54 protein-coding genes and 1 tRNA gene (2 of these 55 only partly in view) are annotated in these 56,378 nt (G+C 66.3%); 24 read left to right on the top strand and 31 right to left on the bottom strand.

The genetic code is table 11. From position 1 onward, the window contains the following. The 8 genes from LB518_RS17305 to dnaK all read right to left on the bottom strand — a co-directional run. A protein-coding gene (locus tag LB518_RS17305) for a 2,3-bisphosphoglycerate-dependent phosphoglycerate mutase (RefSeq protein WP_224578847.1) crosses the window boundary here: on the bottom strand, nt 1-197 show its beginning. Its footprint begins 424 nt before the window's first position; 197 of the gene's 621 nt are visible here — the first part of the coding sequence; the start codon lies at nt 195-197; its stop codon lies off the left edge, out of view. Nucleotides 198-219: 22 nt separating this feature from the next. Continuing rightward, the gene (dapB, locus tag LB518_RS17310) at nt 220-1,035 is read right to left on the bottom strand and encodes a 4-hydroxy-tetrahydrodipicolinate reductase (protein WP_224578849.1); all 816 of its coding nucleotides are present in this window, start codon (nt 1,033-1,035) and stop codon (nt 220-222) included. Between the two features lie 61 nt (nt 1,036-1,096). Continuing rightward, complete coding sequence (gene pyrF / locus LB518_RS17315) at nt 1,097-1,804, bottom strand: orotidine-5'-phosphate decarboxylase (RefSeq protein ID WP_224578851.1); 708 nt, start codon at nt 1,802-1,804, stop codon at nt 1,097-1,099. Between the two features lie 34 nt (nt 1,805-1,838). Continuing rightward, nucleotides 1,839-2,414: an NADPH-dependent FMN reductase gene (locus tag LB518_RS17320; protein ID WP_224578853.1), complete on the bottom strand. Its 576-nt coding sequence runs from the start codon at nt 2,412-2,414 to the stop codon at nt 1,839-1,841. Nucleotides 2,415-2,484: 70 nt separating this feature from the next. Then, entirely contained in the window at nt 2,485-3,084 is a 600-nt protein-coding gene (locus LB518_RS17325; RefSeq protein ID WP_224578856.1) for a histidine phosphatase family protein, read from the bottom strand. A 4-nt stretch (nt 3,085-3,088) separates the two neighbouring features. After that, complete coding sequence (locus LB518_RS17330; RefSeq protein WP_224578857.1) at nt 3,089-3,685, bottom strand: class I SAM-dependent methyltransferase; 597 nt, start codon at nt 3,683-3,685, stop codon at nt 3,089-3,091. A 77-nt stretch (nt 3,686-3,762) separates the two neighbouring features. Continuing rightward, nucleotides 3,763-4,899: a molecular chaperone DnaJ gene (gene dnaJ, locus LB518_RS17335; RefSeq protein WP_224578859.1), complete on the bottom strand. Its 1,137-nt coding sequence runs from the start codon at nt 4,897-4,899 to the stop codon at nt 3,763-3,765. Nucleotides 4,900-5,008: 109 nt separating this feature from the next. Next, entirely contained in the window at nt 5,009-6,913 is a 1,905-nt protein-coding gene (gene dnaK / locus LB518_RS17340; RefSeq protein WP_224578861.1) for a molecular chaperone DnaK, read from the bottom strand. Between the two features lie 242 nt (nt 6,914-7,155). Between dnaK and LB518_RS17345 the strand changes: the two genes are divergently transcribed. Together LB518_RS17345 and pncA are read left to right on the top strand one after the other, a co-directional pair. After that, nucleotides 7,156-7,776 (top strand): alpha-ketoglutarate-dependent dioxygenase AlkB family protein, encoded by a 621-nt coding sequence (locus tag LB518_RS17345; protein ID WP_224578863.1) that lies wholly within the window; start codon nt 7,156-7,158, stop codon nt 7,774-7,776. A 55-nt stretch (nt 7,777-7,831) separates the two neighbouring features. Then, the gene (pncA, locus tag LB518_RS17350; protein WP_224578865.1) at nt 7,832-8,452 is read left to right on the top strand and encodes a bifunctional nicotinamidase/pyrazinamidase; all 621 of its coding nucleotides are present in this window, start codon (nt 7,832-7,834) and stop codon (nt 8,450-8,452) included. A 9-nt stretch (nt 8,453-8,461) separates the two neighbouring features. On the opposite strand, the gene LB518_RS17355 is transcribed toward pncA, so the two are convergent. Together LB518_RS17355 and LB518_RS17360 are read right to left on the bottom strand one after the other, a co-directional pair. Continuing rightward, nucleotides 8,462-8,845 (bottom strand): VOC family protein, encoded by a 384-nt coding sequence (locus LB518_RS17355; protein WP_224578866.1) that lies wholly within the window; start codon nt 8,843-8,845, stop codon nt 8,462-8,464. Between the two features lie 77 nt (nt 8,846-8,922). Further along, nucleotides 8,923-11,205, bottom strand: coding sequence for an NADP-dependent malic enzyme (locus LB518_RS17360; protein ID WP_224578869.1), 2,283 nt, complete (start codon nt 11,203-11,205; stop codon nt 8,923-8,925). Nucleotides 11,206-11,363: 158 nt separating this feature from the next. Here LB518_RS17360 and mutS point away from each other — a divergent pair, with 158 nt between their 5' ends. The 5 genes from mutS (at nt 11,364) to LB518_RS17385 (ending at nt 20,171) form a co-directional block, all read left to right on the top strand. After that, nucleotides 11,364-14,081, top strand: coding sequence for a DNA mismatch repair protein MutS (gene mutS, locus LB518_RS17365; protein ID WP_224578871.1), 2,718 nt, complete (start codon nt 11,364-11,366; stop codon nt 14,079-14,081). A 98-nt stretch (nt 14,082-14,179) separates the two neighbouring features. Continuing rightward, nucleotides 14,180-16,960 carry a [protein-PII] uridylyltransferase gene (locus LB518_RS17370; RefSeq protein WP_224578873.1) on the top strand — a complete coding sequence of 927 codons (2,781 nt, stop codon included), beginning with the start codon at nt 14,180-14,182 and terminating at the stop codon, nt 16,958-16,960. Between the two features lie 7 nt (nt 16,961-16,967). Next, nucleotides 16,968-18,530, top strand: a complete 1,563-nt coding sequence (gene murJ / locus LB518_RS17375) for a murein biosynthesis integral membrane protein MurJ (RefSeq protein WP_224578875.1) — start codon at nt 16,968-16,970, stop codon at nt 18,528-18,530. A gap of 65 nt (nt 18,531-18,595) precedes the next feature. Continuing rightward, nucleotides 18,596-19,636 carry a tryptophan--tRNA ligase gene (trpS, locus tag LB518_RS17380; protein WP_224578877.1) on the top strand — a complete coding sequence of 347 codons (1,041 nt, stop codon included), beginning with the start codon at nt 18,596-18,598 and terminating at the stop codon, nt 19,634-19,636. A gap of 43 nt (nt 19,637-19,679) precedes the next feature. Beyond that, nucleotides 19,680-20,171, top strand: a complete 492-nt coding sequence (locus LB518_RS17385; RefSeq protein WP_224578992.1) for a universal stress protein — start codon at nt 19,680-19,682, stop codon at nt 20,169-20,171. A gap of 53 nt (nt 20,172-20,224) precedes the next feature. Here LB518_RS17385 and LB518_RS17390 read toward each other — a convergent pair whose 3' ends face one another. Then, the gene (locus LB518_RS17390) at nt 20,225-21,844 is read right to left on the bottom strand and encodes an alkaline phosphatase PhoX (RefSeq protein ID WP_224578880.1); all 1,620 of its coding nucleotides are present in this window, start codon (nt 21,842-21,844) and stop codon (nt 20,225-20,227) included. Between the two features lie 221 nt (nt 21,845-22,065). Between LB518_RS17390 and LB518_RS17395 the strand changes: the two genes are divergently transcribed. Continuing rightward, a complete protein-coding gene (locus LB518_RS17395) occupies nt 22,066-22,638 on the top strand; it encodes a NifU family protein (protein ID WP_224578881.1) in 573 nt (190 codons plus the stop codon). Nucleotides 22,639-22,715: 77 nt separating this feature from the next. Here the strand turns inward: LB518_RS17395 and LB518_RS17400 are convergent, their stop codons facing one another. The 5 genes from LB518_RS17400 to LB518_RS17420 form a co-directional block, all read right to left on the bottom strand. Further along, nucleotides 22,716-23,702 carry an aldo/keto reductase gene (locus LB518_RS17400; RefSeq protein WP_224578883.1) on the bottom strand — a complete coding sequence of 329 codons (987 nt, stop codon included), beginning with the start codon at nt 23,700-23,702 and terminating at the stop codon, nt 22,716-22,718. Nucleotides 23,703-23,786: 84 nt separating this feature from the next. After that, nucleotides 23,787-25,586, bottom strand: a complete 1,800-nt coding sequence (locus tag LB518_RS17405) for an adenine deaminase C-terminal domain-containing protein (protein WP_224578885.1) — start codon at nt 25,584-25,586, stop codon at nt 23,787-23,789. A 10-nt stretch (nt 25,587-25,596) separates the two neighbouring features. After that, entirely contained in the window at nt 25,597-26,226 is a 630-nt protein-coding gene (locus LB518_RS17410) for a glutathione S-transferase family protein (RefSeq protein ID WP_224578888.1), read from the bottom strand. Continuing rightward, nucleotides 26,223-26,882 (bottom strand): Rieske 2Fe-2S domain-containing protein, encoded by a 660-nt coding sequence (locus tag LB518_RS17415; RefSeq protein ID WP_224578889.1) that lies wholly within the window; start codon nt 26,880-26,882, stop codon nt 26,223-26,225. Before LB518_RS17415 ends, LB518_RS17410 begins: the two co-directional genes overlap by 4 nt. A 37-nt stretch (nt 26,883-26,919) precedes the next feature. Then, nucleotides 26,920-27,162, bottom strand: a complete 243-nt coding sequence (locus LB518_RS17420) for a hypothetical protein (RefSeq protein WP_224578891.1) — start codon at nt 27,160-27,162, stop codon at nt 26,920-26,922. A gap of 123 nt (nt 27,163-27,285) precedes the next feature. Between LB518_RS17420 and LB518_RS17425 the strand changes: the two genes are divergently transcribed. Next, on the top strand, nt 27,286-28,155 hold the full coding sequence (locus LB518_RS17425) for an aromatic ring-hydroxylating oxygenase subunit alpha (protein WP_224578893.1): 870 nt from the start codon (nt 27,286-27,288) through the stop codon (nt 28,153-28,155). Nucleotides 28,156-28,173: 18 nt separating this feature from the next. Here LB518_RS17425 and LB518_RS17430 read toward each other — a convergent pair whose 3' ends face one another. Next, nucleotides 28,174-28,635 (bottom strand): RidA family protein, encoded by a 462-nt coding sequence (locus tag LB518_RS17430; RefSeq protein WP_224578896.1) that lies wholly within the window; start codon nt 28,633-28,635, stop codon nt 28,174-28,176. A 154-nt stretch (nt 28,636-28,789) separates the two neighbouring features. Between LB518_RS17430 and LB518_RS17435 the strand changes: the two genes are divergently transcribed. Further along, complete coding sequence (locus LB518_RS17435; RefSeq protein ID WP_224578898.1) at nt 28,790-29,521, top strand: GntR family transcriptional regulator; 732 nt, start codon at nt 28,790-28,792, stop codon at nt 29,519-29,521. A gap of 13 nt (nt 29,522-29,534) precedes the next feature. Here LB518_RS17435 and LB518_RS17440 read toward each other — a convergent pair whose 3' ends face one another. The 10 genes from LB518_RS17440 to LB518_RS17485 all read right to left on the bottom strand — a co-directional run bounded on the left by LB518_RS17440 (nt 29,535) and on the right by LB518_RS17485 (nt 41,305). Next, nucleotides 29,535-31,052: an SH3 domain-containing protein gene (locus tag LB518_RS17440; RefSeq protein WP_224578900.1), complete on the bottom strand. Its 1,518-nt coding sequence runs from the start codon at nt 31,050-31,052 to the stop codon at nt 29,535-29,537. A 309-nt stretch (nt 31,053-31,361) separates the two neighbouring features. Beyond that, nucleotides 31,362-32,975 carry an ABC transporter permease gene (locus tag LB518_RS17445; protein ID WP_224578902.1) on the bottom strand — a complete coding sequence of 538 codons (1,614 nt, stop codon included), beginning with the start codon at nt 32,973-32,975 and terminating at the stop codon, nt 31,362-31,364. Further along, on the bottom strand, nt 32,972-34,012 hold the full coding sequence (locus tag LB518_RS17450; protein WP_224578904.1) for an extracellular solute-binding protein: 1,041 nt from the start codon (nt 34,010-34,012) through the stop codon (nt 32,972-32,974). The genes LB518_RS17445 and LB518_RS17450 overlap by 4 nt, the downstream gene beginning before the upstream one ends. An 80-nt stretch (nt 34,013-34,092) precedes the next feature. Beyond that, nucleotides 34,093-36,579, bottom strand: coding sequence for a GcvT family protein (locus LB518_RS17455; protein ID WP_224578906.1), 2,487 nt, complete (start codon nt 36,577-36,579; stop codon nt 34,093-34,095). Then, nucleotides 36,576-37,466, bottom strand: a complete 891-nt coding sequence (locus LB518_RS17460) for a choline/ethanolamine kinase family protein (protein ID WP_224578908.1) — start codon at nt 37,464-37,466, stop codon at nt 36,576-36,578. The genes LB518_RS17455 and LB518_RS17460 overlap by 4 nt, the downstream gene beginning before the upstream one ends. A 360-nt stretch (nt 37,467-37,826) precedes the next feature. Then, entirely contained in the window at nt 37,827-38,531 is a 705-nt protein-coding gene (locus LB518_RS17465; protein ID WP_224578924.1) for a glutamine amidotransferase, read from the bottom strand. A 108-nt stretch (nt 38,532-38,639) separates the two neighbouring features. After that, complete coding sequence (locus tag LB518_RS17470; RefSeq protein WP_224578925.1) at nt 38,640-39,110, bottom strand: tellurite resistance TerB family protein; 471 nt, start codon at nt 39,108-39,110, stop codon at nt 38,640-38,642. Nucleotides 39,111-39,495: 385 nt separating this feature from the next. Beyond that, complete coding sequence (infA, locus tag LB518_RS17475) at nt 39,496-39,777, bottom strand: translation initiation factor IF-1 (RefSeq protein ID WP_073053264.1); 282 nt, start codon at nt 39,775-39,777, stop codon at nt 39,496-39,498. 8 nt (nt 39,778-39,785) lie between these two features. Then, the gene (locus LB518_RS17480) at nt 39,786-39,992 is read right to left on the bottom strand and encodes a cold-shock protein (protein ID WP_073053266.1); all 207 of its coding nucleotides are present in this window, start codon (nt 39,990-39,992) and stop codon (nt 39,786-39,788) included. A 53-nt stretch (nt 39,993-40,045) separates the two neighbouring features. Further along, a complete protein-coding gene (locus LB518_RS17485) occupies nt 40,046-41,305 on the bottom strand; it encodes a DEAD/DEAH box helicase (protein ID WP_224578926.1) in 1,260 nt (419 codons plus the stop codon). A gap of 314 nt (nt 41,306-41,619) precedes the next feature. Between LB518_RS17485 and LB518_RS17490 the strand changes: the two genes are divergently transcribed. Next, complete coding sequence (locus LB518_RS17490; RefSeq protein WP_286198741.1) at nt 41,620-42,582, top strand: DMT family transporter; 963 nt, start codon at nt 41,620-41,622, stop codon at nt 42,580-42,582. A 6-nt stretch (nt 42,583-42,588) separates the two neighbouring features. Here the strand turns inward: LB518_RS17490 and LB518_RS17495 are convergent, their stop codons facing one another. The 4 genes from LB518_RS17495 to LB518_RS17510 form a co-directional block, all read right to left on the bottom strand. Further along, entirely contained in the window at nt 42,589-42,750 is a 162-nt protein-coding gene (locus tag LB518_RS17495; RefSeq protein ID WP_224578927.1) for a hypothetical protein, read from the bottom strand. A 46-nt stretch (nt 42,751-42,796) separates the two neighbouring features. Then, a complete protein-coding gene (locus tag LB518_RS17500; RefSeq protein ID WP_224578929.1) occupies nt 42,797-43,141 on the bottom strand; it encodes a hypothetical protein in 345 nt (114 codons plus the stop codon). Between the two features lie 166 nt (nt 43,142-43,307). Beyond that, nucleotides 43,308-43,383, bottom strand: a tRNA-Ala gene (locus LB518_RS17505). Nucleotides 43,384-43,505: 122 nt separating this feature from the next. Further along, entirely contained in the window at nt 43,506-43,895 is a 390-nt protein-coding gene (locus tag LB518_RS17510) for a TIGR02300 family protein (RefSeq protein ID WP_224578931.1), read from the bottom strand. 191 nt (nt 43,896-44,086) lie between these two features. Here LB518_RS17510 and aroA point away from each other — a divergent pair, with 191 nt between their 5' ends. The 13 genes from aroA to LB518_RS17575 form a co-directional block, all read left to right on the top strand. Beyond that, entirely contained in the window at nt 44,087-45,448 is a 1,362-nt protein-coding gene (gene aroA / locus LB518_RS17515; RefSeq protein ID WP_224578933.1) for a 3-phosphoshikimate 1-carboxyvinyltransferase, read from the top strand. Next, nucleotides 45,445-46,068 carry a (d)CMP kinase gene (gene cmk / locus LB518_RS17520; RefSeq protein ID WP_224578936.1) on the top strand — a complete coding sequence of 208 codons (624 nt, stop codon included), beginning with the start codon at nt 45,445-45,447 and terminating at the stop codon, nt 46,066-46,068. The genes aroA and cmk overlap by 4 nt, the downstream gene beginning before the upstream one ends. A gap of 266 nt (nt 46,069-46,334) precedes the next feature. Beyond that, the gene (rpsA, locus tag LB518_RS17525; protein WP_224578937.1) at nt 46,335-48,032 is read left to right on the top strand and encodes a 30S ribosomal protein S1; all 1,698 of its coding nucleotides are present in this window, start codon (nt 46,335-46,337) and stop codon (nt 48,030-48,032) included. A gap of 178 nt (nt 48,033-48,210) precedes the next feature. Further along, complete coding sequence (sppA, locus tag LB518_RS17530) at nt 48,211-49,209, top strand: signal peptide peptidase SppA (protein WP_224578939.1); 999 nt, start codon at nt 48,211-48,213, stop codon at nt 49,207-49,209. Beyond that, nucleotides 49,206-49,490 (top strand): integration host factor subunit beta, encoded by a 285-nt coding sequence (gene ihfB / locus LB518_RS17535; protein ID WP_224578942.1) that lies wholly within the window; start codon nt 49,206-49,208, stop codon nt 49,488-49,490. The genes sppA and ihfB overlap by 4 nt, the downstream gene beginning before the upstream one ends. A gap of 18 nt (nt 49,491-49,508) precedes the next feature. After that, on the top strand, nt 49,509-49,856 hold the full coding sequence (locus LB518_RS17540; RefSeq protein ID WP_224578943.1) for a LapA family protein: 348 nt from the start codon (nt 49,509-49,511) through the stop codon (nt 49,854-49,856). 1 nt (nt 49,857) lies between these two features. Next, a complete protein-coding gene (gene lhpI, locus LB518_RS17545; protein WP_224578945.1) occupies nt 49,858-50,808 on the top strand; it encodes a bifunctional Delta(1)-pyrroline-2-carboxylate/Delta(1)-piperideine-2-carboxylate reductase in 951 nt (316 codons plus the stop codon). Nucleotides 50,809-50,858: 50 nt separating this feature from the next. Beyond that, entirely contained in the window at nt 50,859-51,584 is a 726-nt protein-coding gene (locus LB518_RS17550) for a phosphoribosylanthranilate isomerase (protein WP_224578947.1), read from the top strand. Beyond that, nucleotides 51,581-52,801: a tryptophan synthase subunit beta gene (gene trpB, locus LB518_RS17555; protein ID WP_224578949.1), complete on the top strand. Its 1,221-nt coding sequence runs from the start codon at nt 51,581-51,583 to the stop codon at nt 52,799-52,801. The genes LB518_RS17550 and trpB overlap by 4 nt, the downstream gene beginning before the upstream one ends. A 68-nt stretch (nt 52,802-52,869) precedes the next feature. Then, the gene (gene trpA, locus LB518_RS17560; protein WP_224578951.1) at nt 52,870-53,712 is read left to right on the top strand and encodes a tryptophan synthase subunit alpha; all 843 of its coding nucleotides are present in this window, start codon (nt 52,870-52,872) and stop codon (nt 53,710-53,712) included. Nucleotides 53,713-53,722: 10 nt separating this feature from the next. Continuing rightward, entirely contained in the window at nt 53,723-54,616 is an 894-nt protein-coding gene (gene accD / locus LB518_RS17565; RefSeq protein ID WP_224578953.1) for an acetyl-CoA carboxylase, carboxyltransferase subunit beta, read from the top strand. A 107-nt stretch (nt 54,617-54,723) separates the two neighbouring features. After that, nucleotides 54,724-56,043, top strand: a complete 1,320-nt coding sequence (locus LB518_RS17570) for a bifunctional folylpolyglutamate synthase/dihydrofolate synthase (protein WP_224578955.1) — start codon at nt 54,724-54,726, stop codon at nt 56,041-56,043. Between the two features lie 20 nt (nt 56,044-56,063). After that, a protein-coding gene (locus tag LB518_RS17575) for an acyltransferase family protein (protein ID WP_224578956.1) crosses the window boundary here: on the top strand, nt 56,064-56,378 show its start. Its footprint extends 678 nt past the window's final position; 315 of the gene's 993 nt are visible here — the first part of the coding sequence; its start codon is at nt 56,064-56,066; the stop codon falls past the right edge of the window.

The raw sequence follows: 56,378 nt of genomic DNA on the forward strand, positions 1-56,378 counted from the left end.
AGCGTGTGCTGGGCACGCGTCAGTTCGGAGGTGAAGGCGAGGCCAAAGGACAGGTCGAGCGCCTTCAGCCGCTTGCCGGCCGCGCTTGCCTCTTCGATGCCCTTAGGCGTCAGGTCGGGGTCGCGCCAGCCGGTGAAAAGGTTCTTCAGGTTCCAGTCGCTCTGGCCGTGGCGCACGAGCACGAGGAGGCGGTCCATGCGGGGTCCTTTGGATCGGGGGTCAGGATGTGGTGAAGCCGAGTACGTCGGCCATGGAATAACGTCCGGGCTTGCGGCCACGCGCCCACAGCGCGGCTTTCACGGCGCCTCGGGCGAATATGGTGCGGTCGGCGGCGTGATGCGAGAGCGTGATCGTCTCGCCCTCGCCTGCGAACAGCACGGAATGGTCGCCGGCGACCGAGCCACCGCGCAAGGTCGCGAAGCCGATGGCGCCTTCCGGGCGCGGTCCGGTATGGCCATCGCGCGTGCGGACCGAGGCCTCGGCCAGCGCGATGCCGCGACCCTCCGCCGCCGCCTGCCCGAGCAGGAGCGCCGTGCCGGAGGGGGCATCGACCTTGTGGCGATGGTGCATTTCAGCGATCTCGATGTCGAAATCGACATCGAGTGCCTTGGCGGCCTGACGCACCAGGAGGGCGAGCAGATTGACGCCGAGGCTCATATTGCCGGACTTGACGATCACGGCATGGCGCGCGGCCGCGTCGATCGCGGCCTCGTCGGCGACCGAGAGCCCGGTCGTTCCCACGACATGGACGATGCGGGCCTGCGCCGCGATCTCCGCGAAAGCGAGCGTCGCGGCCGGTGAGGTGAAGTCGAGGACGCCCTCGGCGCGAGCGAACAGCGGCAGCGGATCATCGGAGACGGTGACGCCAAGCGGCGGGAGTCCGGCCAGCGTGCCGGCATCCTGACCGAGGACCTCGGCACCTTCGCGTTCGGCTGCCCCCACGAGACGGACGCCCTCGGTGGCGGCAATGGTGCGGATCAGCGTGCGGCCCATGCGGCCGCCTGCTCCGACGACGACGAGGCCCATATCGGTCATGGCGTGCGTTCCAGCTTGTCGGCGCCATATAGCAGGCGCCCGGCCGTGGCGGAAAGGGCTGCTAGCGCGAAAGCGCCAGCTCAATCTCGGCGAGGATCGATTTGGCGACGCTGCGCGGGTTTGGCGCCGCGATGACGGGCCGGCCGACGACGAGATGATCGGCACCGGCGCGAATGGCGTCGGTCGGCGTCGCGACGCGCTTCTGGTCGCCGCTCGCTGCGCCGCGCGGCCGGATGCCCGGCGTCACGATGGTCATGCCCGCCCCGACGATCGCCCGCATCGCACTCGCCTCTTCCGGCGAGCAGACGATGCCGTCCATGCCCGCGGCCCGCGCATCGGCGGCGCGGCGGGCAACCAGCTCGGCGATGCTGCCGCCATAGCCGGCATTGGCGAGATCAGCCTCGTCCATCGACGTCAGCACCGTGACGGCGAGCAGGCGGAGATCGCTCATCCCCTTGCCCGAAACAGCGGCGCGCATCGCCTTCGGATAGCCGTGGATGGTGCAGAAGGTCATGCCGAGCTTGGCAATGTTCTCGGTCGCATGCGCGACCGTGTTGTCGATGTCGAGCAGCTTGACGTCGAGGAACACCTTCTTGCCGCGATCCCGGAGGCGGCGGGCGAAATCGAGGCCGCCAGCGAAATGGAGCTGCAGGCCGACCTTGTAGAAGGTCACGTCGTCGCCGAGCGCCGTCACCATCGCTTCGGCCTCGGCAACGGTCGGAAGATCGAGGCCGACGATCAGTCGGTCGCGCATGTCGAGGAAAGGCATCGCTTCGAACTACCCCCTTGGAACGGACGATGGATCAGATTTCGGGCGCGAGCCGGCGGCTCGCATGGACGAGTTCGCGCGCCAGCGCCTGCAGCGCGGCGGCAAGATGCGGGTCATCGAGGCGGCCGCGCGCGTCGAAGGCGAGCGAAGCCCGGCCGACCGCCAGCCCGCCGCCGACGATCGTCGCGCCGAAGCCGCGCGCGATGATGCGCTCGAGATCGGCAAGGGCAGCGGCGGCGGTGACATCGTCATCAGCAACACCGGCCAGCGCAAAGAGCGGCGCCTGTCCGCCCCGCGGCCGGCCGCCGGCCGGGCGCAGCCATTCGAGCGCATTGCGGAACAGGGCTGGCAGGCCGCCGGCAAGGCTCGGTGTGGCGAGAAAGGCCGCGCCGTGACCCCCAAGTAGCCCGCGCAGCTTTTGTACGGCGCCCGGCACTGACGTCTCGGCGCGATCGGCATCGAACAGCGGCAGCGGATAATCGGCCAGCGCAATCAGCGTCGCTTCGCCATCGAGAAAGGCGATCTCGCGCGCAAACGCGGCCGTCAGCCGGCTCGCGGGCGAGTCGGGCGCGGTCGATCCGGCGAGAAGGAGAATGCGGGGCGGCGCCATGGGGATCCTGTCCTGGCGAAGCTCTATCAGGCGATACGGGCCATTGGCCAGCCGCCAAGTTGGAGGATGGCTAGAAAGGCTTGAAGGAACCGGCAGCTTCCATCCGCTGCCAGGGGGCGAGCAGGCGAAAAGGCGGGTGCTCGAAGCGGAAGAGATTGCCGCCGCCTGCTGGCTGGTCATGCTGGCGGCCGATGGCCTGGCCGGCGCAATGGCACAGTAGTAGCGTTCCGACCCCGCCATGGCCGACAAAGAGCGTCATCCCGGCAGCTTCGAGCTGCTCATCGAGAATGGCTTCGACCCCGGCAACGATGCGGCGCTGCGCGTCTGCCGCCCGTTCCCAGCCGCGGATGCTCGTCTCCGGCGCGGCGAAGAAGCGATCGGCCATCGCCTCGAATTCGGCCGGCGGCAGGAAACCGGTCGCCGAGCGGTCATTTTCATGAAGGCCGTCGCGAATCTCGACGGCAAGACCTTGAGCCGCGGCGATGATCTCGGCGGTCTCGATCGCCTTGCGCTCGCGGCTCGCCACAACGCGGCCGATGCGCGCGAGCATCGGAAGGGCGGCGAAGGCTTCGGTGCGGGCTCTGCCAAGCGGCGACAGGCCCCAGTCCGGCACTGGCACGGCCGGGTCTATGGCGACCTGCGGATGGGAGAGATAGAGGACCTCGACCATCGCCTCAGGCGGTGCGGCGATAGAGCCAGACCCGCGCCGGCGGCAGGTTCATCACCACCCAATGGGTATGCTCGACCGTAAAGCGGCCGGGCTCGGCCGGTACGGGCGGCACCAGGGCATAGGAGAACTGGATCAGCGACCGGCCGACCGGCATGCGCTCAAGCGCCTCGACGATCAGCTGGCGCCGCGCCTCGGGCGGGCGCGTGAACAGCGGCAGACTGGAGACGACGGCGGAGACCTGACCCTCGACGATGCCCTGCAGGGTGGTGTTGAAGGCATAGGCGTCGCCCTGGATGATCCGGACGCCGGGAAAGCGGCCACGCAGCAGGCCGCAGAAATCGGGATTGTATTCGATCGAGGCGATACGGCCGGGCGCGACGCCGCGTTCGAGCAGGGCCTGCGTAACAACGCCGGTGCCTGGTCCGAGTTCGACGACGGGCAGATCATCGAGCGGATCGACGAAGCTGGCCATCAGCTTGGTGAGCGCCTTGCCGGAGGGGCTAACGGCGCCGGTGGTCAGCGGACGCCCGATCCAGTTGCGCAGGAATCGGACCTCATCCGCAACCATGGCCTTCAGCTTCCGCTTCTCGATCGACGACATGGCGCCCCCTTGATGTCGTGTCACGCACGGCGGGCCATCATGCCGCCGGTTTCAAGGCAATCCTGTGACGGCGGCGCTCAGGCGCCGCCGAAGAAGTCGCGGATTCGTGCGAAAAACCCGGCAGATTCGGGATTGTTCTCTTCCGAGGAGGCCTGCTCGAATTCCTCCAGCAACTCGCGCTGGCGGCGGGAGAGATTGCTCGGCGTCTCCACCACGACCTGGATATACATGTCGCCCATCTGCGCCGAGCGCAGCACGGGCATACCCTTGCCCTTGAGACGGAACTGCTTGCCGGTCTGGGTGCCGTCGGGAACCTTGACCCGCGTCTTGCCGCCCTCGACCGTCGGCACGTCAAACTGGCCGCCAAGGGCCGCGGTGGTGATCGAGATCGGCACGCGGCAGAAGATGTCCGCGCCCTCACGCTGGAACAGCTGATGCGGCTTCACCGAAAGGAAGAGATAGAGATCGCCCGCCGGGCCGCCGCGAAGGCCGGCCTCGCCTTCGCCCGAGAGGCGGATGCGCGTGCCGTCCTCGATGCCGGCCGGAATATTGACCTGCAGGGTGCGTTCCTGGGTCTGGCGGCCGGAGCCGCCGCAGGCCTCGCAGGGATCGGAAATGATCTCGCCGCGCCCGCCGCAGGTCGGGCAGGTGCGCTCGATCGAGAAGAAGCCCTGCGCCGCACGGACGCGCCCATGGCCTTCGCAGGTGGTGCAGATTTTCGGATGCGAGCCGGGCTTGGCGCCGGTGCCCGCGCAGGCCTCGCAGGCAATCTTGGTCGGGACGCGGATTTCGGCCGTCTTGCCGGAATAGGCTTCCTCGAGCGTGATTTCCATATTGTAACGCAGGTCCGCCCCGCGCTCGCGACCATTGCCGCCACCCTGGCGCTGACCGCGCCGGCCGCCCATGAACTCGCCGAAGATGTCGTCGAAGATATCCGACATCGACGAGCCGAAATCGCCCGAAAAACCTTGCGGTCCGCCGCCGCCGCCATCGAAGGCTGCGTGTCCGAAGCGGTCATAGGCGGCGCGCTTCTGCGGATCGCGCAGCTTCTCGTAGGCTTCGTTGATTTCCTTGAACTTCGCTTCAGCGCCGTGGTCGCCCGGATTGCGATCAGGGTGGAACTGCATGGCGAGCTTGCGGAAAGCTGCCTTCAGCACCTTGTCGTCGGCGTCGCGTGCGACGCCCAGCACTTCGTAATAGTCGACCTTGGCCATGGGCGAACTCGTGGTGGTGCCGGACAGGCTAATGTGAAGACAAGTGAAACGGCATCATCGAACACCCGGCGCGTTGCCGCGCCGGGTTCGAATCGCAGTTACGCAAAGATTATGCCGACTTCTTCTTGTCGTCGTCGACTTCCTCGAAGTCGGCATCGACCACATCATCTTTCTCGGCGGTGGCGTCAGTGCCTTCGCCACCCTCGGACTGCGAGGCTGCATACATCGCCTCGCCCAGCTTCATCGAGACTTGCGCAAGCGCGCCGACCTTCTCCTGGATCGCCTCGGCATCGTCGCCCTCGAGCGCGGTCTTGACGTCCGCAATCGCGGTCTCGATCGCCGACTTGTCGGCAGCCGAGATCTTCGAGCCGTAGTCAGCCAGCGACTTCTCGGTCGAATGAACGAGAGCCTCGCCCTGGTTCTTCGCCTCGACGACCGCGCGGCGCTTCTTGTCCTCGGCGGCATGCGCCTCGGCGTCCTTGACCATCTTCTCGATATCCGCATCGGAAAGGCCGCCCGAGGCCTGGATGCGGATCTGCTGCTCCTTGCCGGTGCCCTTGTCCTTGGCCGAGACATTGACGATGCCGTTGGCGTCGATATCGAAGGTCACTTCGATCTGCGGCACGCCGCGCGGCGCCGGCGGCAGGCCGACAAGGTCGAACTGGCCGAGCATCTTGTTGTCGGCCGCCATTTCGCGCTCGCCCTGGAACACGCGGATCGTCACGGCAGACTGCGAGTCCTCGGCGGTCGAGAAGACCTGGCTCTTCTTTGTCGGGATCGTGGTGTTGCGCTCGATGAGGCGCGTGAACACGCCGCCGAGCGTCTCGATGCCGAGCGAAAGCGGCGTCACGTCGAGCAGCAGCACGTCCTTGACGTCGCCCTGCAGCACGCCCGCCTGAATGGCGGCGCCGGCAGCCACGACCTCATCCGGATTGACGCCCTTATGGGGCTCCTTGCCGAAGAACTGCTTCACGATCTCCTGGATCTTGGGCATGCGGGTCATGCCGCCGACCAGCACCACTTCGTCGATCTCGCCCTTGGCAAGGCCCGCATCCTTCAGAGCCGCGATGCAGGGCTGAACCGTCTTCTGGACGAGATCGTCGACCAGCGCTTCGAACTTCGAGCGCGTCAGCTTGATGGCCAGATGCTTCGGGCCCTTGGCGTCGGCGGTGATGAAGGGGAGGTTGATCTCGGTCTGCTGCGAGGAGGACAGCTCGATCTTGGCCTTCTCGGCGGCTTCCTTGAGGCGCTGCAGCGCCAGCTTGTCGCTGCGAAGGTCGATGCCCTGCTCGCGCTTGAACTCGTCGGCGAGGTAATTGACGAGGCGCATGTCGAAGTCCTCGCCACCGAGGAACGTGTCGCCATTCGTCGACTTCACTTCGAAGACGCCGTCGCCGATCTCGAGGATCGAGATGTCGAACGTGCCGCCGCCAAGATCATAGACCGCGATCGTCTTGCCGTCATTCTTGTCGAGGCCATAGGCAAGCGCCGCGGCCGTCGGCTCGTTGATGATGCGCAGGACCTCGAGACCGGCGATCTTGCCGGCATCCTTGGTCGCCTGACGCTGGGCGTCGTTGAAATAGGCCGGGACCGTGATGACGGCCTGGTCGACCGTGGTGCCGAGGAACGCCTCGGCGGTCTCCTTCATCTTCTGCAGGATGAAGGCGGAGATCTGCGCCGGCGAATACTTCTCGCCGTCGACCTCGACCCACGCGTCGCCGTTCGGCCCCTTCACGATCTTGTAGGGAACGAGGTGCTTGTCCTTCTCGACCATCGGGTCGTCATAGCGACGGCCGATCAGGCGCTTCACCGCGAAGAAGGTGTGTTCGGGATTCGTCACCGCCTGGCGCTTGGCCGGCTGGCCGACGAGCTTTTCGCCGCCATCTGTGAACGCCACCATCGACGGCGTCGTGCGCGCGCCTTCGGCGTTCTCGATGATCTTCGGCGCTTTGCCGTCCATGACGGCGATGCAAGAATTGGTCGTTCCGAGGTCGATACCGATGACCTTAGCCATTATGTTCTCTCCTTTTCGGCGGGCCGTGCGGACCCTCGAAGAGGCGTCCGCGAAACCGGGCCGGAATTCCGAACGGCCCCCATCGACATATTTGGTTCGGGGCTGTCGCCTTTGCGAGCGGCAGGCCCCGGGTTCTGCGCGTATATAAGAAGATGCAGAAAAGGCCGCAAGGCAGCAGAGAGCTTGAACTTGCGACGCTTTGGCTGATACCGGCCGAAGAAAGCCCCAACCTCGGTCCCTGAATGAAGAACGCACCGCTTCCCGAAGGCTCGCGACTGATCGATGGCTGTTTCGACAAGGAGGGCCAGGCGTCGCTCGTTGCCGCCATCCGCGCTGTTGTCGCGAAAGCCCCGCTCTACCGGCCGGAAATGCCGCGCACGGGCAAGCCGTTTTCCGTGCGGATGACCAATTGCGGGCCGCTCGGCTGGGTCTCGGACCGGGCGGGTTACCGCTATCAGCCACTTCATCCGGTCACGGGAGAGCCCTGGCCACCGATCCCGCCGATGTTGCTCGCGCTCTGGAATGAGGTTTCGGATTATCCGCATCCGCCCGAGGCCTGTCTGGTCAATTTTTATGACGAGGCGGCGCGGATGGGCCTTCATCGCGACGAGGACGAGGCGGCGCTGGACGCGCCCGTCGTTTCGGTATCGCTCGGCGACAGCTGTCTCTTTCGCCTCGGTGGTCGCGAACGCGGCGACCCCACCCGCTCCTTCCGCCTTGCTTCGGGCGATGTCTTCGTGCTCGGTGGCCCATCGCGGCTCATGTTTCATGGCGTCGACAGGATTTATCCCGGCAGTTCGACGCTGCTCGAGCGCGGCGGGCGGATCAACCTGACGCTGCGGCGCGTGACGCCGCCGGGTTGACGCCCGGACGCGGCAGGGCTTTGATCCATCTCTTCACCGAAACATGAGGCGCGCCTTGACGGATTCCACCAGCGTTCTGATCGTCACCGACATTCAGAACGACTTCCTGCCCGGCGGCGCGCTGGCAGTGGCCAACGGGCATGAGATCATCCCGGCCGTCAACGAGATCGCCCGCCGCTTCAAGAATGTCATCATCACGCAGGACTGGCATCCGGCCGGGCACATCTCCTTTGCGTCGACCCATCCCGGACGGGCGCCCTTCGAGGTGATCGATCTTCGATATGGCCCGCAGGTATTGTGGCCGGATCACTGCATCCAGGGGACATTCGGCGCGGCGCTCGCCGACGGGATCGATATCCCGCATGCGCAGATGATCATCCGCAAGGGCTACCACGCGCATACGGACAGCTATTCCGCCTTCTTCGAGGCCGATCGCAAGACACCGACGGGCCTGACCGGCTATCTGTTCGAGCGCGGTATCGAGACGGTCTATGCCGTCGGCCTCGCCACGGATTTCTGCGTCAACTGGACGGCGCTCGATGCGCGCACGCATGGGTTCGATACGGTGGTGATCGAGGATCTCTGCCGGGCCATCGACACCAATAATTCACTCGCCGCCGCCATCGCCCAGATGGATTCGGCCGGTGTCCGCCGGATCCATGCGGCTCAGCTCTAGCGGCCTAGGTCAGGCCTGGCGCGCGGGAACCATCCAGCCCTGCATGGCACCGCCGGGAATGGAGACGATGGCTATGTTTCCGACGCCTGGCACCTCGAACGGCTCGCGCACGAGCGTCCCGCCTTCGGCGGTCAAGAGCGCAAGCCGCTTGTCGAGATCGTCGACCTCGATATAGCTGAACCAGTTGTCGGGCACGCCCTCGAACTCCGGCCCGCCGATCTGCATCAGCCCGCCGACCATGGTCTCGCCGAGCATGGCGATGTGATAATCGCCAAACTCGTTCATCGGCATGGAGTCGAAGCGCCAGCCGAGTGTCTTGGTATAGAAATCCATCGCCCGCGCCGCGTCGCGGGTCATCAGCTCGTTCCAGTAGAACGTTCCGTGTCCGGCCATGACCGTTCCTCCTCCGCTCGATGGTGAGCGGAGGCTATCATGAACGGGCGCATCGGGACATCAGCCGTTCGGCTGGCTCAGCCGCCGACATTGAAGGCTGCGAGCGCCGCCATGTTGACGATGTCATTGTCGCGCGCGCCGAGCGAGAGAATCTGCACCGGCTTGTCGAGGCCGACGAGGAGCGGCCCGATCACCGTCGCGCCGCCAAGCTCCTGCATCATCTTGGTCGAGATCGAAGCGGAGTGGAACGCCGGCATCACCAGCACGGTCGCCGGCCCGGACAAGCGGCAGAACGGATAGGCCGCCATGACCTTCGGATTGAGCGCGACATCGGCCGCCATCTCGCCGTCGAATTCGAAGTCGACGCGGCGCCGCTCGAGGATCTGCACCGCTTCGCGGACATGGCGCGACCGCTCTCCCTCGGGCTGGCCGAAGGTCGAATAAGCGAGCATGGCAACGCGCGGGTCGTAGCCGAGCCGCTTGGCAAAGCTCGCGGCCTCCTCGGCGATGTCGGCGAGTTCCTCGCCCGAGGGCATGTCGTGCACCGCCGTATCGGCGACGACCACGGTGCGGCCGCGCACCAGCACGATCGAGACGCCGATCACCCGGTGTCCCGGCCGCGTGTCGATGACGCGGCGGACATCGGTGAGCACGGTCGAATAGTTGCGCGTGACGCCGGTCACCATCGCGTCGGCATCGCCGAGCGCAACCATCGTGGCGCCGAAATAATTGCGGTCGGTGTTGATGAGGCGCTGGCAGTCGCGGAAGAGATAGCCCTTCCGCTGCAGCCGCGCATAGAGGAAGTCGATATAGTCGGCGTTGCGGCGCGAGAGGCGGGCATTGTGGATTTCGATGCCGTCGCGGATCTCGATGCCGGCCTGTGCGGCCGTCTCCCGCACGATATCCTCGCGGCCGATGAGGATCGCCGTGCCGAGCTTCTGCGCCGCGAAGCTCGCCGCGGCGCGGATCACCTGCTCTTCCTCGCCCTCGGCGAAGGCGACGCGCTTCGGATTGCGGCGCACGCGCTCATAGATGCGGGCGAGCGTGCCGACGATCGGATCGCGGCGGGCGGAGAGCTGGATCTTGTAAGCCGCCATGTCGGCAATCGGCTTGCCGGCGACGCCCGAATCCATCGCCGCCTGCGCGACCGCCGCCGGGATTTCCGACAGGAGGCGCGGGTCGAACGGCACCGGAATGATGTAATGCGCGCCAAAGCGCGGCCTGACGCCCTGATACGCGGCCGCGACCTCGTCCGGCACGTCCTCGCGGGCGAGCGCCGCGAGCGCCTTGGCTGCGGCGATCTTCATCGGCTCGTTGATCGTCCGCGCGCGCACATCGAGCGCGCCGCGGAAGATATAGGGGAAGCCGAGCACGTTGTTGACCTGGTTCGGATAATCCGAACGCCCGGTCGCCATGATGGCGTCGTCGCGCACCTCCGCGACTTCCTCCGGCGTGATCTCGGGATCGGGATTGGCCATCGCGAAGATGATCGGCCGCGGCGCCATCGAGCGCACCATGTCGGGCGTCAGCGCGCCCTTGGCCGAAACGCCGAAGAAGATGTCGGCGCCCTTCATGGCGTCTTCCAGCGTGCGCGCGTCGGTCTCCGTCGCATGCGCCGTCTTCCACTGGTTCATGCCCTCGGTGCGGCCCTGGTAGACGACACCCTTGGTGTCGCAGAGCAGCACATTCTCGGACGGCATGCCCATCGCCTTGACGAGCTCGATGCAGGCGATGCCGGCCGCGCCCGCGCCATTGCAGACGAGCTTGGTGGTCTTGATGTCGCGGCCGGTCAGATGCAGCGCGTTGATCATGCCGGCGGTGGCGATGATCGCCGTGCCGTGCTGATCGTCATGGAAGACAGGAATGTCCATCAGCTCGCGCAGGCGGCTTTCGATGATGAAGCAGTCCGGCGCCTTGATGTCCTCGAGATTGATGCCGCCGAAGGACGGCCCGAGATAGCGGACCGAGTTCACGAAGGCGTCGACATCTTCTGTGTCGATCTCGAGATCGATCGAATCGACATCGGCGAAGCGCTTGAAGAGGACGGCCTTGCCCTCCATCACCGGCTTGGAGGCAAGCGGGCCGAGATTGCCGAGGCCGAGAATGGCCGTGCCGTTCGAGATGACGGCGACGAGATTGCCGCGCGTCGTGTAGTCGAAGGCGAGGCTCGGATCGGCGGCGATCGCCTTCACCGGCACGGCGACGCCGGGCGAATAGGCGAGCGACAGGTCGCGCTGCGTCGCCATCGGCTTCGTCGGGATGATCTCGAGCTTGCCGGGCCGCCCGCGGGCGTGGAATTCCAGCGCCTCCTGATCCGTGACGGCGGGACCGCTGCGCGCGGGTTTCTTCACTTCGGTCATGGGTGGCAGCTCTGGGTCAGGCGTTTCCGAAAGGCGAACGGCTCTTGGGGACCGTCTCGAAGGCGGAGGGCGACGATAGCATTGGATGACTGAATGTGAAGCGGCGAGATTGATGCCGAAAGGGTGAAACAGCTTTCGCGCTTTGCTAGGGTTACGCCATGTTGGACAATGCGAAGACCGATCCCGCGAGCGCCCGCCCGACGCCGATGATGGAGCAGTATCTGGAACTGAAGGTCGCCCATCCGGGCACCCTTCTGTTCTATCGCATGGGCGACTTCTACGAGTTGTTCTTCGGTGACGCGGAAATCGCCTCGCGCGCTCTCGGCATCACGCTGACGAAGCGCGGCAAGCATCTCGGCGAGGACATCCCGATGTGCGGCGTGCCGATACACGCCGCAAACGACTATCTGCAGAAGCTGATCGCGCTTGGCCATCATGTTGCCGTCTGCGAACAGACCGAGGATCCGGCCGAGTCGAAAAAGCGCGGCGGCCGTTCCGTCGTGAAGCGCGACGTCGTGCGCATCGTCACGCCCGGCACGATCACCGAAGAGACGCTGCTGCGCGCCGGCGAGAGCAACTATCTCGCGACGCTGGCGCGCGGGCGTGGCGTCGGGCCGGGCGGTGCGGATCGCTGGGCGCTCGCCTTCATCGACATCTCCACCGGAGACTTCCGCGTCGTCGAAACCGATCGCCTGCGGCTCGCCGCCGATATCGCCCGGATCGATCCGCGCGAATTGCTGGCGCCGGATTCGCTGTTCGCCGATGCAGAGACAGGCGCGCTGCTGCGCGGGTTGCCGCTGCCGCCGAGCCCGCTCCCTGCCGCCTTCTTCGATGGCGCGACGGCGGCAAACCGCCTTGCCGGCTATTTCGGCGTCGGAACGCTCGATGGCATCGCGGCCTTCTCGCGCGTCGAACTGGCCGCTGCCGCCGCGGCGCTCGCCTATGTCGAGAAGACACAGATCGGCGCGCGCGTGCCGCTTGGCCGGCCGCTCCGCGAAACCGAGGGCGGGCTTCTCCTCATCGACGCGGCAACACGGGCCAATCTCGAGCTGACACGCACGCTCTCCGGCGAGCGACGCGGCAGCCTGCTCGCGGCGATCGACCGCTGCGTCACCGGCGCCGGCAGCCGCATGCTGGCGACGCGGCTTTCGGGGCCGATTACCGATCCGGCCGAGATCGGCCGCCGGCTCGATGCGATCGACTGGCTCATCGCCGCGCCCGAACTGCGCCGCCGGCTGCGCGAGCAACTCGCGGCCTGCCCTGATCTTGCTCGTGCGCTCTCCCGCCTCGCGCTCGATCGCGGCGGCCCGCGCGACCTCGCCGCGATCGGGGCAGGCCTTGGCGCTGCCGCGACGATCGTCGAGCTGCTCGGGTCCGCGGAGGGGCTGCTGCCTGACGAGATCGCCGAGGCGACGGGAGTTCTCGTCGCTCTGCCGCCCGGTTTCGCCGAGCGCATCGGCGCTGCGCTCGATGATGAATTGCCGCTCCTGAAGCGCGACGGCGGCTTCGTCCGTCCCGGCCATGACGACGAACTCGATGCGACGCGCGCCCTGCGCGACGAGAGCCGGCAGGTGATCGCGGCGCTGCAGGGCCGTTATGCCGCCGAGACGGACGTCAAGGCGTTGAAGATCCGCCACAACAACGTCCTCGGCTATTATATCGAGGTGCCGCAGGTTCATGGCGAGAAGCTACTCGGCGCCGATTTCGCGGGGCAGTTCATCCATCGGCAGACGATGGCCGGGGCGATGCGCTTCGTCACGACGGAACTGGCAGGCCTCGAGGCAAAGATCGCCTCGGCCGCCGACCGGGCGTTGCAGCGCGAGCTCGGCGTGTTCGATGCCCTCGCCGCGGCCGTCAAGGACGAGGATACGGCCATCCGCGCGGCAGCCGGGGCGCTTGCCCGCCTCGACGTCGCGGCCGGCCTTGCGGACCTTGCCGAGGCTGAGGGCTGGTCCCGACCGCTCGTCGACGGATCGCTCGCCTTCGAGATCGAGGGCGGCCGTCATCCGGTTGTCGAGCAGGCCCTGAAGCGGGAAGGCGAGAGCTTCGTGCCGAATGACAGCCGCCTCGGTGACGACAGTGCTGAGGCCGGGCGGATCTGGCTCATCACAGGGCCGAACATGGCGGGCAAGTCGACCTTCCTGCGCCAGAACGCGCTCATCGCCGTGCTCGCGCAGATCGGCAGCTATGTCCCGGCGCGGCGGGCGCATATCGGCGTCGTCGACCGTTTGTTCAGCCGGGTCGGCGCGGCGGACGATCTCGCGCGCGGCCGCTCCACCTTCATGGTCGAGATGGTGGAGACGGCGGCGATCCTCAACCAGGCGACGGCGCGCTCGCTCGTCATCCTCGACGAGATCGGGCGCGGGACCGCGACCTTCGACGGCCTCTCGATCGCCTGGGCAGCGATCGAACACCTGCACGAGGTCAACCGGTCGCGATCCCTCTTCGCCACGCATTATCACGAGCTGACGGCGCTGGCGCAGCGGCTGGACCGCCTGGAGAACGCCACCGTCCGCGTGCGCGAATGGCAGGGTGACGTGGTCTTCCTGCACGAGATCGTCCCCGGTGCCGCCGATCGCTCCTATGGCATCCAGGTGGCGAAGCTCGCCGGCCTGCCGCCCTCCGTCGTGGCGCGGGCGCGCGCCGTGCTGGAGCGGCTGGAGGAAGGCGACCGCAGGTCGCCGGCGACGACGCTGATCGACGACCTGCCGCTCTTCGCCGTTGCCCGTGTCGCCGAGACGCCACGCCTTCCAGCAGCCGAGGATCCGCTTGGGCCGGCCCTCGACGCGCTTCTGCCGGACGAGATGACGCCGCGCGACGCGCTCGAAGCGCTCTACCGGCTGAAGGCGATGCGAGCCGGCCCTGCCCAGCGCTGAGGCATGCGCGGCGCGGCTTGCGGTGCTGAACATGGCGCCGTCATGCGAAGTGGATTAGCCTTGCCCGTCAAACGCCGTTTCCGGATGCCGCTCCCTTGATGAACCGTTCCGAATCCGCCCTCATCGATGGGCGCAAGCTCTCATCCGAATTGCAGGCGCTCGCTGCCGCCGAGCCGGACGAGGGCCGCCGCAGGCCGCTGGTCCTCACACGCCTGAAGGAAGTGCTGCGCGAAGGTCGCGCCCGCGCCGAAGAGCGGCTGCTGGCCGGGCAGCAGGGTTCGGCCTGCGCGCGCAGCCTCTCCGACATGATGGATGAGATCATCCGCGCGACCTATGATGTCGGCGCCCATATCGTCTATCGCGTCGAGAAGCCATCGACGGCCGAGCGCATGGCCGTGGTTGCCGTGGGCGGCTATGGCCGGGGCATGCTGGCGCCTGGCTCCGACATCGATCTCCTGTTCGTGCTGCCCTACAAGCAGACGCCCTGGGGCGAGAGCGTCGTCGAGTTCATGCTCTACATGCTGTGGGATCTCGGCCTCAAGGTCGGCCATGCGACCCGCAATGTCGACGAGTGCATCCGCCTGTCGCATAGCGACATGACCATCCGCACCGCCATCCTCGAATCCCGCTTTCTCTGGGGCGAGGAAAAGCTATTCGCCGATCTCGAGCAGCGCTTCGACATCGAGGTGGTTAAGGGGACCGGCCCGGAATTCATCGCCGCCAAGCTCGCCGAGCGCGATGAACGCCATCGCCGCCAGGGTGCCTCACGTTATCTCGTCGAGCCGAACGTCAAGGAGGGCAAGGGCGGCCTCCGTGATCTGCATACGCTGTTCTGGATCGCAAAATATTTCTACCGCGTCCGCTCGGGCGATGCGCTGGTTGAGGCTGGCGTATTCTCACGCGCGGAACTCGCGCTTTTCCGCAAGGCCGAGAACTTTCTCTGGTCGGTCCGCTGCCACCTGCATTTCCTGACCGGTCGCGCCGAGGAGCGCATCTCCTTCGACGTGCAGCGCGAAATGGCGGTAAGGCTCGGCTACACCTCGCATCCTGGCATGAAGGATGTCGAGCGCTTCATGAAGCACTACTTCCTCTATGCCAAGGATGTCGGCGACCTGACGCTGATCTTCTGTTCGGCGCTGGAGGAGGAGCATGCCAAGCAGACGCCGCTGCTCAATCGTCTTTTCGGCGTCTCGCCGCGCCGCCGCCGCCGCAAGATCGCCGGCACCACGGATTTCGTCGTCGAGCACGACCGCATCAACATGGCCGACCCGCACGTGTTCGTGCGCGATCCGGTCAATCTGATCCGCCTGTTCCACCTCGCCGACAAGCACGACCTCGCCTTTCATCCCGATGCGATGAAGGCCGTGACACGCTCGCTGAAGCTGATCGACGCCGATATCCGCGAGGACAAGACCGCCAATCGGCTGTTCCTCGAGCTGCTCTCCTCGCGCAACCAGCCGGAGATCGTGCTGCGGCGGATGAACGAAGCCGGCGTCCTCGGACGCTTCGTGCCAGATTTCGGCAAGATCGTCGCGATGATGCAGTTCAACATGTATCACCACTACACGGTCGACGAGCACCTCATCCGCTCGATCGGCGTTCTCGCCGGCATCGACCGCGGCGAGCGCAGCCAGGACCATCCGCTGGCGAACTCTCTGATCGCAACGCTGCAGGACCGGACGGTGCTCTATGTCGCGATGCTGCTCCACGACATCGCCAAGGGACGGCCGGAGGATCACTCGATCGCCGGCGCCCGCGTCGCCCGCCGGCTCGGACCGCGCTTCGGCCTGACGCCGGCCGAGACCGAGACGGTCGCCTGGCTGGTCGAACATCACCTCCTGATGAGCATGGTCGCCCAGTCGCGTGATCTCGGTGACCGCAAGACGATCCAGGATTTCGCCGCGGTGGTGCAGAGCCTCGAACGGCTGAAGCTGCTGCTGATCCTCACCATCGCCGATATCACGGCCGTCGGGCCGGGCGTCTGGAACGGCTGGAAGGGCCAGCTGCTGCGGACGCTCTATTACGAGACCGAGCCCTTGCTCACCGGCGGCCACAGCCAGATCTCGCGCGACAAGCGGGTCGCTGCCGCCAAAGAGGAGCTCGATCAGGCGCTCTCGGGCTGGCCCGATGCTGAGCGCGAGGCGTATCTGGAGCGCCATTACCCGGCCTATTGGCTGCGCGTCGATCTCGCGCGCAAGATCGCCCATGCCGAGCTGATCCGCGAGGCCGATGCGACCGGCAAGTCGCTGGCGACCGCCGTGGCGGTGCGTTCGTTCGAGGGCGTCACGGAGATCACCGTGCTCGCGCCCGATCATCCGCGGCTGCTGTCGATGATCGCTGGCGCCTGCACGGCCGGCGGCAGCAACATCGTCGACGCGCAGATCTTCACCACCACCGACGGGCGCGCCATCGACACGATCTTCATCGCGCGCGAATTCGACACCGACGAGGAGGAGACGCGGCGGGCGCTGAAGGTCGGCGCGCTGATCGAGGATGCGCTCTCCGGCAGCGTCGCCCTCCCTGAGGCGATTGCCCGCAAGGCCAAGCCGCGCGCGCGCATCAAGGCCTTCACCGTCGAGACGCGGATCCTGTTCGACAATTCCTGGTCGAACCAGTTCACCGTCATCGAGGCCTCCGGCATCGACCGGCCGGGTCTCCTCTACGACCTGACGCGCTCGATCTCCGATCTCAACTTGAACATTGCCTCGGCCCATATCGCGACCTTCGGCGAGCGGGCAGTCGACGTGTTCTATGTCACCGACCTCATGGGGCGGAAGGTGACCAATGCCGGGCGCGAGGCCGGCATCCGCCGCCGCCTTGCCGAGGTGTTCAACGGGGCGATGGCCGGTGAGAAGGCGCCCTTGAAGAGGGTCGGATGACGCCCGCATGTCGCTGATGCGGAACTTCATGACCGTGGGCGGCTCGACGACCTCGAGCCGCCTCCTCGGTTTCGTCCGCGACATGTTCATGGCTGCCGCGCTCGGGACCGGGCCGGTTGCCGATGCCTTCCTCGTCGCTTTCCGCTTTCCGAACCTTTTTCGGCGGCTGTTTGCCGAAGGCGCCTTCGCCTCGGCCTTCGTGCCGATTTTCGCCCGGACGCTGGAGGGCGAGGGCGTCGATGCCGCCCGGCGCTTCGGCTCGGAAGCGCTCTCCGCGCTGCTGACGATGCTGATCGCGATCACGCTCGTCGCGGTCATCGGCATGGTGCCGCTGATGTATGTGATGGCGCCCGGCTTCGTTTCCGATCCGGGCAAGTTCGACCTGACCGTTCTGCTGACGCGGATCGCCTTCCCCTATCTGACGCTGATCTCGCTGCTCGCGCTCTATAGCGGGGTGCTCAATGCCCGCGGCCGCTTCCTCGCTGCCGCGATGGCACCGGGCCTGCTCAACGTCGTCTTTGTGGCGGCGCTTGCCTATATCCTTGTCTCGCATCACGAAAACACGGCTGAAGCCGGCATTCTCCTGGCCTGGGCAACGCTGGCCGGCGGCGTGCTGCAGCTGGGACTGGTCGTCGGCGCAGCCTGGCGCGACGGCATGCTGCTGCCGCTTCGCTGGCCACGTCTGACGCCCGGCGTGCGGCGGCTGACGGCGCTCGCGGTGCCTGGCCTCATCGCTGGCGGCGTCACGCAGATCAATATCGTCATCGGCACGATGATCGCCTCCTTCGCCCCCGGCGCAATCGCGGTGCTCGGCTATGCCGATCGCCTCTACCAGCTCCCGCTCGGCATTGTCGGCGCCACCATCGCTGTGGTGATGCTGCCTGATCTTTCGCGGCATCTGCGCGCCGGACGCGGCGACCTCGCCGATCACACGCAGAACCGCAGCCTCGAATTCGCGATGGCGCTGACATTGCCGGCGGCGATCGCCCTCTTCATCCTGGCGAAGCCGATCGTGCAGATCATCTATCAGCGCGGCGCATTTGGCCCGGACGATACGCTGGCGACCGCCGAGACGCTGATGGGCTTTGCCGTGGGGTTGCCGGCCTTCGTTCTTATAAAGGTGTTCTCGCCCGGCTTCTTCGCCCGCGAGGACACGAAGACGCCGATGTGGTTCGCGGCGGTCGGCGTCGCGGTCAACATCGCGCTGTCGCTGGCGCTCTTCCCGACGCTCACCTATGTCGGCATCGCGATCGCCACCAGCGTTTCGGGCTGGGTCAATGCCGGCCTGCTCGGCTGGACGCTGAATCGACGGGGCCATTTCCTGTTCGACGCCAAGGTGAGGCGCAACCTGCCTTTGGTGCTTTGTGCCGCGCTCGCCATGGGCGCGGGCGTCTATTTCGCCGCATGGTGGGCCGAGCCTTTCTTCGCCGATCGCCGCGTCCTGATGCGGGCCGGCGCCATGGCGGCGATCTGCCTTGCCGGTTTGCTGCTCTTCGCCGCCTTCTGCCAGGCGGTGGGCGTCATTGATGTTCGCACGCTTGTCGCGACGCTCAGAAAACGCAAGCGCTGAGCCGTCCGGCGCTTGCGCGGCCGGCCTCGCCGCGCGATAAGGCGCCCGCGCAAAAAAGGTGCCCCATGACCGAATTCCAGCCGCGTGTCTTCTCCGGTGTCCAGCCGACCGGAAATCTCCATCTCGGCAATTATCTCGGCGCGATCGTCAATTTCGTCGCGCTGCAGAACAGTCATGACTGCATCTATTGCGTGGTCGACATGCACGCCATCACCGTGTGGCAGGATCCGGCCGAGCTTTCGCGCCAGATCCGTGAGGTGACGGCGGCCTTTGTCGCCGCGGGCATCGATCCGGTGAAGCACATCGTCTTCAACCAGAGCCAGGTCTCGGCCCATGCCGAACTGGCCTGGGTCTTCAACTGTGTCGCGCGCATCGGCTGGATGAACCGCATGACGCAGTTCAAGGACAAGGCCGGCAAGGACAAGGAGAATGCCTCGCTCGGCCTTCTTGCTTATCCAAGCCTGATGGCCGCCGACATCCTTGCCTACAAGGCGACGCATGTTCCGGTCGGCGAGGACCAGAAGCAGCATCTGGAGCTGACGCGCGACATCGCGCAGAAGTTCAACAACGACTATGCCGCCTCGATCGCGGGGCATGGATTTGGCGATGCCTATTTCCCGCTGACCGAACCGCTGATCACCGGACCGGCGACGCGCATCATGAGCCTGCGCGACGGCACCAAGAAGATGTCGAAGTCGGACCCTTCCGACTATTCGCGCATCAATCTGACCGACGACGCCGACCAGATCGCCCAGAAGATCCGCAAGGCGAAGACCGACGCCGATGCGCTGCCCGGCGAGACGGAAGGCCTCAAGGGCCGGCCCGAGGCCGACAACCTCGTCGGCATCTATGCGGCGCTTTCGGGTCTCACCAAGCAGGCCGTGCTCGGTGAGTTCGGCGGCCAGCAGTTCTCGGCCTTCAAGCCGGCGCTGGCCGATCTCGCGGTGCAGAAGCTCGGGCCTGTCGGCGCCGAGATGCGCCGGTTGATGGCTGATCCCGGCCATATCGACCAGATCCTCGCGAGCGGCGCCATCCGGGCCGACGCCATTGCCCGGCCGATCCTCGACGGCGTCAAGGATGTCGTCGGCTTCATTCGCCGCAACTGATGCGCCGCTTGCCGTCGGGCCGGCAGGGTGGCAGCATCGCGCCATGCTGAAACGGCGCAGCACAGAGGCCGGTCACCGGCGCAAGTTCCTGGCGGTCATCGACGACACGCCGGAATGTTCGCGCGCCGTGATCTATGCCGCGCGCCGCGCCGAGCGCACCGCCGGCGGGCTGACCATGCTCTATGTGATCGAACCGTCCGGCTTCCAACACTGGATCGGCGTCGAGAACATCATGCGCGCCGAGGCAATGGACGAGGCCGAGGCGACGCTGGCCCGTTTCGCCGACATCGCCCGCCGCCATTCGTCCGTCGAGCCGGAACTCGTCATCCGCGAGGGCAACAGGGCCGAACAGATCACCGGCCTGATCGCCGAGGACGAGGATATCGCCATCCTCGTGCTGGCCGCCGGCACCGACAAGGACGGCCCGGGTCCGCTGGTGACCGCGATGGCCGGGCGACATGTCGCGCATTTCCCGGTGCCGATCACCATCGTTCCCGGCACGCTGACCGACGACGACATCGCCGCCATCGCCTGAACGAAGAAGGGCGCCCGAAGGCGCCCTCCCGATCTCGACATGCAACGGACGGATTACTTCGCCTTGGCGGAAGCCTTGACGATCTCGAAGGTGATGTTGCGGCCGTGCTGGCGGGTATAGAACACGCGCCAGCCATTCTCGAACGGGGTTGGGACCGCCGTGCCGATCAGGCCTTCGATGGTGGGATCGCCATTCGAGACGTGAATGCCGGTGATCTCGTTGTCGCCGTCGTTCTGGAAGCCGTTCTCGCTGGCATTCGCGCCGATCGCCGCATCGATCGTCGCCATGTCGTCGCGGGTCTGCGACAGGAAGCGGATCGGGTCGGCGGTCGAGGCCTTGGCATAATCCGCTGTCACGTCGACGATATAGCCGGAATCGACGGCATTGCGCTGCCCGTGCAGCTTGTCGCCGCCGTCCTCGACGACCATCAGCTGGGTGTCGTTGAGGAAGGAGAGATTGTCGAAGCCGGTGTGGGTGACATCGCCGCGCCACACGAGGGCGAGGCGGCCCTTGTCGGCCGAGGGCGAGGTCTGCGTCACGCGGAAGACGCCGCCGAAGCCGCCGAACTCGGCGCCGGCTTCGGTCTTGGCGTTGGTGTCGCCGGTGGCGGTGAAATAGAACTCCTTGAAGCCGGTGCCGGGGCGGAACTGGCCATTCTCGGGCCGCTTCATCGGCGTCGCATTGGCCTTCTTGGCGAGGTCGTTCGCGTTGAAGGTCTCGGTCGCGCCGGCAGCCGTGTCCTTCAGCGTAATCCAGCGCGTCGGCAGCTCGTTGCCATAGGCGTAGATGAGCTTCTGCTCGGGCGCGAGGATGTCCTGGTCGGCCTGGCCGTCATGGAAGACGATGGGGTTGTTGTAGGCATCGAGTACCTGCAGCGCCTGCAGCTTGCCGCCCTTGGTGAGGTCGGTCTTGTCGGCCGGCACGAAGCGGTAGACGAAGGAATTCGGCTGCTTGGCGTTCTTGGTGCTGGGGCCGCCCTTGCCGCCATCGTCCTCGACGAGCCAGAGATTGCCGTCGGGATCGAGCTCGACGCCTTCATAGGCGGCGCGGCCGGTGAAGGCCGAGATATCGGTCACCTTGGAGGGGAAATCGGCAGTGGCGATCCACACGCCGCCGTCCTTGCCTTCCTCGGAGGTGAGCATCAGCACCTTCGCAAAGGGGTTCCAGGCAGAACCGTCGATGAGCGGCAGCGCCTTGCCGTCGACATCGGTCGAGGCCATCAGCGTGACGCGATGCGCCTTGCCGGCGTCGAGATTGATGCGCGTCAAACCGCCATGGGTGACGCCCTCGGCGTCCTTCGGGCCATTCTCGTGGCCCTGGAACAGGAAATGCGTTCCGTATGACACGCCTTTCGCCGCGCCGGTCGCGCCTGTCATGACGAGATAGGTGTTCTTGTCGGGCTCGGTCTTCGTTGCCTCGACATTATGACCCGGCGACTGGGTCGCGCCCTTTTCGGGAGCGAGCGGGCCGTCCTTGCCATAGCCGTAATAGCCGAGATCCTTGGAGGGGTTCTCGAGTTTGAAGGCGCCTTCGGCGACCGGAACCTCGGCAAGGCCCGGCGCCAGAACGTCTTCGGCCGGCTTGACGACGGCGGAGGGAAGCTTGACCGGGTCGGCCAGAGCGGGAAGCGACAGCGCGAGCAGCGCGCTGGACGTCAAAAGAATGCGTTTCATGATCGGTAAGCCCCGTGGTGATGAGGGAGCTTTCCGTTAGGCCCGGCCGATTGCGTTTCGATGACAGCCATGCGGCGCGACCCATACGCAACACGTGCTTGAATCATGACTGTGAAAGTACGATTTCTGGTGCGATGGGCATGATTCCGCTTGAAGCGGGTCGGCCGATCGCTCACAACGCTCTTAGAAGAATTCCAATAAGCTTGCGGCGAGGCCCCCCGATGTTCATCCAGACCGAAGCGACTCCCAATCCCGCGACGTTGAAGTTCCTGCCCGGCCGGCCCGTCCTGCCGGAGGGAACGGCCGAATTCCGCGATCCCGCCGACGCCGGCCGCTCGCCGCTTGCCGAGCGGCTGTTCTCGGTCAACGGCGTTTCCGGCGTGTTCCTCGGCCACGATTTCATCAGCGTGACCAAGGCGAATGGCGAGTGGCAGCATCTGAAGCCGGCGCTTCTCGGCGCCATCATGGAGCATTTCATGGCCGGCGTTCCGGTCATGGTCCAGGCGGGTCCGGCCCAGGCCGCGGCCGGTGAGGCCGGCGCCGAGTTCTTTGAGGAGGCCGACGGCGAGATCGTCGAGACCATCAAGGAGCTGATCGAGACCCGCGTCCGCCCGGCGGTGGCGCAGGACGGCGGCGACATCACCTTCCAGGGTTTCCGCGACGGCGTCGTCTATCTCAACATGCGCGGCTCGTGCTCCGGCTGCCCGTCCTCGACGGCGACGCTGAAGAACGGCATCCAGAATTTGCTGCGCCACTTCGTCCCCGAAGTGCGCGAAGTCCAGTCGGTCAACTGACGCTGCCGACATGCTGACGTGAATGAGAGCCCGCCTCCGGCGGGCTCTTGCATTTTGTCGTCCGAACCGTGTCCGCGCTACCAGCGCTGATGCACGAAGGGCCGGATGTCCTCGTCATAGATCGTCTTCAACGCCGCCATGGTCTCGGCATCGAGAGGAGGCAGCGTAGCGGCGTCGGCATTGGCGCGCGCCTGTTGCTCGTTCTTGGCGCCGGGGATCGCCACGGTGACCGCATCGAACGTCAGGATCCATTTCAGCGCGAACTGCGCCATGGTCACATTGCCGCCGACGAGCGGCCGGATGCGCTCGACCGCCGCAAGGCCGGCCTCATAGGGGACGCCGGAGAAGGTCTCGCCGACATCGAAGGCCTCGCCATGGCGGTTGAACTGGCGATGGTCGGAGGCGTCGAAATGCGTGTCGGCCTTCATCTTGCCGGTCAGCAGTCCGCTTGCCAGCGGCACGCGGGCGATGATGGCGGTCTCGCTTTCCAGCGCGCGCTGGAACAGCCGCTCGATCGGACGCTGGCGGAAGATGTTGAAGATGATCTGGATCGACACGACGCCGGGATATTCGAGCGCCTTCAGGCCTTCCTCGATCCGTTCGACGCTGACGCCGTAATTCGCGATCTTCCCGGCCGCGACGAGATCATCGAGAGCGGCGAAGACCTCTAGGTGATAATAGGCATCGGTCGGTGGACAGTGCAGCTGCAGGAGATCCAGCGTCTCCATCTCGAGATAGTCTCGGCTGCGGTCGACGAAGCCCGCCAGCGCGTCCGCCGTGTAGCCCGCCGCGACATGCGGCTGCAGGCGGCGGCCGGCCTTGGTGGCGACGAAAGGCCGCGGGCCGCCGCGCTCGCGCAGAACGCGCGCGATCAGCTTTTCCGAGCGGCCGTCGCCATAGACATCGGCGGTGTCGATGAAGGTCACGCCTGCATCGAGCGCCGTGTTGAGCGCGGCGATCGCGTCGCTCTCGTCGACATGGCCCCAGCTGGCGCCGATCGCCCAGGCTCCGAAGCCGATCTCGCTGACCTGCCGGCCTGTCCGTCCGAATGTTCGCGCGCGCATCGCCTGTCCCTCCGCAATTTCAGTCGCGGAGGTTATCGGGCGCGCGTCCTCTCATGACAAGGGCCGAGGGATTGGATGCGCGACTCAATCCGGCTCGAACAGCGGCACCAGCGCCATGGCGGGCACGGTGACGAGGCCGCGATCGGTGATGCGGATTTCGGGAATGACCGAGAGCGGGATCAGGTTGAAACCCATGAACGGGATCGAGCAGCCAGCCTCCGCCCAGGCCACCTTCAGGGCCCGCAATTCCTCGGCGACTTCAGGCACTCGCTTGTCGGAGAGAAGGCCCGCGATCGGCAGCGCGACGCGCGCCTTGACCACGCCGTCGGCGACGACCGCAATACCGCCCTCGGTCTCGGCGACGGTCGCGAGCGCGAGGCGCATATCCGCCTCGTTGGTGCCGGCGATGATGATGTTGTGCGCATCATGACCGACGCTGGAGGCAACGGCGCCGCGCTTCAGGCTGAAGCGCGACAGCACGCCGTGGCCGACATTGCCATCGGTCTTGCCATGCCGCTCGACGACGCTGACGAAACAGAGCCCATGCCGGTCGAACAGCGTCGACCAGTCATTGGCCGGCTCGATCGCGATCCGGTCATGCGTCAGCGTGATTCCGGGCAGTTCCGTGCGGATCGCGTTGAGAATGCCGGGACCGGCCGGAAGATCCGGCGTCAGTTTCAGCACCGCGGGAAGATGGACTGTGTGATAGGCCGCTTCCGGATAGCGATAGCGATCCGACAAGGCAGCATCGAGCAGCGGCGTGATGCGGCGCCCGTCGACGACGAGTTCGCCGCCATACCAGGTCGATTGCGGCTCCAGCGCATCGTTCAGCAGGACGAGGTCCGCGCGCCGGCCACCGCCGAGCCCGCCGATCTCGCCGTCCTGGCCGAAGCGTGTCGCGCCATGCAGCGAGCCCATCGACCAGGCGGCTTCCGGTTTCACGCCGGCCCGCACGGCTTCGCGCACGACGAAGTCGAGGCCGAAATCGGCGAGATCGTCGGCGTCGCGATCATCGGTGCAGACCGCGATCCGCTTGGTCGAGGTGCCGAGTTCCGTAATGGTCTTGATCGCCTCGGGCAGCGAGTGCCAAGCCGTGGTCGGCGGGCCGCCGCGCAGGAAAATCCAGATGCCGGCCTCGAGCAGGTCGTCGGCGATGTCGCGGTCGATGGCCTCATGCGTGTCGGTGATGCCGCTCGCGGCATAGGCGGCGACGAAATCGCGGCCATAGACATGGCCCGAGACGGGACGGCCGCGCTCGAGCGCCGCCTTGAGGATCGCGTGGCTGCGCTCGTCGCCCATCGTGACCGGCACGAAATCCATCTTTTCGCCGAGCGCCAGTGCTTCCGGCCAGCGATCGAACAGTCCGGCGATCTTCTCAGGCGTCAGGTCGCCGCCGGCTGTCTCAAGCTCGGGCGACGTCGCGGGAACGGTCGAGGGCACGGTGAGGAAGATCGAGAGCGGCGCGGCGCGGGCGTCCTCCAGCATCGCCTCGATGCCGGCGACGTCCATGACATTGCCGATCTCGTGACTGTCGCAGAAGATCGTCGTCGTGCCGTTGAGAAGCGCCGCCTCGGCATAGGCTGACGCGGTAACCATCGCCGATTCGATGTGGATATGCGGGTCGACGAGGCCCGGACCGATGATGCCGCCCGCAGCATCATAACGCGCCGCTGCTCCGCGATAGCTGCCCGACGGCTTCACGGCCGCGATGCGGCCGCCGGAAATCCAGATTTCCCGCTCGGGCAGGATGCGCTCGGAATAGGTCGAGAGCACGCGTGCGCCGGTGATGACGAGGTCTGGTGCCGCCCGTCCGGAGGCGACGGCCGCAAGCTGGCGCGTCATGCCAGCAAGCGGCGCCACGGAAAATCGGGTCAGCCGCGCCATGGCACGCTCCTCAGTGATAATCGGGAATGCCCGGCATCGTGATGAAGCCGGGGATCGTCCGCATGCGCCGCATCCAGCGCCGGAGCGCAGGATACTCGTCATGGTCGATGCCGAAATCGCGCGACAGCACGATCGGCGGGAACAGCGCGATGTCGGCGAGCGTCGGCCCATCGCCGACGAACCACGACGCGCCGGATAGATGCCGCGACGTCATGTGGTCTTCCATGACGCGAAACGCGGCGCGCGCTTGTCGCTCCAGCGTTTCCGGATCACCGGGCGCCTCCAGCATCGCGGTCAGCCGCGCCGCCGTCGCGGCGCCGAGCGGCCCTCTGGCGAAGAAGAGCCAGCTCATCACCGCGCCGAAAGCCGCAGCCTCATCGGGCAGGAAGGGGCTGCCGGCCGCCTCGGAGCGGGCGAGATAGCACAGGATCGCCTCGGCTTCCGTCAGCACCAGATCGCCGGCAACGAGGATCGGCAGGCTGCCGCGCGGATTGAGCGCAAGATAGACCGGCGAACGCTGCTCATGGCCTGGATGAACGTCGACGGCGATCGTCTCGGCGGTGATGCCGAGGATAGAGAGGAAGAGCCGCACCATGTAACAATCGGCGTCGAGTTCGTAGTCATGCAGGACGAGGCTCATTCCGCAGCCTCCAGCGCGGGGGCGGATGACGCTTCGAAAGCGTTGCGCAGCGCTTCCGCAGCGGCGGAGACCGCGACCGAATCGCCCGGGCCCGCCAGCACCAGATGCAGCCCCGTCCGCGTCGCGGTGAAGGGTTGCAGGAAGACGAGAACCGGCGCGCCGGCAAGGGTTCCGGCATAGCTGCCGTCGTCCAGCGCCGTGAAGTCCCGCAAGAGGCGCTCCGCGACGACGTCCGGCGCGAGATCGACATAGAGGCTGCGAAGCGCGCGGCCCGTTGGCGCAGGCGCTGGCGGCGGCGGCGCCTCGGCGCCGAGTGAGGAGTGCACCAGGATCAGACCGCTAGCCTCGGCAGAATGATAGGTCGCGACCTTGATCGTCTCGGGAACAGCGAGATCGGGATGGGCCGGAATCGCGCGGCATTGGCCGGCGGTGTCATAGGCCCAGCCGTGATAGAGGCAGGCGATATGGTTGCCGCGCACGAAGCCGAAGGAGAGCCGCATGCCGCGATGCGGGCAGCGATCCTCCCAGACATGGCTGACGCCGGCGAGGTCGCGCCAGACGACCAGTTCCCGGTCGAACAGCCGCGTTCCGGCCGAGGTGCCCGGCTCGATATCGTCGGCGATGGCGACGGCGTACCAGCCTTCCACAAGGTTCATGTTGAATTTCCCCGATTGAACCAGGACGATGCAGCCGTCACCGGCCTTGCCCCTGGCGGTAGGCCTCACGCACCAGGCAATCGATCGGCCCGAGGCTGCAGGCCATCTCGAACATGTCGACGAGATCAGGCTCGCCTTCCACCGCGACATCGACGCGCGTTGCGTCGATGCGCCCGGCTACGGCCGAGACCGACAGGCGGCCGGCGCGGTGGCGCATGAACTCGGCGAAGCTCTCGGGCTCGAAATCGCCGAGAAAAACCATCTCCACCCGCGTCCGCATGCGCCTCGTCCTGTCTGACGGCCCTGTCACGCCTGTCTGGCCTTGCGCGACAGCCCAACAATCAGGCATGTCTAGCGTCTGGGCAACGCGACATCAACACGCGGTGGATCGGAGAACGGCGAGATGGCAAGACCGGCGGAAAAGGCTTCGCTCGACAACTGGTATGTGATCGACGCGCTGGCCGATATTCCGGCCGGGACACGGCCCAATCGCCTGCTCGGACGCGATCTGGTCGTCTTCCGCGATGGCGAAAGCGTTCCGGTGGTGCGTGAGCGCCTTGCCGACGGCTCACTCGGCGAACCGCTGCCGATCCGCCAGCGCTGGGGCTATCTCTGGACGACGCTGGGCACGCCGCCGCGCGAGCTCTTCGATATCCCGGAAGCTGATGAGCCGGATCGCCGCCATGTCGTGTGCGGTGCCGTCGCCGTGCGCGCCTCGGGCCTCAGGATCATCGAGAACTTCCTCGACATGGCGCATTTCCCCTTCGTCCACACCGATATTCTCGGCGCGGAACCGCATACGGAGGTGCACCACTACACCACCGAGATCCGCCGGGATGTCGACGAGGTCTGGGCGACGAATTGCGAGTTCTTCCAGCCGCAGGCGGCGCTCTCGGCGCAGGGCGGCATCATGACGCAATACATGTATCGAGTCGCCGCGCCGTTCCAGACGCTGCTCTACAAGACTTGCCCGGCCGCCGCGAACCGCTGGGACGTCATCTGCCTGTTCGTGCAGCCGCTCGACCATGACCGTTGCCGCGCCCATCCGGTGATGTTCATCGTCGACGACGAGAGCACGCTGACCAGCATGATCCACTTCCAGCAGCTGATCTTCCTGCAGGACCGCATCATCCTCGAAAACCAGCGCCCGCGCCTCTTGCCGCTGGAGCCGCGCGCGGAGATCCCGACCCGCGCCGATATCTCCTCCGTCGCCTACCGACGCTGGCTGAAGGAGAAGGGTGTCACGTTCGGAACCGCCGAGCGGGCGGCCTGAGGGACCGCGGAGACTGCCTCAGGCCTCGATCTCGATCACGCATTCGATCTCGACCGTCATGTTGCCGGGGAGCGTCGACATGCCGACCGAGGAGCGGGCGTGCCGGCCCTTTTCGCCGAATACCTCCAGGAAAAGATCCGAGCAGCCATTGATGACGCCGGGTGTATCGCCGAATTCCGGCACGCAGTTGACCATGCCGAGCACCTTGCCGATGCGCTTGACGCGGTCGAGATCGCCGAGCGTCTCCTTCATGACGGCAATCAGGTAGAGCCCGGTCAGCCGCGCGCGTTCATAGCCCTCCGCAACCGTGACGCCGTCGCCGAGCTTGCCGAGAGCGTTTTCCCCCATCGGCAGCAGCGGCCCCTGCCCGCCGAGGAACAGCAGGTTGCCCATCTGGACGGCCGGAATATACGTGCCGACAGGCTTCGGTACGGTCGGCAGCGCAATGCCGAGTTCTTCGAGGCGCTTTTCGATCTGCATGGGCTTGGTTCCAGAGCGGTCATCGGCCCGCTTCCGGGTCCGCTGCCGCCAGCAAAGCGGTTCGGCGTTAAGAAAGCGCCAAAGCCGGCGGCACGCCTCGGCTTGCGCACCGTTCGCCACCATTGTAAGGCCGGACGGCGGAAGGGACGGAACCATGGCGGATGCGGTGACCGAGGATGCGGCGCGGGCGGCGAAACCGGAAACGGGGCGCGGTTTCGGCGTGCAGTTCATTTATGACGCGCTGAAGCGCGACATTCTCGAAATGCGCCTGCCGCCGGGGTCCGGCCTCGATGAAACCCGGCTCTCCGAGCGCTTCTCGATGTCGCGCACGCCGGTTCGCGAGGCGCTGGTCCGGCTCGTCGCGGAAGGGCTTGCGACGACGCTGCCCAATCGCAACACCATCGTCTCCGCGATCGATTTCGCCAATCTCCCGGTCTATTTCGATGCGCTGACGCTGATGTATCGCGTCACGACGCGGCTCGCGGCGCTGAAGCGGACCGAGGCCGACATCGCCAGGCTGAAGGCGGAGCAGGTGAAGTTCGCTGCGGCCGTGCGTGCCGCCGATGCGCTCGCGATGATCGGCACCAATCGCGACTTCCATGTCGCCATCGCCGAGGCCGGGCGCAATCGCTACTACACCGAGCTCTTCACGCGCCTGCTCGACGAAGGCAGGCGCATTCTCCGCGTCTATTATTCATCCTTCGACGATCACCTGCCCGATCCCTATGTCGCCGAACATGATGCGATGATCGCCGCGATCGAGGCGCGCGATGCCGACGAGGCCGAGCGGCTCGGCGGCCGTCATGCGCGCCAGATCATCGCGCAGCTGCAGGCTTTTCTCGCCTCGGGCGCCGGCGCGGCAATCGCGCTCAGCGGCGAGTCCTGAGCCAGGGGCTGGTTCAGCCGCCGGCCGTCGCCAGGAACTTCTGGTAGACGAAGCCCCGCTTGTCGCCGGCGACAACCTCGCACCAGCCCTTGCAGGCCACGATCTGGACGCCCGTGCCCTGGCCGAGCACCGCGATCACTGGCGCGCCATTGTCGGGATTGGTCCTGAGCTTGACGCCGCTGGTGATGCGGCCCGGCCCGGGCTTCAGCAGCCCATCCGTCGCCCCGCCCGAGGCAACAGTCTTCGGCGGCGCTGCGGCGACGGTCTCGGACGCGGCGGGCAGGCTCGGCGCCGGCTCGGCGCTAGCCGCCATCTCTGCTGCGGGCGACGGGGTTGTGGTGGCCGTCATGGCAGGAGCCGTGGCGGGCACTTCGACCAGCGCCCCTGCCGGCTGGAGCGGAACCGCTGGCGGCATCGGTGTCGCCTGCATCACCGTCGGCTGTGTCATCTCGGCGGGAATGGCGTGCTGTGCTGAATTGTCGACTGCGGCCCTGGCCGGGCTTTCCGTTGTCGAAGTCGCGGCCAATGGCTGTGTTTCGGCCTTGGCGATGGTCACCGGGGCTGGCTCGGCCGCCGCCGGAGGGGTCGTGGCTTCGGCCGTTGTCGCGGCAGGGACATCGGCCGCCGCCGCCGTCGCTGTCTGAGAAGGCGCGGTGTCGTTGCGCGCCGTCAGCGCCCGGATCGTCATGCCGGCGCCGACCGTTGCAAGCAGGATCAGCAGCGAGACCGCGAGCGCCGGCTTCACATAAGCGCGACGGGCGCCCGGAATGGACAGCCGCAGCGCCGGAACCGGCTCGGCCTTGCTGGCGATCCGAGGCGCCACGGCAGGACTGGCGGCGGGGCTCGGAGCCGGCTTGCGGGCGCGTGGTAGGGGCGAGGCAAGGCGGTCGTCGCGGCCGCCAGGACGCGGCGATCTCGGATTGCGCTTCGGCAGTGCCGCGGTCACGGCCTCGGCGGCGCGCGAAACGATGCCGTTGGGGACGGCAACAGCTGCGGGCGTTTCAACCTCGGCTGGGACGGCCTCGTCGCGGTCGACACGCCCAAAGGTCGGGTCGTCGAGATCGGGCTCCTGAACGGCCGTCGCCAAATGGCGCGGTGCGCGGTCGCTGAGGCGGATGCTTGCGAGCAGGCGGTCGAGCGCCTCCTGATCTGGCTCGGCGGCTGGCGGTACCTCGACGGCGGTCTGCCGCGGACTGGCTGTCGACGGTGTCGTCGGCGCTTCTGCAGGCGCGCTCGCAACTTCGTCGAAGAGCGCGACCATCGACTGCAGGTCGCTCATCATCGCGGCCTCCAGTTCGTTGCCGAAATCCGGCGCCGCCTCGGAAGCGGGCTCTGCCGTCGGGGTCGCTGGGCGAGCCGCCTCGAAGCCCGGGAAGGCCAGCAGCTTGTCGCGAACGGTGTCCTGAGGGCGCGGCCTCAGGCGGGCAGCGGCGGCGTTGCGGATGGCCGCTTCGAACCCGGCGGCGCCGGTGTCAGCGCTCTCCTCATGGGGAGGAAGTCGCAGCGCTGCCGATTTTCCAGGTGGTGTCATTCCCGAATCCTTCGAATGATGCCGAGCCCACAGATACCGAACCGCTCCTCCGCCAGCGGGTCGAGCCGTGGCCCCGCGTCCTGCGAGGCTCCGACTGAAGCCGGGACGATCGGTGCGAAGATCATCACGGCTAAAATTTTATTAAACCGCGCTTGATCCAGAGATCATCCGCGTGTCTATCCGTCCGTCCGGCTTTCCGCCGGCCCGCCCGGCAGAAGTCGTGATCGCTAAATGAGGCGAGACTTAGGGCATTGTCGAGCGGCTTCGTCGCGGGCGGCCTCGCGAAGAGGCGACGCATCGTCGGACGTCCTAGCTTCTCTGTCGCGACTTTCGAACCCGGCGGCCACGCGGGTCGAGCGTTCTCAGCGTGAAGATATAGACCGGCAGGCCCGAAATCAGGACCAGCGCTGCCGCAAAGGGGGCCGCCGCGGCATAGGCGCCGTCGCTGGTCAGCGACCAGACTTCGGTGGCGAGCGTCGCGACACCGGTGGGCGCGAGGATCAGCGTCGCCGTCAATTCGCGCATGAGTTCGAGCGCGACGAGGGCGAGGCCGGCGCCGAAGCCGGGCGCGAGCGCCGGCAGCGTCACCGAGACGAAAGCGGCGAAGGCGCCGCGGCCGAGTGTACGCGCGACATCCTCCATCTCCGGCGAAACCAGTTCGGCCGAAGCGCGCAGCGCCGATTGGGCGAGCGGCATGAAGAGGATGGCATAGGCGGCGAAGAGCACGGCCCGCGTCTGATAGACGGCCGGCAACAGGCGGATCGAGGCATAGACGAGCGCGAGCGCCACGACGAGCCCCGGCAGCCCGTGCACGATATAGGGCAGACGCTCGGCGAGCCGGGCAACGCGGCCGCCGCCGCGCAGAGCAACCAGCACGAGCGGCAGCGCGACCAGCGTCGTGACGAAGGTGCCGGGAATGGCGAGCGACAGCGACCCCCACAACGCTGGGCCGATCGCCTCCAGCCCGCGCCCGGCCGATACGCCGCGCAGCAGCCAATAGCCGAGCCGCCCGAAGGGTACGCCGAGCGAGATCACGGCGATGAGCGCGAAGAAGGCGAGCGCCGGCAGCGTCCAGACGCCCAGCTGCGCCATACGGCGACTGCGCACGGCGCTGCGCCCGACCTTGTCGCGCCGCTGGCTGCCGCGCAGATAGATCTCGCCAAAGGCCACTGGCAGGCAGAACAACATCAGCAGTGCCGAGAGGACGGCCGCGCTGGCATTATCGAACTGCAGCTCATATTGCTGGAAGATCGCCGTCGTCAGCGTCTGCACGCGCAGCAGCGACAGCGCGCCAAACTCCGAGAGCATGTGCGCCGTCACCAGGAGCGCGCCACCGCCGGCGGCTGGCAGCGCGCGCGGCACGATCACCTTCAGGAATGTGGCGCGTGGGCCCTGCCCGAGCGAACGCGAAACCTCTTCGGGGCCGGGATCCATGCTCCGCAGCGCCGCCGCGACCGGCAGGAAGACGAGCGGGAAGCTTTCCATCGAGAGGATCAAGATGGCGCCAGGCATGCCCTGGAAAGCCGGGCCGATCGATTTCCAGGCGAAGCTCGCGACAAAAGCTGGCATGGCGAGTGGCAGGCAGAAAAGAATACGCCACAGCGCCCGTCCCGGCAGGTCCGAGCGCTCGGTGCACCAGGCGCCGGCCACGCCGATCAGCAGCGCCAGAATGGTCACCGAGAAGGTGAGGACGCTGGTGTTCCAGAACAGCATCAGGGTGCGCTGGCGAAACAGTTCCGCCGCGATGCCCGACCAGCCGGCATCGGCGGAGCGGATCAGCACGTAGATGATCGGCAGTGCGATCAGCACCGTCGGCACGAGCGCGGCAAGGACGAGAAAAGGCGGCAGGCTGCGCCGCCTTCGGCCGCGGCGCGGCCGCGGCGTGGCGATCACGCCGGCCAGATCGCCGAAGCTCTCGCTCAAGCCAGTTCCGCCTCCCGCAGAAGCGCAAGCGCCGCCTCGGCATCACCGAGTTGGTTCGGCGTTACGGGAGCCGGATCGAGCGTATCGAACGGCGTCAGCGGAAAGGGCGAGACGACACCCGGCCGCAGCGGATACTCGGCGATGGCGCCCACGATCGCTGCCTGACCCTCGGCACTGACCATATAGGCGACGAAGCGCTGGGCCGCCTCGGCATTCCTGGCCGTCTTGAGGACACCGGCGCCGGATACAGTGATCAGCGTGCCTGGGTCGCCATGGCCGATATTGTAGATCGCCGACTGGACATCATCGGCCCCGATCTCGCGGGCGAGCGCGTGCCAATAATAGTTGTTTGAAAGCGCGATCGGGATGTCGCCACCCTCCACCGCCTCGACGGCTGCGGAATCGGAATTGTAGACCCGGCCATATCGCTTGAGGCCCTTCAGCCAGGCGAGCGCCGTGTCGCGGCCCTTCAGGATCATCACGGCCATGATCTGCTGCTGGAAGGCGCCGCTGGCCGGGGCGAAGGCGACCTTGTCGGCATAGGCTTCGCTGGCGAAATCGAGCACCGAAGCCGGCAGCGCCTTCGGATCGACGGCAGCCTTGTTATAGACAACGACCCGGCAGCGCGCGGTGGCGCCGATCCAGGTTCCATCCTTGGCCGAATATTCGGCGGGGACCGCGCCAAGTGTGTCGGATTGCAGCGGCGCCAGCAGACCCTTTTCCGAGAGAGCGAACAAAGAGGGGCTTTCCTCGGACCAAAAGAGATCCGCCGGCGAATGGTCGCCCTCTTCGATCAGCTGGCTGGCCAATTGCGCGCTCGATCCATGGCGGACCGAAACATCGATTCCCGTCGCGGCGCTGAAGGCGGCGATCAGCGCCTCCACCGGTGGCCGGTGCTGGCCGTTGTAGACGGCGAGCGTGGCGCCTGCCGCGCGGGCGGGGCGAACGCCACCGGTTACGAGCGCAGGACCGCCGATCAATGCGGCGCCACCAAGGGCGGCCCCTCGGAGAAACGCGCGGCGCGTAGCGGGATACATTAGAATAACTCTATGTTATTGCAGGCAATTCGGCCTGACGAACACCCCTATTCCCAAGCTGTCAAGCGGATGGCTCAAGTTCAGGCGCGAATCTTCTCGCCTTTCGGGTCATAGAGCGGATCGAGATGCGCCGTCGCGGCGACGCGTTCGCCGGCGACTTCGAGCTCGTAGCGGCCGGAGAGCACGAAGTCGCGATCGACGCCCTCCGTGCGACGAACATAGCCATAGCCGATCGGCCGGCCGATCGTGTAGCCGAAGCCGCCGCTCGCCAGCCAGCCGACGCGGACGCCATCGCGGTAGATCGTTTCCCGGCCGAGCAGGACGATGTCGGGATCCTCGGTGGTGAAAGCGGCGAGGAGGCGCGGTAGCGGCTTGGCGGCCTGCGCTTCCAGAGCCGGGCGGCCGCGAAAATCGAGGGGCTTCTTCAGTTTGACGAAGGCGCCGAGCCCAGCGACCAGAGGCGAATGATCGGGCCCGATTTCCGCGCCCCAGGCGCGATAGCCTTTTTCGAGCCGCAGCGATTCGATGGCCCGGTAGCCGGCAAGCGTCAGGCCATGCGGCTGCCCGGCCGCCATCAGCGCATCGAACAGCGTTAGCGCGAATTCGGTCGGCACATGCAGTTCGAAGCCAAGTTCGCCGACATAGGTGACGCGGAGCGCCAGCACCGGGCAGCCGCCGGCCGAGATCCCGCGGGCGCGGCCAAAAGGGAAGGCGGTGTGCGAGAGGTCGTCGCGGCTGATCGCGGCGAGGATTTCGCGCGCCTTCGGTCCCATCAACACGAGCGTCGCATAGGCCGAGGTGACGTCGGAGAGCCGCGCATCCATCCCTGCGGGGACGCCGCGTGCGATCCAGTGGAAGTCATGCGTTGCGAAGCCGGTGCCGGTGACGATGAAATAGCGGTCCTCGGCGAGACGCGAGACCGTGAGGTCGCATTCGATGCCGCCGGCATCATTGAGCATCTGCGTGTAGACGAGATGGCCGACCGGCTTCGCGACATCATTGGCCGCGATATAGGAAAGCGCGCTTTCGGCGTCGCGGCCGACAAGCTCGAACTTGGCGAAAGACGTCTGATCGAACAGCACGGCTGCCTCGCGCGCGGCCCTGTGCTCCCGCCCGACCGCGGCGAACCAGTTTGGCCGCTCATAGCTGTAGCGGTCGTGCGGCTCCTCGCCGAGGGCGGGATCGGCGAACCAGTTGGCACGCTCGAAACCGAGCTTCTCACCGAACACCGCGCCGGCCGCCTTCAGACGGTCATAGAGCGGCGAGCGGCGTAGCGGCCGGCCCGCCTCGGCCTCCTCGAACGGCCAGGCCATCGTGTAGTGCCGGGCATAGGCCTCCAGCGTGCGCGCGCGGATGAAGCCGAGATCGCGATGATTGCGGCCGAAGCGTTGGATATCGACCGGCCAGAGATCGAAGGGTGGCGCGCCCTTCGCGACCCATTCGGCGAGCGCCATGCCCGCGCCGCCACCCGCCGCGATCCCGAAAGCGTTGAAGCCGGCGCCGACGAAGATGTTCTTCACTTCCGGCGCTTCGCCGAGGATGAAGTTCCCATCCGGCGTGAAGCTCTCGGGACCGTTGATGAACTGGCGGATTCCCGCTTCGGCGAGGGCAGGAACGCGCCCGAGCGCCTCGCCCATGATCGGCTCGAAATGATCGAGGTCGTTGTCGAGCAGCTGGAACGCGAACTCGGCCGGCAGCGGATCGACGTCCCAGAGCTTGGGATTGGGCTCGTAACCGCCCATGACGAGGCCCCCGACCTCTTCCTTCCAGTAGGTGAGCCGGTCGGGATCGCGCAGGGTCGGCAGATCCGGCGTGACGCCGGGGATCGGTTCGGTGATGAGATATTGATGCTGCACCGAGACAAGCGGAATGTTGACGCCGGCGAGACGTCCAAGCTCGCGCGACCATTGTCCGGCGCAGATGACCAGCTTGTCGCAGGCAATGCGGCCCTGATCGGTTTCGATGGCGACCACGGCGCCGTCCTCGACCTTGATGCCGGTGACGCTGACGCCTTCCCGGATGGTGACGCCCTTCATGCGGGCGCCCTTGGCAAGCGCCGCCGTGATGTCGGAGGGTGAGGCTTGGCCGTCTGTCGGCAGGAAGGCGGCGCCGACGACATCGTCGACCTGCATCAGCGGCCAGAGATCCTGGGCCTCTTTCGGCGAGAGCAGCTCCATCTCGAGCCCAAAGGAGCGTGCCGTCGTCGCCTGGCGCTTCACCTCGGTCCAGCGCGCCGCGTTGCAGGCAAGCCGCAGGCCGCCATTGCGCTTCCAGCCGGTCGCCTGTCCAGTCTCGGCCTCGAGCCGGTCATAGAGAGCCACTGAATAGCCGAGCAGCTGCGTGATGTTGGCTGAAGTCCGGAGCTGGCCGACAAGGCCGGCCGCATGCCAGGTCGAGCCGGAGGTCAGCCGCCCGCGTTCGACGAGCAGGACATCGGTCAACCCCATCGCGCCGAGATGGTAGGCAACTGAGGCACCGACAATGCCGCCGCCGATGATGACGATCTTGGCCGAGGCGGGAAGCTCGCCCTTGGCGAAGTCCTGCATGGTGATGTCCTGGCGTGTCATCGCTGCAGCGCGTCGAATGCGGCGAGCGACACCTCGAAGCGACGAAGATTTTCGGCCGTATAGGGCACGTAGTCGATCGGCAGGGTGCTGTGGATCTCCGAGACCATGCTCCACATCGTCTCGCGCAGCAGCGCGGCCGCCTGCATCGCGAGCGCCTTGCGGCGCAGCGTGTCGTCGAGCGGCCGCTGGAAATAGAGCTCCAGAAGCGTGTCGGTCGCCACCGCCCCGAGCAGGTTGTTCGAGGCGAGGCCACCGAGATCGAACAGCGGCGAATTGAAGCCGGCATAGTCCCAGTCGACCAGCCAGAGGCGCGTCCCGTCATCGATGAAATTGGCCGCCAGCAGGTCGTTATGGCCGAACACCAGCTCGATCGGGCCGACCGCCGTCTCCAGCCGGTCGGCCGCGTCGAGCAGGCCCACGAGCATCGGCAGGTAATGGCTCTCGCCCTCTTCGAGCGTGTGGGTGTAGTCGCGGATCACCTGGAACGGCCAGAACATCGGCGCGGGTCCGCGGAAATAGCGCGGGATGTCCCGATGGGCGTGGCGGATCAACTGGACGAGACGCGGCAGGTTGCGGGGGTTCTGAATATCGGCGGCAGTGAGGGTTTCACCCTCGATGAAATCCAGCACCATCGCGCCCGGTTCGGCATGGACAACGATCGGCGAGATACCGGCCGCCGCCGCCGCGCGGCTCGCGGCCAGCTCAATCGCCCTGATGATGCCATGCACCGCCATGTCGCCGCCTATGCGCACGACATAACTCCGGCCGCGGTCCTTGACGACGAAATTGGTGTTGGTCAGTCCGCCCGGCAGAGGCACCGGGTCCACCTTGCCGCTCCAGCAGGATAGCGAGGCCGCGATCGCCAGCGGATCAGGCAGGTGTGGCATGGGCAGGACGCTCCCCCGAGGCGGCTGGCACAGGCTCGATGCCTGAAGATCCAGTCAATCTGCTGCCGATGTTGGATGCAAGGGGAGGCTTGGTGACGACGGAGCGGAGAGGGGGCGCCGGGGGTCAACAGTCCCCCTCTCCGTCCGGGTCTTAGCTGACTACGCAAAACCTGAAGATCAGCCTGCGGTCTCTGTCGCAAGCGGCTTGCCAGCCACGATGAGCTACATGACCACAAGATATGGTTCAAATTGTGCCGATTTCGACCAGATTTCGTTAGGCTTAACGCCTCGTTCACGTCTCGCGCATTGCATTTTGCAAGCGGCGTTGCAGATTGCGAGACTTGGCAGGGATCGGAAACCTTATGCCGGTGCGCCGCGCGGCAGGTCGAGCCACATCCCCAGGAAGCGGTCGAGGAAGGCCGAGCTCTGGACGTCGTAGAGTGCGCGCCCCTCGAGATGCGCGCCGCGATCCTGCGCGCCCGGCAGGGTGAAGCGCTCGGCGCCGCGCACGGTCCAGCGATGCATCATCATCAGCGTCAGCTCGATGTGGAACTGGAAGCCGAAGGCGGCCGGTCCGTAGCGAAAGGCCTGGTTGGCGAAGAGCTCGCCTGAAGCGAGCAATTCGGCGCCTTGGGGCAGATCGAAGCCCTCGCCATGCCACTGGTAGACCTGACTCGGCCATGGCAGCAGGGCCTCGCCATCCGCCGTCGCCTTCAATGGGTAATAGCCGATCTCGACGAGGCCGTCCGCTCGCCGGCCGACACCGGCGCCGAGCTGTTTTGCCAGCATCTGTGCGCCGAGGCAGATGCCGAGCAGCGGTGCGCCCTCGGCCAGTGGCACTGACAGCCAGTCGATCTCCTGCCGCACGAAATCTTCGTCGTCATTGGCGCTCATCGGGCCACCGAAGACGATCGCGCCCGCATGATCAGCAAGCGTCGACGGCAGCGGATCACCGAAGCGCGGCCGACGGATATCGAGAGGGATGCCGCGTTCCTTGAGGCGAAGGCCAACGCGACCGGGGGTCGAATGCTCCTGGTGCAGGACGATCAAAACCGGTGGCTTCATGAGCGCCGACAAAACTCCCTCAGGGCGTGCGACCTCGCAAGGCTAACCCCTGCGGCAGCGCGCCGCCAGTCCAGTTTCCTGCCAGATCGCCGACTTTCTCGGCGCAGATCAGCCCTCGGGACGGGCAGCCTGCTCGCGGACAGTGCGCTTGAGGCGAAGCCGTGCCTCGCTTGGCACGCCAAGCAGTTCGGCCACGCGCCAGATCGTGTTGTCCTCGAACTCATGCAGCGCGCCGTCCTGGAACACGAGGTCCCACATCATCGCGATGATCGCCTCGCGGTCGGGCTCATCAAGGCGCTCCTTGAGGACATGGGTGAAGCGGAAGAGGTCGACAGCCTCCTGATCGGCGAGTTCGGCCTCGTGGATCAGCGTCGCAGTCGCAGCTTCGTCGAGGCCGTAGCGCTCCTGCAGCAGGTCGTGCAGCCGCTGGCGTTCCGATTCTGCGACGGTGCCATCGATGGCGATGACATGGAACAGCAGCGCCGCCGAAGCGAGCCGGTGATCGTCGGGACTGAATTGGCGGCGCTCACCGTCGTCGCCTGTAAGGTCGGCGAGGAAGCTGCGGAGGGCGTTCAGCATCGGGTCTCCTGGGGGCTCGATGGTCGATGGCGGCCTCGCCGGCATGCGCGTCTCGCGCGACGCACTTCGGCGGATCGAAAAGGCCTCTCTAAAAAACAAACCGCCGGCTTGAGACCGGCGGTGATCAGAAAACTGCTTGTAGAGATAGGGCTCGGATCAAAGTTCGTCCGAACTCATGAATGGCGGTAGAAAGAGGTCTCAAATAACCATTCGCGTGGCCACCGAAGGCGTTGCAGCAATCGAGCGTCACGCGGCAATGAACGAACGTTAGCGAAATCGATGCGGCATCGCAAGGCATGGCGGCGAACGGCGCCCGCCGGCCTGGTGGCCAAAAAGAAAACCGGCGCGATCGCTCGCGCCAGTTCGTTTTATCGAGGCGTTGGAATCAGCGTCGCCGCGCCGCACCGCCACGGAAGGGTGTCTTGGATGATGGCGGGGCCATCGAGTCACCCTTATGCCGGAAGACCAGCCGTGCACGATCGAGATCGTAAGGCGTCATCTCGACCGTTACGCGGTCGCCCGCCAGGGTCTTGATACGATTCTTCTTCATCCGGCCCGCCGTATAGGCGACGACGACATGCCCGTTCTCGAGTTCCACGCGGAACTTGGCGTCGGGCAGAACCTCGACAACCATACCCTCGAATTCGAGCGCTTCTTCCTTCGCCATGGGATTCCTCAGGAGACCTTCAGATTGGTCGCCGAGGTCTTGCCACGACGATCGGTCTCGAGCTCGTAAGAGATCTTGGCGCCGTCGCGAAGCGTCGACAGACCAGCGCGCTCAACGGCGCTGATGTGAACGAACACGTCCTGACCACCCTGATCGGGCTGGATGAAACCATAGCCCTTCGTCGCATTGAACCACTTCACAGTACCCGTCGCCATGGAAATCTCCTTCAGTCTGGCGGTAGAGAACTTTGCTAACGACGCTTCCGTCGTCAAGCCGCGCGGCGGCGTTGTTGGTTGCGCCACCGGTTTTTCTTGCTCTTTTGCTGCATGGGCTGTCCCTCACGGCCGGCCAATTCACCGCGCTGTGTATCAACAGCGGGGCGAGCGACCGACGTCTGGGCCTTGAAATGCGTCGCGACCTGGGGGATCGGGCGGCGGATAAGCCGTTCGATCGCCTTCAGGCGCGCAGATTCGCCAGCGTCGAAGAGAGAGTAGGCAATGCCTTCCCGACCGGCACGTGCCGTCCGTCCAATGCGATGGACATAGGCTTCCGGTTCGTCCGGCAAGTCAAAGTTGACGACATGTGTAACATCGGCGACGTCAATGCCGCGGGCGGCGATATCGGTCGCGACCAGGACGCGGAGGCTGCCGTCCTTGAACCCCGCGAGGGCCTTCTGACGCGCACCTTGGGACTTGTTGCCATGCAGCGCCAAGGTTTCGATGCGCGCCTTCTGCAGATGTTGCGCGACGCGGTCGGCGCCGTGCTTCGTCCGCGTGAAAACGATCACGCGCTGCATCTTTTCATCAGCCAGGAGATCGACGAGGAAGCCCCGCTTCTCGCCGGCCGGAACAGGATAGAGCCGCTGGTCGATCCGCTCGACCGTGACCACTTCGGGCGACACCTCGACGCGCATCGGATCCTTGAGGATCTTGCGCGAGAGCACCGCGACTTCGGCCGGCATGGTGGCCGAGAACAGCAGCGACTGACGGGCGACGGGCAGCAGCGCGACGATCTTCATCACGTCGCGCACGAAGCCCATGTCGAGCATGCGATCGGCTTCGTCGAGGACGAGATGCGTCACGCGGTCGAGCTTGACCGCGCCAGCCTGCATATGATCGAGCAGGCGGCCCGGCGTCGCGACCAGGATGTCGACGCCCTTTTCGAGCGCACGGATCTGCGGCGTGTGGCCGACGCCGCCATAGACGAGCGCATGGCGCACGCCCATGAAGCGACCATACTTGCGAAGCTCGGCATCGATCTGGATGGCCAGTTCACGTGTCGGGGCGAGAATGAGAGCGCGCACGCTCTTCGGCTCGAGCCCTTCGGGGCGACGCGACAACTGCTGCAGGAGGGGGAGCCCGAAGGCTGCGGTCTTGCCCGTTCCGGTCTGCGCGATGCCGAGCATGTCGCGACCTTCGAGAAGGGCAGGGATGGCTTCTGCCTGGATCGGCGTCGGGGTCACGAGACCAGCCTGGCCGAGCGCACGCAGCAGCGGTTCGGCAAGCGCCAAATCCGCAAAAGAGTTCAATTGATTCAAGAAAAAGGCCTAACTTCGCGGATGCATTTCGCATCCATCCGGTGTCTTAACCCACGCGCGAAGGGGCCAGAGGACTGGGTCGTGCCCGCACCTGGCGGGTGGAACCATGGGATATTTTCCGCATGGCACAGCGCGATCACGATGATCGTCGAGGGCTATATGCCGACTCGGAGCCGAAAATGCAACCGAAATCTGGGAGACGCCTCGCATTTGGGCGTTTGACGCCGTCTTTGGATCGCTGGCAATTGCGTTCGCCGGCCTTCCATGCAAACTCCGCCTTCCGCGAACGCCCCGACCCACCTCTCATGCCGACGTCCCCAAGCCCTTCCGGTCTTTCCGGCGCCCCGCGCCGGCTGTCAGGCCCCATTCTCGGCATCCTCTTGATGATGCTGGGCATCTTCCTTTTTTCGGTCAACGACGCGCTCGGCAAATGGCTGGTCGGAACCTATTCCGTCAGCATGGTGCTGTTGTTCCGTTCCTTTGCGGCACTCGTGCTGCTGGCACCGTTCATCCGCCGCGATGGCGGCTTGGCCGGCCTACGTGCGGCGCCGAAGCCACTCCTGCAGTTGACGCGTGTCTTGCTGGCGACCATCGAGGTTGGCTGTTTCTACTGGGCCGTGCGGTCGCTGCCGCTCGCCGATGTGATGACCTATTATCTCGCCGGGCCGATCTATGTCGCGGCCCTCTCGGCGACGGTTTTGAAGGAGCGCATCGACCGCCAGCGCTGGATTGCCATCCTCGTCGGCTTTGTCGGCGTCGTCTTCGTGCTCAATCCTTCGGCCGCGAGCCTGACGCCGCCGGCGCTCGTGGCGATCGCCGGGTCAATGATTTTCTCGGTGCTGATGATCGTGACGCGGCAGCTCCGCGGCACGAAGGACAGCACGCTCCTCGCCTTCTCCACCACGGCCGCCATGACGGCAGGCGCCGTGACGGCACCCTTTGCATGGGTCATGCCGGGGCTTCGGGACTTCGCGCTGCTCTCGCTGGTCGGGATCGTGGCGCTGGTCGCCAGCCTCTGCGTCAACCGCTCGCTGAAGCTCGCACCGGCCTCTGTCGTCGTCCCGTATCAGTACACGATGATCCTGTGGGCAGTGCTGTTCGGCTGGCTGTTCTTCGGCGACGGGCTCAAATGGCATGTGATCGTCGGCGCGGCCATCATCGTGGCCGCCGGTCTGTTCATCTTCCTGCGCGAACAGCGCGATGCGCGGGCAAAGCCGGGCGAGACGGTCGCCGAGGAGGTCGGGCAGACCATGTCCGCCCAGCCATGACCGTCGTCAGACGAAGATGAAATAGATGATGGCGAAGGCGACGATGACGCCCGCGAGGCCAATCGCCAGCATGTAGCGCACCGTATGCGGCGCCACGGCCTGACGGGCATCGTCGGTCGACTTGCGCGGTGCGATACGGATTTCTTCGGGTTCGTTCCGGGTTGCCATGCGTGATCTCCTTTCGAAGACAACGCATGGGCCGCGCAAAGTTCCCTCAGGCGCCGGGACGGCCGTCGTCGCGCGGCTCGACCACGCGATAGTCCGCCTCGATCGTCACCGTCCCGGTCGGCGGCTGTCGACGCGGCTCGGTATCGGCGGTGCCTCCAGGGGGAGGCGTCCCCATGCCGCGGCTCGCCTGCCGGAACAAGGCGCGCAGAAGCGGGCGGCGAAAGAGATAGGCGACGAAACCGAGCGGGATCAGTACAAGCGCCAGCCCGAGCGACAGGATCACGGCCGCGACGAGAATCGCGCCTCCTGCCAGCGCCAGGAGAGCCAGCTTGAGCTTGTCCTGCCAGCTCGCGCTGCGACCGCCGATCATGAACACCCGGTAGCTTTCCATCACCTGCCGCCTTTCCATACGGCACGAGATGTGGCCATTCGCCGTCACCGATGCAAGCCGGCTTCCGGTCCGTGACCAGGCGTAGTCTCGCGGCATCCGCCCCTGGAGCGCTTCACCAACGAAAAAGCCGCCCGGTGGGGGCGGCTCATCATGTCGTCTGGGGAAGTGGTGGAGCCAATCGGAATCGAACCGACGACCTCTTGAATGCCATTCAAGCGCTCTCCCAACTGAGCTATGGCCCCGCCTTTTCCTGCGGAGGGGTTGGGGCCCCTCCGGCGCGGCGCGATACTTAGGCCGCGTTCATTTTCAAATCAAGCCACAATCGACATACCCACAGGCGGGCGCTGCGACGGGCTTTCGGGGCCTACGGCTCCTCGTCGTCGACGCCACCGATGATGTCGGTCACGTCGTCGCCTTCCTCTTCTTCCTCCTCGATGAAGACATCGCCTTCGTCGTCCTCGATCACGACGTCGTCGTCATCGGTCTCCGCCTCGACGGCGCCCGCATCGGCCGTTTCCGAATCGGCTTCCTCGAGGCTGATGAACTCGGTGGTATCGGCAGCCTCCTCCTCGGCCTCGTCCTCCTCGACCGCGCGCGCCGGAACCGGGCGGGCCTTGGCGGGACCGCTCTCGAAATAGGAGCGCGGATAGGACTGGCCCGTGAAGGGCGATACAATCGGATCCTTGTTCAGGTCGTAGAACTTCTTCCCGGTTTCCGGGTCGACACGTTTGGTGCCGAGTTCCGCTTTCGCCACGTCGTGCCTCGCTGGTTGATAGAGCGCGGCCCCCATAATGCTTTGTCCGGGCGCTGTCAAAACGAAATCGTCGCGACGGTCTCGAAACCGCCCGCCGAGGAGGCGGGTAGCGGGCTGGCAGCACCCATGCTATCCGACCCAGCGCGAGAGATCCAACCGGCGCAGCCCGCGCCAGGTCCGAGGAGCCGATCATGTCGACAGCCGCCGGCGCGTCCACCGGGCCGCTCCAGGCCCTCGCCTCCGGCCCGCTGGCAGGCCGTGTCCGCATGCCCGGCGACAAGTCGATTTCGCATCGGGCCCTGATGCTGGGGGCGCTCGCCATTGGCGAGACGGTGATCGAGGGGTTGCTCGAGAGCGACGACATCGCGGCTAATGCGCGGGCCATGCAGGCCTTCGGTGCCAGCGTGACGCGGGACCCGTCCGGGGTCTTCCGCGTGAAGGGCGTCGGCGTCGGCGGCTTCCTCGAGCCGGAGGATATCGTTGATTGCGGCGATGCCGGCGCGATGGCCGCCCTCACGCTCGGGCTGGTCGCGAGCCAGGCGATCGCGGTCACGTTCAACGCCGATCCCGCGCTGCGCGGACGCCCGCTGGGGCGGTTGCTCGAGCCGCTGCGCCGCATGGGGGCCCAGGTGGTGGCCCGCTCGCGCGACCGGCTGCCGCTGACGATCCGCGGCGCTGATGTCGCGCTGCCGATCGACTACCGCCTTCCGGCGGCCTTGGCCGAAGTGAAGTCCGCCATTCTCTTCGCCGGCCTCAATACGGCCGGGGTCACCAGCATCATCGAACCCATCCCCACCCGCGACCATAGCGAGCGCATGCTCACCGCCTTCGGCGCGGCGCTCGAGATCGACCGCGATAGCGAGGGGGCCCGCGTCGTCCGCATCGAAGGCCGGCGCGATTTGAGGCCGCAGCGGCTGGTCGTCCCCGGCGATCCCGGCGCTGCTGCCTTCGTCATCGTCGCGGCCCTTGTCATCGAGGGATCGGACGTGACGATCGAGGGTGTGCTCGTCAACCCGCTGCGGATCGGCTTGATCGAAACGCTCGTCGAGATGGGTGGCGACATCGCGCTCGACAATCATCGCATGGTCGCAGGCGAGCCGGTTGCCGATCTTCGGGTCCGGGCGAGCCGGCTCAAGGGGATCGTCGTGCCGCCGGCCCGCGCCGCAACGATGATCGACGATTACCCCGTACTGGCCGTCGCCGCGGCCTTTGCCGAGGGCAAGACGGTGATGGATGGGCTCGGGGACTTGCGACAGAAGGAATCGGACCGCCTTTCGGCCCTCGCCGCGGCGCTGGCGACGAGTGGCATCGAATACGAGGAGGGACCGGAATCGCTGACCGTGACCGGCAGCGCCCGTCCGGCCGGCGGCGGCCAGATCGCAGTCGGCGCCGACCCGCGCATCGCCATGAGTTTCCTCGTGCTCGGCCTCGGTGCCGCGAGCGCCGTCGCCATCGATGACGCGCGCACGGCAGCGATCGCCTTTCCAGGGTTCGCGGCGCTGATGGGCGGACTCGGCGCGCATTTCGAAACTCCGGAGCCCCCAGCCCGATGATCATCGCCATCGACGGGCCGGCCGGCGCCGGCAAGGGCACGCTGGCGCTGCGCCTCGCCGCGCATTATGGCCTGCCCTATCTCGACACCGGCCTGCTCTACCGCGCCGTCGGGCGCCTGATGGCCGAGCGCGGCCTCGATCTCGATGATCCCGTCGCGGCAGGCGCCGTTGCCGAGGGGCTCGATCCCTCGCACATCGCCGAGGCGGAACTGCGCGGGCGCGAAGCCGGAGAGCTCGCCTCGCGCGTTGCCGTCCATCCCGAGGTGCGCGCGGCGCTCATCGCCTTCCAGCGCGATTTTGCCCGCCGCCCGCCAGGCGCAGTCCTCGACGGCCGCGACATCGGCACGGCGATCTGCCCGGATGCCGAGGTCAAGTTGTTCGTCACGGCCTCGCCCGAGGTCCGTGCGCACCGGCGCACCGACGAGCTCAATGCCAAGGGCCGTGACGTCGACTATGCCCGCATTCTCGAGGAGATCCGCGAGCGCGACGAGCGCGACGCCGGTCGCATGTCGGCGCCGCTGCGCCAGGCCCGCGACGCGGTGCGCATCGATACCAGCGCGCTCGACATCGACGGCGTGTTCAATGCCGCCCGGGCCGTCATCGACGCGAATCGGCCCTGAATCCGGCGCCAGAAGCGGCATAACACCCCGCAAACGGGCAATTGCGCCTTGCCGGCTGGCGGGCGGCATTATATAGAGCGCGGGTTCCGCGTGGCAGGCAGGCAAGGGTCGCCGCCCGCTCGTGGTCCGAAACCATCGAGTTCCAGTCCGGAAGCGTCGGTCCGCCCTTCGAAGGGGCAGCCCCGGTCCATACCGCGGGCAGGTCCGGAATTCGATCCCGAAACACGAACCGCCGGCGCATGCCAGACATGGCACCAGGAGTTTTCATGGCCGTTACCAATCCCTCCCGCGAAGATTTCGCCACCCTGCTCGAGGAATCGTTCCAGAACGAGGACCTCTTCGAGGGCAGCGTCGTCAAGGGAACCGTCGTCGCGATCGAGAAGGACCTCGCGGTCATCGACGTCGGACTGAAGACCGAGGGCCGCGTTGCCCTCAAGGAATTTGCAGGCCCCGGCCGCGACCAGCCGATCAAGGTCGGTGACGTCGTCGAGGTCTATCTCGAGCGCGTCGAGAACGCTCTCGGCGAAGCCGTCCTCTCGCGCGACAAGGCACGCCGCGAAGAGAGCTGGGTCCGCCTCGAGGAGCAGTTCAACAAGAACGAGAAGGTCACGGGCGTCATCTTCAACCAGGTCAAGGGTGGCTTCACCGTCGATCTGGATGGTGCCGTCGCCTTCCTGCCGCGCAGCCAGGTGGACATCCGCCCGGTCCGCGACGTCGGCCCGCTGATGCACACCCCGCAGCCGTTCCAGATCCTCAAGATGGACAAGCGCCGCGGCAACATCGTCGTGTCGCGCCGGACCGTTCTCGAGGAAACCCGCGCCGAGCAGCGTTCGGAGCTGGTGCAGAGCCTCGAGGAAGGCCAGATCATCGAGGGCGTCGTCAAGAACATCACCGATTACGGTGCGTTCGTCGACCTCGGCGGTATCGACGGCCTGCTGCATGTCACCGACATTGCATGGCGCCGCATCAATCATCCGACCGAAGTGCTTTCGATCGGCCAGACCGTCCGCGTGCAGATCATCCGCGTCAATCACGAGACGCACCGCATCTCGCTCGGCATGAAGCAGCTCGAGGCCGATCCGTGGTCGGGCATCGAGGCGAAGTATCCGGTCCAGGCCAAGTTCTCGGGCCGCGTCACGAACATCACCGACTACGGTGCGTTCGTCGAGCTGGAGCCGGGCATCGAAGGCCTGATCCACGTTTCCGAGATGTCCTGGACGAAGAAGAACGTCCATCCGGGCAAGATCGTCTCCACCTCGCAGGAAGTCGAAGTCGTCATCCTCGAGGTCGATCCGGTCAAGCGCCGCATCTCGCTCGGCCTGAAGCAGACCCTCGCCAATCCGTGGGAGAGCTTCCAGGACAAGTATCCGATCGGTTCGATCGTCGAGGGCGAGGTCAAGAACAAGACCGAGTTCGGCCTGTTCATCGGGCTCGATGGCGACGTGGATGGCATGGTCCATCTGTCGGATCTCGACTGGAACCGTCCGGGCGAGCAGGTCATCGACGAGTACAATCGTGGTGACATCGTCAAGGCGCAGGTGCTCGACGTCGATATCGACAAGGAGCGCATCTCGCTCGGCATCAAGCAGGTCGGCGGCGATCCGTTCGTCGAAGCCTCGGGCGAAATCCGCAAGGGCGCCGTGGTCACCTGCGAGATCCTCGCGGTCAACGAAGGCGGCCTCGAAGTCCGCATCGCCGACAGCGACCTGACGGCCTTCATCCGTCGCGCCGATCTTTCGCGCGATCGGTCGGAGCAGCGTCCGGAGCGTTTCGCCGCTGGCGAGAAGGTCGACGCCCGCGTCACCAATTTCGACAAGAAGGCCCGCAAGGTCTCCGTCTCGATCAAGGCGCTTGAAATCGCCGAAGAGAAGGAAGCCGTTGCCCAGTTCGGTTCGTCCGACTCGGGCGCCTCGCTCGGCGACATTCTCGGTGCGGCCCTCAAGGCTCGCCAGACCGACGAATAAGCCTGACGACATACGACACGGAAACGCCCCGGCCATTGGCCGGGGCGTTTTCATTTGGGGCCGGAGCAAGAAAATCGAAGTGATGCAAAGCCTTGCGCGGTCGGAGCCGTTTGCGTCCAGGCGCCAAAGCCGCTAACTCATCATCCCGGGGACCCCGGTAACGGCGATGGATTATGCGATGGCTCTCACGGCGGACGACATTATCGAGCGGCGACGTCTCAGGCGGAAGCTGATCTTCTGGCGCGTCCTTGGCGTGCTAGCCTTCCTCGTCGCGGTGATCGTTGCCGGCGTGCTCGTCGTCGGTCCGGATCGCATCGGTGCGCGGTCGTCGCCGCATGTCGCCCGCATCTCGATCGACGGCTTCATTTCCGATGACCGGGCCGAACTGGAGTTGATCGACCGCCTCGCCAAGAACGATGCCGTCAAGGCGGTGATCGTCTCGATCGATTCTGGCGGCGGCGCCACCGTCGGCGGCGAATCGCTCTATGACGCACTGCGCCAGCTCTCGGCCAAGAAGCCGACCGTTGCCTCGATCAAGACCCTCGGCGCTTCGGCGGCCTACATGACGGCGATCGCGACGGACCAGATCTTCGCCTATCGCACCTCGATTACCGGCTCGATCGGTGTGCTGTTCCAGTCGCCCGAGGTCAGCGAGGCCATGGCCAAGCTCGGCATCAAGCTGACCGAGGTGAAGTCCTCTCCGCTCAAGGCAGCGCCATCGCCCTTCGCGCCTGCCTCGCCGGAATCGCTCCAGGTTGTGAAGAGCCTCATCGACGACAGCTACAACTGGTTCGTCGACATTGTCGCCGAGCGTCGCCATCTCGACCGGGCGACCACGCTGAAGCTGGCTGATGGCCGTGTCTATTCCGGCCAGCAGGCCAAGGCGGCGGGCCTCATCGACGGGATCGGCGGCGAGGACCAGGCACGCGACTGGCTCTCGAAGGAAAAGGGCATAGACCCGGCGCTGACCGTCATCGAATGGAAAAAGGAGGAACCCTCGCGCGGCTTCTCCTTTGCCGATGTCGCCGTCCGCGTCGTGGCGCGGCAGCTTGGATTCGCGCCGGGCGCGCCCGATACCAGCGGAATCGCGCCATGGTTGCCCCGGCTTAATCTTGACGGTCTCCTTTCTGTTTGGCAGGCTCCCGAGGAGTTCAACGCTGGGGGGTCGGCGCGATGATCAAATCAGAGCTGGTCCAGCGTATTGCCGAACAGAATCCGCATCTTTACCAGCGTGACGTCGAGCACATCGTCAATTCGATCCTCGATGAGATCGTTGACGCGCTGGCCCGCGGCGACCGGGTCGAGTTGCGCGGCTTCGGCGCCTTCTCGGTCAAGAACCGCCCCGCCCGCCAGGGCCGCAATCCGCGGACCGGGACCAAGGTCGATGTCACTGAAAAGTTCGTGCCGTTCTTCAAGACGGGCAAGGAGATGCGCGAGCGTCTCAATGACGGCGACTGACGGAGGCAGGGACACGGCATGAAGCGCGCGATCGCGATCATCATACTCGTTCCGCTGGCAGTGCTTCTCGTGGCGCTGGCGGTTGCCAACCGTCACGGCGTGGTGCTGTCGCTCGATCCGTTCAATGGCGATGCGCCTGCCGCCGCGATGACGCTGCCGCTCTATTTCATCGTCTTTGCCTCGATGGTGCTGGGCGTGCTGCTGGGCGGCATCGGAACCTGGCTGGGCCAGGGCCGCTGGCGCCGCCAGGCGCGCCGGCTGAAGCGCGAGGCGAGCGGTGTTCGCCGCGAAAATGACGGCTATCGCACCATCACCCCAACCGGCCCGTCTGCCGGCCTGCCCGCCCTTCGCCGCGACGCCGCCTGACATGCGCCTCATCGATGGCGCGGCGCTTGATGCCGCGCTTTCCCGGCATGAACTGGTCGAGACGCTTCGCGAGGCTTTTCGCTCCGAGATCACGGTGCCGCCCCGCGAGCATCATTCGATCGCGCGGAGCGGCGGCGACGCGTCGCTGCTTCTGATGCCGGCCTGGTCGGGCGCCGCTGAAGCCGCGTCGGATCATGTCGGCGTCAAGATCGTGACCGTCTTCCCCGGCAATGCCGCAAATGGCCTCGCCACGGTGGCGGGCGTCTATCTGCTGCTTTCGGGGGAGACCGGCGCGCCGCTCGCCGTGATCGACGGAACCGCCTTGACGCTCTGGCGCACGGCAGCGGCCTCGGCGCTCGCGGCGTCCTATCTCGCCAGGGCCGATGCCGCGCATCTGCTGATGATCGGAGCCGGCGCGCTCGCCCCGCACCTCGTCGCCGCCCACGCCGCGATGCGGCCGATCACCCGTGTCACGCTGTGGAATCGGGACGTATCGCGGGCGGAGAGGCTGGCGGAACGGCTGGCCGGTGACGGCTTGGATGTCGAGGTCGAGACGGATCTTGCCCGCGCGCTCCCGCAGGCCGACATCATCTCCTGTGCGACGCTGTCGAGCGAGCCGCTGGTGCGCGGGGCACTGGTGAAGCCCGGCGCGCATCTTGATCTCGTCGGTGGCTTCACCCCGGCGATGCGCGAGGCCGATGACACGGCCATCCGCCGCGCGCGCGTCTATGTCGATGGCCCAGGCGCGATCGCCGAGGCGGGCGATATCGCGGCGCCGCTGGCCGGCGGCGTGCTTGCCCCCGACGAAATCGTCGGCGATCTCCAGGGTCTTTGCCGCGGCCTGATCGATGGCCGGCGCACGGCCGACGAGATCACGCTGTTCAAGTCCGTCGGGATCGCGCTCGAAGATCTTGCGGCCGGGGCACTGATCTGGCGCAAGCTCGGCAGCTGACGCGGCGGCGGTTGGACTCCGGCCGCCTTTCATGGCAAAGCTCACCGCAAATGACCGAACGGATGACAATGCCGGCAACCGGACGAACCCCTGTCCTCGTGAAGATCTGCGGCCTCTCGACAGCGGAGACGCTGCAGGCGGCGCTGGACGCCGGGGCCGACATGATCGGCCTCAATTTCTTCCCGAAGAGCCCGCGTGCCGTCTCACTCGAGACTGGCGCCGCGCTGGCGGCGCAGGTGCGCGGCCGCGCTGAAATCGTTGCGCTCACGGTCGACATGGATGATGACGGTCTCGCCGCGATCGTCGAGGCCGTTCGGCCGGATTGGCTGCAATTGCATGGCAGCGAGGACCCGGTCCGCGTTTCGGCCTTGCAGCGCCAGTTCGGTCTTGGCGTGCTGAAGGCGATCGGTATCCGGACGGTCGACGATCTTGCCGAAGTCGCGCGCCATGCCGGCATCGCCGATCACCTGTTGATCGACGCGAAGCCGCCAGCCGGCGCTGTGCTGCCCGGTGGCAACGGCGTTCCGTTCGACTGGGCGCTGCTTGATGGCATTGAGCCGGGACGGCCCTATATGCTGTCGGGCGGGCTCAATCCGGCCAACGTGGCCGACGCCATCGCGCGCACCGGCGCCGACGGCGTCGATGTGTCATCGGGCGTCGAGACGGCGCCTGGCATCAAGGATGTGGCGCTGATCAGGGCCTTCATCGCTGCCGTGCGCGGCGATACAACGAACATCGAAGACCGGCGCCGCTCCGGCGAGAGGACAGTGACGTGACCGCTCCGATTTTGCCCAATTCCTTCACGACCGGCCCGGACGAGCGCGGCCATTTCGGCATCTATGGCGGCCGCTATGTCGCCGAGACGCTGATGCCGCTGATCCTCGAGCTGCAGGCGGCGTATGAGGCGGCGAAGGCTGATCCCGCCTTTGCGGCTGAGCTTTCGAACCTCTCGAACCACTATGCCGGACGTCCGTCGAAGCTCTATTTCGCGGAAGGGTTGACGCGCCATCTCGGCGGCGCGCGCATCTTCTTCAAGCGCGAAGACCTCAATCACACCGGCAGCCACAAGATCAACAACTGCCTCGGCCAGATCCTGCTCGCCCGTCGCATGGGCAAGACGCGGATCATCGCGGAGACAGGCGCTGGTCAGCACGGCGTCGCCTCGGCCACCGTCTCGGCCCGCTTCGGCTTTCCCTGCGTCGTCTATATGGGCGCGACCGATGTCGAGCGGCAGAAGCCGAATGTCTTCCGCATGAAGCTGCTCGGCGCCGAGGTGAAACCCGTCACCGCCGGCAACGCGACCTTGAAGGACGCGATGAACGAGGCATTGCGCGACTGGGTGACCAATGTCGAGGACACCTATTACCTGATCGGCACCGCGGCTGGCCCGCATCCCTATCCGGAGATGGTGCGCGACTTCCAGTCGGTGATCGGCAAGGAAGCCCGCGCCCAGATGCTGGAGCAGGAAGGGCGCCTGCCTGACCTCGTCATCGCCGCGGTTGGCGGCGGCTCGAACGCGATCGGCATCTTCCATCCCTTCCTCGATGACGCCTCGGTCGAGATCGTCGGCGTCGAGGCCGGCGGCCATGGCCTCGATGGCGATGAACACTGCGCCTCGATGAATGCCGGCCGCCCCGGCGTGCTGCATGGCAATCGCACCTATCTGCTGCAGGATGCCGACGGCCAGATTCTCGAGGGCCATTCGGTCTCGGCTGGCCTCGATTATCCGGGCGTCGGGCCGGAGCATAGCTGGCTGCGAGACACCGGCCGCGTCACCTATGTGCCGATCCTCGACGACGAGGCGCTCGACGCCTTCCAGGTCTGCACCCGCACCGAAGGCATCATCCCGGCGCTCGAATCCGCCCATGCGATCGCCGAGGCGATCAAGCGCGCGCCGACGATGGCGCCCGACAAGATCATCGTCGTCAACCTCTCCGGCCGCGGCGACAAGGACATCCACACCGTCGGCAAGCTCACCGGCCTGGATATCTAGCGGGCGGCGACCAACCTTTGCCGGCCTATGGCACGTTGCGCCGGCCCTATCGAATCGAGATTGAACGCATGACCGAGACCCGTATCGATCGACGTTTCGCGGCGGTGAAGGCCGAGGGGCGGCCGGCCTTCGTGACCTTTCTGACCGCAGGCGACCCGGACCCGGCAACCACGCTGGCGCTGCTGGCGGCCCTGCCGAGGGCGGGCGCCGACATCATCGAGCTCGGCATGCCCTTCTCCGATCCGATGGCCGATGGGCCCGCCGTCCAGGCCGCCGGTCTTCGCGCGCTGAGGGGCGGCATGACGCTCAACAAGACGCTTGATCTCGTCCGCGAATTCCGCAAGACCGATGACGTCACGCCGATCGTCCTGATGGGCTACTACAATCCGATCTATTCGCACGGCTCGGAGGCGTTCGTCGTCGACGCCAAGGCTGCCGGCGTCGATGGCCTGATCATCGTCGACCTGCCGCCGGAGGCCGATGACGAGCTTTGCCTGCCGGCGCTGAAGGCGGGCCTCAACTTCATCCGCCTGGCGACGCCAACCACCGACGACAAGCGCCTGCCGGCCGTGCTGACCAATACGTCCGGCTTCGTCTATTACGTGTCGATCAACGGCATCACCGGTTCGGCCGCGCCGGACACGAGCCGCGTCGCAGAGGCGGTCGATCGCATCAAGCGCCATACGCGCCTGCCGGTCGCGGTGGGCTTCGGTGTTCGCACTGCGGAACAGGCGGCGGCCATCGGCGCTAAGGCCGATGGTGTCGTCGTGGGCTCGGCAATCGTCCAGGCCGTCGCCGATTCGCTTGATGCCGAAGGCCGCGCCACCGCCGCTACCGTTCCGGCCGTCGAAGCCCTGGTCGGGGCACTCGCGGTCAGCGTGCGCGGCGCGCGCCGGCCGGTCGCGGCCTGAAGGAGACATCATGAGCTGGATCAACGACGTCGTTCGCCCGAAGATCAAGAGCCTCCTCAACAAGCGTGAGGTGCCTGAGAATCTCTGGATCAAGGATCCGGAATCGGGCGAGCTTGTCTTCCTTCGCGATCTTGAGGCCAATCATTATGTGGTGCCGAATTCCGGCTACCACATGCGCATGTCGGCGCCGAAGCGCCTTGCGCATTTCTTCGATGCCGGCCGCTACGAGGCCATTCCGCTGCCCGAAGTCGCGGTCGATCCGCTGAAATTCCGCGATGAGCGCCGCTACACCGATCGTTTGAAGGATGCCCGCACCAAGACCGGGCTCCAGGATGCAGTCCTCGTTGGCGCCGGCTTCGTCGAAGGCGTGCCGCTGGTCGCCGCGGTGCAGGACTTTGATTTCATGGGCGGCTCGCTTGGCATGGCTGCCGGCGAGGCCGTGATTGCGGGCATGGAAGCGGCGTTGCAGCGACAGCAGCCTTTCGTGATGTTTGCAGCTTCCGGCGGCGCGCGCATGCAGGAGGGCATCCTCTCGCTGATGCAACTGCCGCGCACCACGGCCGGCGTCATCGCGCTGCGTGAGGCGAGGCTGCCCTATATCGTTGTCTTGACCAACCCGACCACCGGCGGCGTCACCGCGTCCTATGCCATGCTGGGCGACATCCAGATCGCCGAGCCCGGCGCGCTGATCGGCTTTGCCGGCCCGCGTGTCATCGAGCAGACCATTCGCGAAAAGCTGCCTGAGGGCTTCCAGCGCTCCGAATATCTGCACGCCCACGGCATGGTCGACATGGTGGTTCATCGCCATGAACTGCGCTCGACCATTGCAAGGCTCTGTGCCCTGCTCGGCCCGAAGGTCGAAGTCGCCGCCGAGCCGCAGGGCGCCCTTGCCGTAGTGGCGTAGTCGGCACTGGCGCGCGCCCGCGCCAGCCGCTATCCACGCATCTGATCACGTCTTGAGTGAGGGCCGCGGCAACGCGGCCTTCGCGCGTTTGCCTGAAGGTTCCTGCCATGGACGATAGTTCGGCAATCCTGGAACGTCTGTTCCTTCTCCATCCCAAGGAGATCGACCTTTCGCTCGATCGTCTCCTGCCGCTGCTGGAAAAGCTCGGCCATCCCGAGCGGAAGCTTGGCCCCGTGTTCCATATCGCCGGAACCAACGGCAAGGGATCGACCACGGCCTTCCTTCGCGCCATGCTGGAGGCGAGCGGGCGCACGGTGCATGCCTACACCTCGCCCCATCTCGTGACCTTCCATGAGCGCATCCGCCTCGGCCGTCCAGGCGGCGGCGCCTATGTCTCCGAGGCCGAGCTTGCCGAGACGCTGACGGCGATCGAGCGGCTGAATGGCGGAGCGCCGATCACGCATTTCGAGATCACCACCGCCGCAGCGCTGGTCCTGTTCGCGGAGCATCCATCCGATGTGACGCTGCTCGAAGTCGGCCTTGGCGGTCGCTTCGACGCGACCAATGTCATCGATGCGCCCGAAGTCTCGGTCATCACCTCGATCTCGATGGACCATGAGAAGTTCTTTGGCGATTCGCTCGATCGGATCGCCTGGGAGAAGGCGGGCATCATCAAGCATGGTCGCCCCGTCGTGTCGGCGCCGCAAACGGCCGAGGTGATGGCCGTTATCGAACATGAGGCCGCGCGCGCGAAGGCGCCGCTGTTCGTGGGCAACCGCGACTGGGTCGCGCATGCCGAACGCGGCCGGCTCGTCTTCCAGGATGAAGACGGCCTGCTGGACCTGCCGGCACCGCGCCTGCCGGGCCGACATCAATTCATCAATGCCGGCAATGCCGTCGCCGCGCTGCGCCGTTCATCGCTCGACGTGCCGGTATCGGCGATCGAGGAGGGGCTTCAATCTGTCGACTGGCCGGCGCGCATGCAGCGCCTCGCGGCGGGCGCCCTGGTTGCGAAGGCGCCTGAGGATGCCGAGGTCTGGCTCGACGGCGGCCACAATCCCGGCGCTGGCGCCGTCATCGCCGAGGCGGTTGCGGATCTCGAGGAGCGCCTGCCGCGCCCGCTCTATCTGATCGCCGGCATGCTGCAGACCAAGGATCCCGTCGGTTTCTTCAGGCCGTTCGCGGGCCTTGCGGCGCGTGTCTTCACTGTCCCGATCGCCAGTTCCAATGTGGGGCGCGATCCCGGCGAACTCGCCGAGGCGGCGCGGGCGGCGGGTCTCGAAGCCGAGCCGCAGGCAGATGTCGCGTCGGCGCTGGCCGCGCTTGCGCACCTTTTGCCGCCCGGCACCACGCCGCGCATCCTCATCTGCGGGTCGCTCTATCTCGCGGGCGATGTGCTCGAGGCCAACGGCACGCCGCCGAAATAGGGCTGTCTTCGGGGAGCGCCATGTCGGACGAAAGACGTCGAAACATTGCATCCCTCGATCTCGTCCGCGTCGTGGCCATGGGCTACATCGTCGGCTTCTGGCATCTGATGAACTACGTCGATGGCTATGGCGGCTACCGGAACGAGGTTACGGAGCGGCTCACCGTCATCGTGCTGGCAACCTTCACGATGCTGTCCGGCTATCTGCTCGGGCGAAGGCCAGTCGAGCCGTCGCTGGCGGGGGTCAGCGCCTTCTATCGTCGGCGCCTTCTGCGTGTCTATCCGCCGCTCGTCGTGGCGCTGATTGTCTTCGCGCTGCTCAGCATCACGAGCTGG

This window comes from Mesorhizobium sp. BR1-1-16 (assembly GCF_020165495.1).
Taxonomy (GTDB): domain Bacteria; phylum Pseudomonadota; class Alphaproteobacteria; order Rhizobiales; family Kaistiaceae; genus Kaistia.

Coding starts and splice junctions, on each gene's coding strand:
- LB518_RS17500 (WP_224578929.1), bottom strand. CDS start 43,141: ATGGAAAGCTACCGGGTGTTCATGATCGGCGGTCGCAGCGCGAGCTGG.
- mutS (WP_224578871.1), top strand. CDS start 11,364: ATGTTGGACAATGCGAAGACCGATCCCGCGAGCGCCCGCCCGACGCCG.
- LB518_RS17460 (WP_224578908.1), bottom strand. CDS start 37,466: ATGCCACACCTGCCTGATCCGCTGGCGATCGCGGCCTCGCTATCCTGC.
- LB518_RS17440 (WP_224578900.1), bottom strand. CDS start 31,052: ATGACACCACCTGGAAAATCGGCAGCGCTGCGACTTCCTCCCCATGAG.
- LB518_RS17540 (WP_224578943.1), top strand. CDS start 49,509: ATGAAGCGCGCGATCGCGATCATCATACTCGTTCCGCTGGCAGTGCTT.
- LB518_RS17405 (WP_224578885.1), bottom strand. CDS start 25,586: ATGGCGCGGCTGACCCGATTTTCCGTGGCGCCGCTTGCTGGCATGACG.
- LB518_RS17570 (WP_224578955.1), top strand. CDS start 54,724: ATGGACGATAGTTCGGCAATCCTGGAACGTCTGTTCCTTCTCCATCCC.
- accD (WP_224578953.1), top strand. CDS start 53,723: ATGAGCTGGATCAACGACGTCGTTCGCCCGAAGATCAAGAGCCTCCTC.
- lhpI (WP_224578945.1), top strand. CDS start 49,858: ATGCGCCTCATCGATGGCGCGGCGCTTGATGCCGCGCTTTCCCGGCAT.
- LB518_RS17325 (WP_224578856.1), bottom strand. CDS start 3,084: ATGGTCGAGGTCCTCTATCTCTCCCATCCGCAGGTCGCCATAGACCCG.
- LB518_RS17345 (WP_224578863.1), top strand. CDS start 7,156: ATGAAGAACGCACCGCTTCCCGAAGGCTCGCGACTGATCGATGGCTGT.
- aroA (WP_224578933.1), top strand. CDS start 44,087: ATGTCGACAGCCGCCGGCGCGTCCACCGGGCCGCTCCAGGCCCTCGCC.
- LB518_RS17425 (WP_224578893.1), top strand. CDS start 27,286: ATGGCAAGACCGGCGGAAAAGGCTTCGCTCGACAACTGGTATGTGATC.
- ihfB (WP_224578942.1), top strand. CDS start 49,206: ATGATCAAATCAGAGCTGGTCCAGCGTATTGCCGAACAGAATCCGCAT.
- LB518_RS17465 (WP_224578924.1), bottom strand. CDS start 38,531: ATGAAGCCACCGGTTTTGATCGTCCTGCACCAGGAGCATTCGACCCCC.
- dnaK (WP_224578861.1), bottom strand. CDS start 6,913: ATGGCTAAGGTCATCGGTATCGACCTCGGAACGACCAATTCTTGCATC.
- LB518_RS17495 (WP_224578927.1), bottom strand. CDS start 42,750: ATGGCAACCCGGAACGAACCCGAAGAAATCCGTATCGCACCGCGCAAG.
- LB518_RS17330 (WP_224578857.1), bottom strand. CDS start 3,685: ATGTCGTCGATCGAGAAGCGGAAGCTGAAGGCCATGGTTGCGGATGAG.
- LB518_RS17470 (WP_224578925.1), bottom strand. CDS start 39,110: ATGCTGAACGCCCTCCGCAGCTTCCTCGCCGACCTTACAGGCGACGAC.
- LB518_RS17480 (WP_073053266.1), bottom strand. CDS start 39,992: ATGGCGACGGGTACTGTGAAGTGGTTCAATGCGACGAAGGGCTATGGT.
- LB518_RS17360 (WP_224578869.1), bottom strand. CDS start 11,205: ATGACCGAAGTGAAGAAACCCGCGCGCAGCGGTCCCGCCGTCACGGAT.
- trpA (WP_224578951.1), top strand. CDS start 52,870: ATGACCGAGACCCGTATCGATCGACGTTTCGCGGCGGTGAAGGCCGAG.
- sppA (WP_224578939.1), top strand. CDS start 48,211: ATGGCTCTCACGGCGGACGACATTATCGAGCGGCGACGTCTCAGGCGG.
- cmk (WP_224578936.1), top strand. CDS start 45,445: ATGATCATCGCCATCGACGGGCCGGCCGGCGCCGGCAAGGGCACGCTG.
- pyrF (WP_224578851.1), bottom strand. CDS start 1,804: ATGCCTTTCCTCGACATGCGCGACCGACTGATCGTCGGCCTCGATCTT.
- LB518_RS17550 (WP_224578947.1), top strand. CDS start 50,859: ATGACCGAACGGATGACAATGCCGGCAACCGGACGAACCCCTGTCCTC.
- rpsA (WP_224578937.1), top strand. CDS start 46,335: ATGGCCGTTACCAATCCCTCCCGCGAAGATTTCGCCACCCTGCTCGAG.
- LB518_RS17415 (WP_224578889.1), bottom strand. CDS start 26,882: ATGAACCTTGTGGAAGGCTGGTACGCCGTCGCCATCGCCGACGATATC.
- LB518_RS17355 (WP_224578866.1), bottom strand. CDS start 8,845: ATGGCCGGACACGGAACGTTCTACTGGAACGAGCTGATGACCCGCGAC.
- dnaJ (WP_224578859.1), bottom strand. CDS start 4,899: ATGGCCAAGGTCGACTATTACGAAGTGCTGGGCGTCGCACGCGACGCC.
- LB518_RS17390 (WP_224578880.1), bottom strand. CDS start 21,844: ATGAAACGCATTCTTTTGACGTCCAGCGCGCTGCTCGCGCTGTCGCTT.
- LB518_RS17420 (WP_224578891.1), bottom strand. CDS start 27,162: ATGCGGACGCGGGTGGAGATGGTTTTTCTCGGCGATTTCGAGCCCGAG.
- dapB (WP_224578849.1), bottom strand. CDS start 1,035: ATGACCGATATGGGCCTCGTCGTCGTCGGAGCAGGCGGCCGCATGGGC.
- LB518_RS17430 (WP_224578896.1), bottom strand. CDS start 28,635: ATGCAGATCGAAAAGCGCCTCGAAGAACTCGGCATTGCGCTGCCGACC.
- LB518_RS17385 (WP_224578992.1), top strand. CDS start 19,680: ATGCTGAAACGGCGCAGCACAGAGGCCGGTCACCGGCGCAAGTTCCTG.
- LB518_RS17370 (WP_224578873.1), top strand. CDS start 14,180: ATGAACCGTTCCGAATCCGCCCTCATCGATGGGCGCAAGCTCTCATCC.
- LB518_RS17320 (WP_224578853.1), bottom strand. CDS start 2,414: ATGGCGCCGCCCCGCATTCTCCTTCTCGCCGGATCGACCGCGCCCGAC.
- LB518_RS17455 (WP_224578906.1), bottom strand. CDS start 36,579: ATGACACGCCAGGACATCACCATGCAGGACTTCGCCAAGGGCGAGCTT.
- LB518_RS17435 (WP_224578898.1), top strand. CDS start 28,790: ATGGCGGATGCGGTGACCGAGGATGCGGCGCGGGCGGCGAAACCGGAA.
- LB518_RS17450 (WP_224578904.1), bottom strand. CDS start 34,012: ATGTATCCCGCTACGCGCCGCGCGTTTCTCCGAGGGGCCGCCCTTGGT.
- LB518_RS17410 (WP_224578888.1), bottom strand. CDS start 26,226: ATGAGCCTCGTCCTGCATGACTACGAACTCGACGCCGATTGTTACATG.
- LB518_RS17400 (WP_224578883.1), bottom strand. CDS start 23,702: ATGCGCGCGCGAACATTCGGACGGACAGGCCGGCAGGTCAGCGAGATC.
- trpS (WP_224578877.1), top strand. CDS start 18,596: ATGACCGAATTCCAGCCGCGTGTCTTCTCCGGTGTCCAGCCGACCGGA.
- LB518_RS17490 (WP_286198741.1), top strand. CDS start 41,620: ATGCCGACGTCCCCAAGCCCTTCCGGTCTTTCCGGCGCCCCGCGCCGG.
- infA (WP_073053264.1), bottom strand. CDS start 39,777: ATGGCGAAGGAAGAAGCGCTCGAATTCGAGGGTATGGTTGTCGAGGTT.
- murJ (WP_224578875.1), top strand. CDS start 16,968: ATGTCGCTGATGCGGAACTTCATGACCGTGGGCGGCTCGACGACCTCG.
- LB518_RS17395 (WP_224578881.1), top strand. CDS start 22,066: ATGTTCATCCAGACCGAAGCGACTCCCAATCCCGCGACGTTGAAGTTC.